Source organism: Microbulbifer mixtoriginis (SeqCode), from assembly GCF_052468275.1.
In genome coordinates, this window is sequence record NZ_CP174341.1 from 972,324 (window position 1) to 1,029,994 (window position 57,671).

General features: G+C 48.7%; 53 protein-coding genes (2 of these 53 cut by a window edge). 21 read left to right on the plus strand and 32 right to left on the minus strand.

Annotation, left to right across the window (positions count from 1 at the left end):
• The 4 genes in view from ACJJIC_RS04380 to ACJJIC_RS04395 are tightly spaced (at most 29 nt apart) and all read right to left on the minus strand, a layout consistent with a single transcriptional unit that may run on beyond the window.
• Nucleotides 1-109 carry the start of a DUF4129 domain-containing protein gene (locus ACJJIC_RS04380; RefSeq protein ID WP_444910738.1) on the minus strand. It extends 1,487 nt beyond the left edge of the window, so the window shows 109 of its 1,596 coding nt (coding positions 1-109); it begins with the start codon at nucleotides 107-109; its stop codon lies beyond the left edge, outside the window.
• Entirely contained in the window at nucleotides 99-1,070 is a 972-nt protein-coding gene (locus ACJJIC_RS04385) for a stage II sporulation protein M (protein WP_444910737.1), read from the minus strand. The genes ACJJIC_RS04380 and ACJJIC_RS04385 overlap by 11 nt, the downstream gene beginning before the upstream one ends.
• A gap of 6 nt (nucleotides 1,071-1,076) precedes the next feature.
• Nucleotides 1,077-1,760, minus strand: a complete 684-nt coding sequence (locus tag ACJJIC_RS04390; RefSeq protein WP_444910736.1) for an RDD family protein — start codon at nucleotides 1,758-1,760, stop codon at nucleotides 1,077-1,079.
• Nucleotides 1,761-1,789: 29 nt separating this feature from the next.
• Nucleotides 1,790-2,533 carry a hypothetical protein gene (locus ACJJIC_RS04395; protein ID WP_444910735.1) on the minus strand — a complete coding sequence of 248 codons (744 nt, stop codon included), beginning with the start codon at nucleotides 2,531-2,533 and terminating at the stop codon, nucleotides 1,790-1,792.
• 170 nt (nucleotides 2,534-2,703) lie between these two features.
• Here ACJJIC_RS04395 and ACJJIC_RS04400 point away from each other — a divergent pair, with 170 nt between their 5' ends.
• Nucleotides 2,704-3,321: a DUF2939 domain-containing protein gene (locus ACJJIC_RS04400; protein ID WP_444899588.1), complete on the plus strand. Its 618-nt coding sequence runs from the start codon at nucleotides 2,704-2,706 to the stop codon at nucleotides 3,319-3,321.
• Between the two features lie 2 nt (nucleotides 3,322-3,323).
• A complete protein-coding gene (locus ACJJIC_RS04405) occupies nucleotides 3,324-3,701 on the plus strand; it encodes a DUF2237 family protein (RefSeq protein WP_444910734.1) in 378 nt (125 codons plus the stop codon).
• 83 nt (nucleotides 3,702-3,784) lie between these two features.
• Here the strand turns inward: ACJJIC_RS04405 and ACJJIC_RS04410 are convergent, their stop codons facing one another.
• From ACJJIC_RS04410 to ACJJIC_RS04470, 13 genes are all read right to left on the minus strand, one after another.
• A complete protein-coding gene (locus ACJJIC_RS04410; RefSeq protein ID WP_444910733.1) occupies nucleotides 3,785-4,789 on the minus strand; it encodes an AgmX/PglI C-terminal domain-containing protein in 1,005 nt (334 codons plus the stop codon).
• A 1-nt stretch (nucleotide 4,790) separates the two neighbouring features.
• The gene (locus tag ACJJIC_RS04415) at nucleotides 4,791-5,312 is read right to left on the minus strand and encodes an ExbD/TolR family protein (protein ID WP_444887456.1); all 522 of its coding nucleotides are present in this window, start codon (nucleotides 5,310-5,312) and stop codon (nucleotides 4,791-4,793) included.
• Nucleotide 5,313: 1 nt separating this feature from the next.
• Nucleotides 5,314-5,841, minus strand: a complete 528-nt coding sequence (locus ACJJIC_RS04420) for an ExbD/TolR family protein (protein WP_444910732.1) — start codon at nucleotides 5,839-5,841, stop codon at nucleotides 5,314-5,316.
• A gap of 11 nt (nucleotides 5,842-5,852) precedes the next feature.
• Nucleotides 5,853-6,521, minus strand: a complete 669-nt coding sequence (locus ACJJIC_RS04425) for a MotA/TolQ/ExbB proton channel family protein (protein WP_252083686.1) — start codon at nucleotides 6,519-6,521, stop codon at nucleotides 5,853-5,855.
• Nucleotides 6,522-6,757: 236 nt separating this feature from the next.
• Nucleotides 6,758-7,036: a hypothetical protein gene (locus tag ACJJIC_RS04430; protein WP_444899592.1), complete on the minus strand. Its 279-nt coding sequence runs from the start codon at nucleotides 7,034-7,036 to the stop codon at nucleotides 6,758-6,760.
• Nucleotides 7,036-7,686: a tetratricopeptide repeat protein gene (locus tag ACJJIC_RS04435; protein ID WP_252083684.1), complete on the minus strand. Its 651-nt coding sequence runs from the start codon at nucleotides 7,684-7,686 to the stop codon at nucleotides 7,036-7,038. Before ACJJIC_RS04435 ends, ACJJIC_RS04430 begins: the two co-directional genes overlap by 1 nt.
• Nucleotides 7,673-10,540 carry a tetratricopeptide repeat protein gene (locus tag ACJJIC_RS04440; protein ID WP_445356521.1) on the minus strand — a complete coding sequence of 956 codons (2,868 nt, stop codon included), beginning with the start codon at nucleotides 10,538-10,540 and terminating at the stop codon, nucleotides 7,673-7,675. Before ACJJIC_RS04440 ends, ACJJIC_RS04435 begins: the two co-directional genes overlap by 14 nt.
• A complete protein-coding gene (locus ACJJIC_RS04445; protein WP_445356522.1) occupies nucleotides 10,533-12,629 on the minus strand; it encodes a tetratricopeptide repeat protein in 2,097 nt (698 codons plus the stop codon). Before ACJJIC_RS04445 ends, ACJJIC_RS04440 begins: the two co-directional genes overlap by 8 nt.
• Nucleotides 12,630-12,635: 6 nt before the next feature.
• Nucleotides 12,636-13,160, minus strand: coding sequence for an AraC family transcriptional regulator (locus tag ACJJIC_RS04450; RefSeq protein ID WP_444899595.1), 525 nt, complete (start codon nucleotides 13,158-13,160; stop codon nucleotides 12,636-12,638).
• A 111-nt stretch (nucleotides 13,161-13,271) separates the two neighbouring features.
• Nucleotides 13,272-14,273: an FAD:protein FMN transferase gene (locus ACJJIC_RS04455; protein WP_444910728.1), complete on the minus strand. Its 1,002-nt coding sequence runs from the start codon at nucleotides 14,271-14,273 to the stop codon at nucleotides 13,272-13,274.
• A gap of 12 nt (nucleotides 14,274-14,285) precedes the next feature.
• Nucleotides 14,286-15,857 (minus strand): hypothetical protein, encoded by a 1,572-nt coding sequence (locus tag ACJJIC_RS04460; RefSeq protein ID WP_444910727.1) that lies wholly within the window; start codon nucleotides 15,855-15,857, stop codon nucleotides 14,286-14,288.
• A gap of 159 nt (nucleotides 15,858-16,016) precedes the next feature.
• Entirely contained in the window at nucleotides 16,017-18,500 is a 2,484-nt protein-coding gene (locus tag ACJJIC_RS04465) for a LamG domain-containing protein (RefSeq protein ID WP_444910726.1), read from the minus strand.
• A gap of 5 nt (nucleotides 18,501-18,505) precedes the next feature.
• Nucleotides 18,506-19,732: a hypothetical protein gene (locus tag ACJJIC_RS04470; RefSeq protein WP_444910725.1), complete on the minus strand. Its 1,227-nt coding sequence runs from the start codon at nucleotides 19,730-19,732 to the stop codon at nucleotides 18,506-18,508.
• 71 nt (nucleotides 19,733-19,803) lie between these two features.
• On the opposite strand from ACJJIC_RS04470, the gene ACJJIC_RS04475 reads away from it, so the two are divergent.
• Genes ACJJIC_RS04475 through ACJJIC_RS04505 form a run of 7 tightly spaced genes read left to right on the plus strand, consistent with a single transcriptional unit; the run spans nucleotide 19,804 to nucleotide 25,973 of the window.
• Nucleotides 19,804-19,959: a hypothetical protein gene (locus ACJJIC_RS04475; RefSeq protein ID WP_444910724.1), complete on the plus strand. Its 156-nt coding sequence runs from the start codon at nucleotides 19,804-19,806 to the stop codon at nucleotides 19,957-19,959.
• Complete coding sequence (locus ACJJIC_RS04480) at nucleotides 19,959-22,574, plus strand: HzsA-related protein (protein WP_444910723.1); 2,616 nt, start codon at nucleotides 19,959-19,961, stop codon at nucleotides 22,572-22,574. The genes ACJJIC_RS04475 and ACJJIC_RS04480 overlap by 1 nt, the downstream gene beginning before the upstream one ends.
• A gap of 3 nt (nucleotides 22,575-22,577) precedes the next feature.
• On the plus strand, nucleotides 22,578-23,468 hold the full coding sequence (locus ACJJIC_RS04485) for an SH3 domain-containing protein (protein ID WP_444910722.1): 891 nt from the start codon (nucleotides 22,578-22,580) through the stop codon (nucleotides 23,466-23,468).
• Complete coding sequence (locus tag ACJJIC_RS04490; RefSeq protein ID WP_252083674.1) at nucleotides 23,438-24,091, plus strand: outer membrane beta-barrel domain-containing protein; 654 nt, start codon at nucleotides 23,438-23,440, stop codon at nucleotides 24,089-24,091. The genes ACJJIC_RS04485 and ACJJIC_RS04490 overlap by 31 nt, the downstream gene beginning before the upstream one ends.
• A gap of 35 nt (nucleotides 24,092-24,126) precedes the next feature.
• On the plus strand, nucleotides 24,127-24,603 hold the full coding sequence (locus tag ACJJIC_RS04495; RefSeq protein WP_444883052.1) for a TlpA family protein disulfide reductase: 477 nt from the start codon (nucleotides 24,127-24,129) through the stop codon (nucleotides 24,601-24,603).
• 4 nt (nucleotides 24,604-24,607) lie between these two features.
• Nucleotides 24,608-24,826: a DUF4266 domain-containing protein gene (locus ACJJIC_RS04500; protein WP_020414172.1), complete on the plus strand. Its 219-nt coding sequence runs from the start codon at nucleotides 24,608-24,610 to the stop codon at nucleotides 24,824-24,826.
• Entirely contained in the window at nucleotides 24,813-25,973 is a 1,161-nt protein-coding gene (locus tag ACJJIC_RS04505) for a DUF3570 domain-containing protein (protein WP_444910721.1), read from the plus strand. Before ACJJIC_RS04500 ends, ACJJIC_RS04505 begins: the two co-directional genes overlap by 14 nt.
• Nucleotides 25,974-26,049: 76 nt before the next feature.
• Here the strand turns inward: ACJJIC_RS04505 and ACJJIC_RS04510 are convergent, their stop codons facing one another.
• Together ACJJIC_RS04510 and ACJJIC_RS04515 are read right to left on the minus strand one after the other, a co-directional pair.
• Nucleotides 26,050-26,367, minus strand: coding sequence for an antibiotic biosynthesis monooxygenase family protein (locus ACJJIC_RS04510; RefSeq protein WP_444910720.1), 318 nt, complete (start codon nucleotides 26,365-26,367; stop codon nucleotides 26,050-26,052).
• 4 nt (nucleotides 26,368-26,371) lie between these two features.
• Nucleotides 26,372-26,704, minus strand: coding sequence for an NIPSNAP family protein (locus ACJJIC_RS04515; RefSeq protein ID WP_444910719.1), 333 nt, complete (start codon nucleotides 26,702-26,704; stop codon nucleotides 26,372-26,374).
• 86 nt (nucleotides 26,705-26,790) lie between these two features.
• Between ACJJIC_RS04515 and ACJJIC_RS04520 the strand changes: the two genes are divergently transcribed.
• From ACJJIC_RS04520 to ACJJIC_RS04545, 6 genes are all read left to right on the plus strand, one after another.
• Entirely contained in the window at nucleotides 26,791-27,477 is a 687-nt protein-coding gene (locus ACJJIC_RS04520; RefSeq protein ID WP_444910718.1) for an ArsR/SmtB family transcription factor, read from the plus strand.
• Between the two features lie 175 nt (nucleotides 27,478-27,652).
• Nucleotides 27,653-28,276, plus strand: a complete 624-nt coding sequence (locus ACJJIC_RS04525) for a GDSL-type esterase/lipase family protein (RefSeq protein ID WP_444910717.1) — start codon at nucleotides 27,653-27,655, stop codon at nucleotides 28,274-28,276.
• Between the two features lie 141 nt (nucleotides 28,277-28,417).
• Nucleotides 28,418-29,809: a pyridoxal phosphate-dependent decarboxylase family protein gene (locus tag ACJJIC_RS04530; RefSeq protein WP_444910716.1), complete on the plus strand. Its 1,392-nt coding sequence runs from the start codon at nucleotides 28,418-28,420 to the stop codon at nucleotides 29,807-29,809.
• A 177-nt stretch (nucleotides 29,810-29,986) separates the two neighbouring features.
• Nucleotides 29,987-30,337 carry a hypothetical protein gene (locus ACJJIC_RS04535; protein WP_445356523.1) on the plus strand — a complete coding sequence of 117 codons (351 nt, stop codon included), beginning with the start codon at nucleotides 29,987-29,989 and terminating at the stop codon, nucleotides 30,335-30,337.
• A 65-nt stretch (nucleotides 30,338-30,402) separates the two neighbouring features.
• Nucleotides 30,403-31,338, plus strand: coding sequence for an alpha/beta fold hydrolase (locus ACJJIC_RS04540; protein ID WP_445357878.1), 936 nt, complete (start codon nucleotides 30,403-30,405; stop codon nucleotides 31,336-31,338).
• Between the two features lie 1,384 nt (nucleotides 31,339-32,722).
• Nucleotides 32,723-34,552 (plus strand): VCBS domain-containing protein, encoded by a 1,830-nt coding sequence (locus ACJJIC_RS04545; protein ID WP_445356524.1) that lies wholly within the window; start codon nucleotides 32,723-32,725, stop codon nucleotides 34,550-34,552.
• A gap of 316 nt (nucleotides 34,553-34,868) precedes the next feature.
• On the opposite strand, the gene ACJJIC_RS04550 is transcribed toward ACJJIC_RS04545, so the two are convergent.
• Entirely contained in the window at nucleotides 34,869-35,645 is a 777-nt protein-coding gene (locus ACJJIC_RS04550) for a DUF2884 family protein (RefSeq protein ID WP_444887439.1), read from the minus strand.
• 196 nt (nucleotides 35,646-35,841) lie between these two features.
• On the opposite strand from ACJJIC_RS04550, the gene ACJJIC_RS04555 reads away from it, so the two are divergent.
• Entirely contained in the window at nucleotides 35,842-38,235 is a 2,394-nt protein-coding gene (locus ACJJIC_RS04555) for a zinc-dependent metalloprotease (RefSeq protein WP_445356525.1), read from the plus strand.
• A gap of 66 nt (nucleotides 38,236-38,301) precedes the next feature.
• Here ACJJIC_RS04555 and ACJJIC_RS04560 read toward each other — a convergent pair whose 3' ends face one another.
• Together ACJJIC_RS04560 and ACJJIC_RS04565 are read right to left on the minus strand one after the other, a co-directional pair.
• The gene (locus tag ACJJIC_RS04560; RefSeq protein WP_445356526.1) at nucleotides 38,302-39,126 is read right to left on the minus strand and encodes a transglutaminase domain-containing protein; all 825 of its coding nucleotides are present in this window, start codon (nucleotides 39,124-39,126) and stop codon (nucleotides 38,302-38,304) included.
• A 4-nt stretch (nucleotides 39,127-39,130) separates the two neighbouring features.
• Nucleotides 39,131-39,361: a DUF350 domain-containing protein gene (locus tag ACJJIC_RS04565; protein WP_252083660.1), complete on the minus strand. Its 231-nt coding sequence runs from the start codon at nucleotides 39,359-39,361 to the stop codon at nucleotides 39,131-39,133.
• A 124-nt stretch (nucleotides 39,362-39,485) separates the two neighbouring features.
• Between ACJJIC_RS04565 and ACJJIC_RS04570 the strand changes: the two genes are divergently transcribed.
• A complete protein-coding gene (locus ACJJIC_RS04570; RefSeq protein WP_445356527.1) occupies nucleotides 39,486-40,373 on the plus strand; it encodes an SPFH domain-containing protein in 888 nt (295 codons plus the stop codon).
• 272 nt (nucleotides 40,374-40,645) lie between these two features.
• Here the strand turns inward: ACJJIC_RS04570 and ACJJIC_RS04575 are convergent, their stop codons facing one another.
• The 3 genes from ACJJIC_RS04575 to ACJJIC_RS04585 all read right to left on the minus strand — a co-directional run bounded on the left by ACJJIC_RS04575 (nucleotide 40,646) and on the right by ACJJIC_RS04585 (nucleotide 46,019).
• On the minus strand, nucleotides 40,646-42,148 hold the full coding sequence (locus ACJJIC_RS04575; protein WP_445356528.1) for a S8 family serine peptidase: 1,503 nt from the start codon (nucleotides 42,146-42,148) through the stop codon (nucleotides 40,646-40,648).
• 320 nt (nucleotides 42,149-42,468) lie between these two features.
• The gene (locus ACJJIC_RS04580) at nucleotides 42,469-45,288 is read right to left on the minus strand and encodes a M16 family metallopeptidase (RefSeq protein ID WP_444910708.1); all 2,820 of its coding nucleotides are present in this window, start codon (nucleotides 45,286-45,288) and stop codon (nucleotides 42,469-42,471) included.
• A 332-nt stretch (nucleotides 45,289-45,620) separates the two neighbouring features.
• The gene (locus tag ACJJIC_RS04585; protein WP_252083656.1) at nucleotides 45,621-46,019 is read right to left on the minus strand and encodes a globin; all 399 of its coding nucleotides are present in this window, start codon (nucleotides 46,017-46,019) and stop codon (nucleotides 45,621-45,623) included.
• Nucleotides 46,020-46,483: 464 nt separating this feature from the next.
• Between ACJJIC_RS04585 and ACJJIC_RS04590 the strand changes: the two genes are divergently transcribed.
• From ACJJIC_RS04590 to ACJJIC_RS04600, 3 genes are all read left to right on the plus strand, one after another.
• On the plus strand, nucleotides 46,484-47,647 hold the full coding sequence (locus ACJJIC_RS04590; protein ID WP_445356529.1) for a phosphoglycerate kinase: 1,164 nt from the start codon (nucleotides 46,484-46,486) through the stop codon (nucleotides 47,645-47,647).
• 88 nt (nucleotides 47,648-47,735) lie between these two features.
• Nucleotides 47,736-48,800: a class II fructose-bisphosphate aldolase gene (gene fba / locus ACJJIC_RS04595; RefSeq protein WP_252083654.1), complete on the plus strand. Its 1,065-nt coding sequence runs from the start codon at nucleotides 47,736-47,738 to the stop codon at nucleotides 48,798-48,800.
• Nucleotides 48,801-48,919: 119 nt separating this feature from the next.
• Complete coding sequence (locus tag ACJJIC_RS04600; protein WP_444887433.1) at nucleotides 48,920-49,900, plus strand: alpha/beta hydrolase; 981 nt, start codon at nucleotides 48,920-48,922, stop codon at nucleotides 49,898-49,900.
• Nucleotides 49,901-50,593: 693 nt separating this feature from the next.
• Here ACJJIC_RS04600 and ACJJIC_RS04605 read toward each other — a convergent pair.
• Complete coding sequence (locus ACJJIC_RS04605; protein WP_444910707.1) at nucleotides 50,594-51,055, minus strand: DUF6326 family protein; 462 nt, start codon at nucleotides 51,053-51,055, stop codon at nucleotides 50,594-50,596.
• 545 nt (nucleotides 51,056-51,600) lie between these two features.
• Between ACJJIC_RS04605 and ACJJIC_RS04610 the strand changes: the two genes are divergently transcribed.
• Entirely contained in the window at nucleotides 51,601-51,981 is a 381-nt protein-coding gene (locus ACJJIC_RS04610; protein WP_252083651.1) for a VOC family protein, read from the plus strand.
• Between the two features lie 108 nt (nucleotides 51,982-52,089).
• Here ACJJIC_RS04610 and ACJJIC_RS04615 read toward each other — a convergent pair whose 3' ends face one another.
• The 6 genes from ACJJIC_RS04615 to serA all read right to left on the minus strand — a co-directional run.
• Nucleotides 52,090-52,539, minus strand: coding sequence for a cupin domain-containing protein (locus ACJJIC_RS04615; protein WP_252083650.1), 450 nt, complete (start codon nucleotides 52,537-52,539; stop codon nucleotides 52,090-52,092).
• Nucleotides 52,540-52,564: 25 nt separating this feature from the next.
• A complete protein-coding gene (locus ACJJIC_RS04620; RefSeq protein ID WP_444910706.1) occupies nucleotides 52,565-53,716 on the minus strand; it encodes an MBL fold metallo-hydrolase in 1,152 nt (383 codons plus the stop codon).
• Nucleotides 53,717-53,859: 143 nt separating this feature from the next.
• Nucleotides 53,860-54,642 carry a LytR/AlgR family response regulator transcription factor gene (locus ACJJIC_RS04625; RefSeq protein ID WP_252083648.1) on the minus strand — a complete coding sequence of 261 codons (783 nt, stop codon included), beginning with the start codon at nucleotides 54,640-54,642 and terminating at the stop codon, nucleotides 53,860-53,862.
• Nucleotides 54,639-55,715, minus strand: coding sequence for a sensor histidine kinase (locus tag ACJJIC_RS04630; protein ID WP_445356530.1), 1,077 nt, complete (start codon nucleotides 55,713-55,715; stop codon nucleotides 54,639-54,641). Before ACJJIC_RS04630 ends, ACJJIC_RS04625 begins: the two co-directional genes overlap by 4 nt.
• Nucleotides 55,716-55,777: 62 nt before the next feature.
• Complete coding sequence (gene rarD / locus ACJJIC_RS04635; protein ID WP_444883034.1) at nucleotides 55,778-56,686, minus strand: EamA family transporter RarD; 909 nt, start codon at nucleotides 56,684-56,686, stop codon at nucleotides 55,778-55,780.
• 204 nt (nucleotides 56,687-56,890) lie between these two features.
• Nucleotides 56,891-57,671 carry the 3' portion of a phosphoglycerate dehydrogenase gene (gene serA, locus ACJJIC_RS04640; protein WP_444887428.1) on the minus strand. The gene runs 467 nt beyond the window's last position, so 781 of the gene's 1,248 nt are visible here — the last part of the coding sequence; its start codon lies beyond the right edge, outside the window; its stop codon occupies nucleotides 56,891-56,893.

A 57,671-nucleotide genomic window follows, 5' to 3' on the forward strand; every position in this document is an offset into this window, starting at 1 on the left:
AGACCAGAAACATCGGCAGCCAGTGCTTGCGTGCCAGGGCGACACCCAGATCGATGGATTCCCAGGGTGAGCGCAGGCGTGCCCTTACCGCCATATTTTTAATTTGCATGGCTGGAATCCCCGCGCCCAGCCAGGGCGAAGTAAGCGAATACCAGCAGCCACAGCAGGGCGCCGAAACCTAACTTCATTGTTATGGGCGTGGTAGCGCTGGAGGACCAGAAGGCTTCGAGGAAGGCGGCGATCACCAGCATCAGGAAAGTGCCGTACATGATTTTCATGGCCTCGACACTGGCCAGGCGCAGTGCCACAGAACGGCGGTGTTGTCCCGGCTCTACCAGCGAGCGCCCTAACAACAGGCCAGCGGCGCCGGCCAGTACTATGGCGGTCAGCTCAAAGGCGCCGTGGCCGATCACAAAAGGGTAAAACGTGGAGACAAATCCCACTCGCGTGATATGCCCAAAAGCCGCACCGATAAATAGCCCATTAAAGACCAGGAAAAAGATGGAGCCGAGTCCGAACAATATGCCCCCGGCAAAAGTTCGGAAAGCAATGCCGATATTGTTCTTGATATAGAAGCCAAACATGGCCAGATCGGTATCGGAGCCGCGCTCGCGCCCCAGCACGCGGTTGCCGGGATCGTACATTGACTCCAAGGATAATACGTCTCCTGGCGACATCACCGCATAAATCAGTGCGTCGTTATTGTAGGTGCCGATGCCCATCACTAGGGCGGGCAGTAAAAACAGTGCCGTTGCCAACAACACTACGCGGCCATTGGCGCGCACCGCCTGGGGAAATCCGGCCAACAGATAGTGCAGCCAACCTTTGCGGCGCAGAGTTTGCTGGCGGTAAACCCGGTGGTGGGCCGCTGTAACCAGCTTGTTGAGGTGGTCGATCAGGCGGCTGGTATATTGACGCTCTTTGGCCACCGCCAGTTGCTGACACAGCTCCCGGTAGACGACCGGAAGATCCAGGGCGCTCGCCTGCGTGCTTTTGCTATCGCTTTTCAGCCAGGCTTCCAGCTGTGCCCAGCTGTCGCGGTAGCGATTCTCAAAATCTCTCTGTCTCATAACCCCTCAGCCCCTGCCGCCCAATAACCAACTACCTACAGAGCGCAGGTATTCCAGTGCAGCGCTATCTCTCTTCTCGGTAACGGGTTCGAGCAAATTGGCCAGCTCTTGTTGGCGCGCTTCGCTCAGGTCTTCGTGGCGTTCCAGTAAACTGATCAGGGCCAGCTGGTCCTGTTGTTTGAAATTGCGCGGTGGTGGAAGAGGCGTTGTATCCGGCAGGGCTACAGGCACCTTGTCCTCGTCCTTGTAGATCACCAGGGTACCGGCGGCCAAGTCACCGAGACGCTGGAAGTGTCGCCCGAGGGTCATGGCAATAACGCCGGTGGCGTAAGCGAAAGGGAGAAAGTCGGCAAAGCGCAAAAGGTTGCGCACTATGGAAGCACCCCAGGAGATGGGGGTGAGATTGTCGTTGACTACCACCAGGCCGAAGGCCTTCTTACCCGGTGTCTGGCCGCCGCGCAGCACTTCAAAAAACACCGGGTAGAACCACTCCAGTAGGAAGGAGCAGACCAGCCAGATTCCTATACCGGCGGCTTCGGCAAAGGCCAAACCTATACCCAGAGCGGTCAGTATTAGGGTGCGGTAAAACACATCCACGGCAAAGGCGAGGATGCGCGGCACAGGCCCTGCAGCCCGTGCACGCAGATCGATACCCTCAGGGGTTTCGACGTTGTAGGTGGTATCCAGCAAGCGACCACTCCTGTTGAGTAATCAATAAATCAAGCTTTGCTAGAGCTGCCGAACACTTGGCGATAAGCGATACCGTAGGCCACGGACATCAATGGCAGAGCAAAAATCAAGCCGATTAAGAAAGCAAAGCTTCCTACCAAATAAATAGCGATGAGTAGAATCAAGAAACCGAAGAAGGTGAACCAGTTGTGAGTAATTGCCTTGCGCGAGGCCTCCATAGCCTGCCAAGCCCCCATATTTTGATCGACAATTAGTGGCAGAGCCATAATGTAGGCAACCATTAGGTAAACGCCTGGAATGATAAAGAGGGTGTAGCCTATAGAGATCAGTATGTAGGTCAGAATAGATACGAGTCCCAGGGGGATGATTTTATCGAAGTAGGCAAACACTTCGGTCCCGGTCGCTTTTTCTCCTCGTGCAATCTTAATTCCCGTCATGGCCATACCTGCCATTAGAGGAGCACACAGCGCCACTAATGCCATAGGGCCTACAAGAGTCAAAAGTAGGAATGATCCAATATCAAAGGCGCCTAATAATGAGAGGCCAAAGAGCGAGAACAGTATGAACGCTAATGCAAAAACACCCACAAAATAGAGTATCAGGCCAATCCAGATGGTGCCGAGGTTGTTTAGGGAGAGTTTCCAGCCCTCGCTGATGGCATCGCCAATTGAAAAGGAATAATCTCCGGCAAGCCCCTTTTCAACAGAACCAAAGTCATTACTCTCTTCCCTGCCGGCCAATTCTGCCTGGGGGGCCTGATAAATATCACTCATCCTGTTTGTTTTCCTTATTAAAAGTTAGCGGATTGGGATGTGCAGAGCCTTGATGACGAATATCGCACAGGCGCGTTGTGGGAACAATGCCACGCCAGTACAGCGGCAAATTAGGTGATGAATCTTTCTCAGCATAAAATTCCCCTTAGACGTAAAGAGGAAAGGTAATAATGAAGAAATTTCTATGGGCGGGGGCTGTGATAATAATGGTTATCACAGCTGGATATGTGGCACTGCCCTTTTATGCAATGGAACAGCTGCAGCGTGCGGCGCAAATGGCGGGTGCGCAAGAGCCAGAAAAAAGGCGAGAGAGCATCGATACTCTGGAACGCTACGTAGACTTTCCGGTATTACGTGACAATTTAAGAGTCCGTTTACAGGAACAGCTGCGCTCTTCTATAGGCAATTCAATTCCACAGGAATTTGATGAGCTACTAACCGCCGGTGCGAATTTTGTCATGGGGCCATTAATGCAACAGTTTGTAACCCCAGAGGGGGTCGCAGCCCTGTTGCGTGGCGGTGAGGACTTACAGGGGATGGAACGAAAGTTGTTTGGCCAGGACACAGCACCCCAGGCAGATTCCTATCCGCAGACCCGGCAAGATTCTGAAGAAAAGCCTGAGAGCAGTTGGAGACGTCTCAAATGGCGTTTTACCGATATTAACCACCTGAGTGCGGATTACGGGGAGGCCAACCGGGCAGAACTGCGGTTGATTATGCAGCGCAATGGGCTGCATTGGCAGCTGGTGGATATCGAATTACTCAATGGCACCGAGGGGGAAGGCTGATAATGGAGATGGATAGTTCGGTTAATGTGTTTGGCGATGCACTTATTCCCTGCAGCCTGGCACCAATGACCGGTTTTTTTCGCGACGGCTGCTGCAACACCTGCCAAGAGGATCAAGGCTCCCACACGGTTTGTGTGGAAGTAAATGATGAGTTCTTGGCATTTTCCCGCAGCCGTGGCAACGACCTGAGTACGCCGATTGAGGAGTACGGGTTTCCGGGGTTGGCTCCGGGAGACCGCTGGTGCCTGTGCGCCGCCCGCTGGTTGGAGGCCCAGCAGCAGGATAGGGCACCGAGAGTTTTTTTACAGCGTACCCATGTGAAAGCTCTAGAGATAGTACCTCTACAGCTACTGCGACAATACGCTGCAGATTTGAATTAATCAGTGCGGAAGAGAAATTGGCACAGCGAGCAAGCTGTAAAGGGTTGCTCCGCTGTGCCAATGTCATTTATCCAAAACCCCAATCAGGATGGCAGGAAGTCGATGGAGTAATTGCGGGTTGTGGCTTTAACATCCGCAGAACCAAAGTTAATCATGCGGATCCTCGCCAGCAGCTTGCGCTCCAGGGCGGGGTTGTTCAGCTCACTCTCAATCAACTTGATGGACGAAATAGTGCCGTTTGCTTCAATCACCAGCTGCACGGTAATTTTACCCTGTAGGGTGGGATCACGGCGTAAGGCACGGTCATAGATCGCATTGATTGCCGCCTTGTTGGCCTCCATTATGCCGCGAATGGCATTGTCAGTTCGCGCCAACTTCTCACCTCTGACTCTCCTGGCCGCCTGCTTGGCGGAGCCTTTCGCCTGAGCCTGCTCAACCCGGGTGGTTTGTCGGCCCGCCAGTGATACGCCTCCCGTGTCAGTGCTGATGCTCCCGGCCCTGACACCGCCGCTCGAAGTTTTGGATTTGTCACTGATCATATTGCGCTGTGTTTGTGCAGCAGTGGCGCTGCCGGCACTGAGCTGACCGCGGGTAACTTCACCCGTATCAAAACTCTCACGCATATCTAATAAATCGTCGGCCAGGGCATTGATGCCGCTGCTCGCCGCTTTTTCCCGCGCTTTTTGTATAGTGGCAACAGGGGGTGTCTCTACTTTACTGGGCTCGGGTTTCGGAGCCGGTTTCGGCTTTTCCTTCTCGACTTTTTTAGGTTCTGGTTTTTCTTTGGGTTTCTCTGCGTCGGGTTTTTTTTCCTCAGGCTTCGGTTTGGCCTTGGGTTTGGGCTTCGGCTTGGGGAGCTCCTTTTTCTCCAGGATAACCTTGGCCAGTTGTGGTGGCACTCGCTCTGCCTGTTCCCGGGTCAGCTCCGGCACTGGAGCAAAGGTAACGATGGAACCGCAAACGGCGAAGACAATAAGCCCTGCACGCAGGAACTTTATAAAGCGCTGGTCTTCCTGGTTGGAAGCGGACCAGGGCAACAGGGTTTCCTGTAGTTGCCAGGGGGCATAGCGGCTGGTTGCAGTGCTCATATCAGCTTTCCACCCCCGCGGGATCTATTGGTGCTGTCTGCTCAACAGCAAAAGAGATATCGCGGTAATCTGCCTGGGCGCAGGTCTGCATAATCTGTTTGAGCAACTCATAGGGAACCTGCTCGTCACCCATAATGGTGACCGAGCGTCCCCTTTGCTTTTGCTCGTCGCTGAGTTCACCGGCGCGTTCGGCGCGGTACTCCAGTTCCTTCAAGAGGGGCTCGATATTTTCCTTACCAGCGTCAATATCGTTAATGCCCACGATCATGCGATCACCAACGAATAATTGCTGATTATTGACCCTCACGACCGTAGTAACTTCCGGCTTTTGCTGAGAAGTGGACTTGGGTAGCTTGATGGTTTTATCTGTTTGCAAAACCTGTACATCGCTAGTGGAGTTCACCAACAGGAAAAATACCAGAATGGTGAAAATGTCCATTAGAGAAACCAGATTGAGCTTCGATTGCTGTCGTTTCTGTCGCTGACGCCGCTCCTGTAATTTGGCGGCTGCGTTAAGCATCATTTTATTTCCCCACTACGGTTGTTTGCTGGGGGGCATCGCCCAGGGAAATCTGTGGAAACAACTCGGCATCGACGACCGATGCGGCAACTACTGCTCGATAGCTGCGTGCGGTATCCATAGCTGCCACCAGGGTTTTATAGGATGTACCTTTTTCCGAGAGAATGACCAAGTCGTCTTTCTCGATGGATTTTTCCCTTAAGTTTCGCTTTATTTGCTGCAGTATCAGGGAAACCGTTTCCATATCTGGTTCACCACCGATATTCTCCACTCGCCTGACTAGTTGCCCTGCCGGGTAATTGATATCAACATGTGCGGTGCGTAATACCAGTTCCAACTGTCGATTTTCCTGTTCAGTTGCACTACTGCTTCCATCACTGATGCCAGGAAGATTGAGTTTTAAAACTGAGATATGGGAAAACACCATATTGAGCAGCAGTACAGGAACCAGGATAGTCATCAGGCTCATAAAAGAGGTGATGTCCAGCTCTGCTTCCTCGTGTCCACGGCGACGAATATTTAATTTCAACATGGCGAGAGCCCTCAGGCATTCACTGCGCGCTGCTGTTCCGTTTTTTGTGGGCGGCCCATAGTCAACAGGTTTAGGAACTTTACTCCGGCCATCTGCAGGCTATCTACAATTTCATTGGTCTTGTTTTGTAGCATGGAATTAAATAGCAGAAGGGGAATTGCTGAGATAAGCCCGAATGCGGTGGTATTCATTGCTACGGAGATACTGGTAGACAACATAGTGGCTTTTTCCGCAGGGTCGGCAGCGGCTACAGCGGTGAACGCTGCGATAAGGCCCATAATGGTGCCTAATAAACCGAGTAGGGTAGCAATATTGGCCAGGGTAGCCAGGTAGTTGGTGCGCTTTTCCAGGCGCGGTACTGCTTCGAGGATGCCCTCTTCGATTGCCAATGCAATATTTTCCTCGCGCTTGGCGAATTGCAGGGTATTAATACCGGCGGCGGCAATGCGACCCATCGCAGCATCGTTGTCTCGGGCCAGTTGTAATACATTTTGATAACTGCGTTTTTGCAGTAGCGGTAATACCTGCAGATAAGCGCGGCGATTGGCGCTCTTAGCGCGGGAAAGAAAAATCCAGCGTTCCACTACCATAGCGAGGCCGATAACCAGCACTAGGGCAATAGGATACATAAAAGGGCCGCCAGTCTGGAAAAAGCGCAATAACGCCTGAGTAAATTCCATGATGAGTGTCTCCACAGAAGTAAGTGTTTAATTAGCGATATTTTTTTGCCAAACGGCCATTCCATGGTCATTGGGCATGATGATGAATATTGTGGAGTCGGATGAGGGCTCTACAATAAACTCCTGATAAGTGAAATACCTGCGGTGGCTTATCCCTGCTCCACTGGAGTACTGAGTTTCAGCAAAAAAGCACGATTACATTAGTTTGTGGTGCTTGATGAGTATTATTATTTTTTCTATTCATTTTTTTCTTCAACAACCGGCTTGGCACTGAGCAGTTGAATTTCCCGTTTGAATTCTGAGAGCTCCTGGTGCTTGAAAACGGTATTAAAATTTTGGGCCAGAGAACTATCAAGGCGCTGTAGGCTGTCGGCTTGCTTCCAAGGGATGATATACAGCACTTTGGGCTGTTCCTGACTACCGATTACCGTGGATTCCAGTGTGGTAATTTCATCCGCACGGGCGGTGAAGCAGGCGCAAATTATGGACATTAGAATAATTAATTTATCTCGCATCAGAGTCTACGCTCCAGTTCCAATATCCAAGCGTCGAGTAATTTGTCTCCTTGTTCTCGACTGCTCTGGGCCAAACGGTATTGCTGTAATGCCTCTTCCGGCCTGTTTAGATAGAGGTCATAGAGAATACCCAGATTGCGGTGCGCATCGCTAAAGTCGGGCCAAAGGTTCAGCGCCTGCAGGTAGCACTGTTCGGCCTCTTCGAAACGGCCTGCGTCACGTAGTAGTGCAGCCAACTGATTCCAGGCAAATACATTACCGTCATTGACCTCAATCGCCTTGCGAAAGCTATTTTCCGCATGCTCGGCCTGTTCACTTTTCTGCTGTACTATCCCGAGGTTTAGCCAGGGGCCAGAGAGCTCTGGCCAGCGTTCAATGACCTGCTGTAGCTGCTGCACTGCGGTTGAGCTATCTCCGTTGTTAAAGCTCTCGTGTGCCTGAGCCATAGCGACGCTGGCCTCTTTGGGAACCCGCTTGGCATTCGCCAAATAGGGGTTTTCGGTAATTACATGCTCAATTGAGGCGTCCTTCTGTTGAGCATTTTTACCAAGTGGAAGGCTGCCACAGGCGCTGAGTGTCGCCAGAATCAGTAGTGTTGCTGTGAGGCGAAAAATACCACTGGGGCAATTGCGCAAATCAATGCAGTGCATGGCTCCACTCCAGGGTTGCTTCCGGTTTTTTGTAGCGTGCGGGTAACAGTTCGCCGAGTGAGGCAAAACTACGTTTGACCCAGTCGTCGTAAATTCCATCACTGGTGCGCTGAATATTGGCCTGATGCAGCTCTATCGCCTTTTCCTCGAAGGGGAAGGCCTGCTCTTCCAGTAGGATTTCGTACTGCTCCAACTCAAGGTCATTCAGGTTTTTGGGGCGTTGAGATTCCATCAGGTCATGGCTGAGCTGCCGATAAACTTCAGCTAAACGGAAATTGGCCAGGGTGGTGAACTCTGCAATTTCCAGCTCGAGAACCTTGCGATAATCGGCCACGGTGGTTTTCATCGCGCGCTTTTTATTGGCGAGACTGGTTTTTAGCGGCAAGTGCAATTTTAATGAAGCGAATTTTTCATAGCTCTGCTCTGCCAATGCGCTTTGGGAATAGGCGGACAGGTAGCGGCCCCGAGGGGATTTTTCTGAATTTTTTGCTAATTGCTGTAGCCAATAATTCTGTTTATTAGGTTGATTGGTTTGCGCGTACAGTTGCACTAACTGATATTGCGCTTCCAGACGTTGTTCAGCAGGCTTTGGCCAGAGCTTGTTGTAGTTACGGTAACTCTCAATGGCACCTTGATACTCACCTGCTTTTTGCAAGCTTTCCGCCGCGAGGAATAAGGATTGGCGACGTACTTCTCGGTCGGGATCATTTTGGGCAAGTTGCAGTAATTCGCCGGCTGCAGCGGCAGGCATTTTTAAGGCTTCAAAAATAACGACCGCCTTGGCGGCGAGGGTAGGTGCCAGCTGATGTGCAGGATAGAAACTCCGGAAGTCTGCGAGTTCAGCACTGGCACGCTGCCACTGCTGTAATTCCATCAGGTAATTGATCGCGTCATACTGGGCGGTGGCTGCAATTTCGCTGCGTCCACTCTCCCTGATTCGCAGCAGGTGGCGCAACGCCTCCTCACTGGGAATCTCTCTGCCATCCTCGGTGAGTGCTGGTTGCGCAAGTGCCAACTCTGCCTGCCTATAGATGGAAAGTTGAAGTTGCTTGCGTGTGTCCTCGCGCAAATGGCTATCCTTAGGCTGTATATTCAGCGCACGGGTATAGGCTTCTTCCGCAGCCATATAATCTTTCAATGAAAAGTGACTGTGAGCCAGGATCATCGCGATATTTAATTGCTGAGCTTTATACGCTGGTGGCTGCCACTTATCTGCAGCTTGTGCGGCGGCAATAGCCTCGGCAAAACGTGACTGTTGTAGCAGCTTATCTGCGGCAGATAGTTGTACTGGTAAGGCTCTTTTATCCTGCGGCCAGCTCTGGGCAAATTTAAGGCTGGCCTCAATGTTGCGATCCAGCCACAGGATTTTTTGCTCGGCATCCTGCCCCGGTGTTTCTTTATGCACTTGTGCCGAGCTAAGAATGGCTGCATAACCAGCCTCCGCACCATGCTTCTTGTCTTGATATTCCCAGGCTACCTGGCTGTATGCGCGCCAGGCTCCAGCGTAGTCGCCAGCCTGCTCGAGACATTCGGCCATCAGGAAAACCATTGGTGGAGTGCGGGGGTCCTGTGGAAAAGTCTGTGAAAACTGCCGGTAGAGTTCCGCTGCCGCTAGGTAAGCTTTGCGAGACTGAGCTTTGAGCTGCTGTTTTTGTTTACTTTTATTAGCCGGTGCCTTGGTCGCTAACTGAGCAAGTTCCTGCGCGCGCGCGTGGTCAAATTGGGCTAACTCCTCAAGCCAGGGGCGCAGTGACTGTGCCAGGGCTTCGCGCTGACTTGTCTCTGCCTGCTGCCAATACTCACTGCGAATACCATAGCGCTGTACAAATTCCCGCTTGGTTGGAAGCACCTCATCGTGTAAGCCGCCATTTTGCAGTGTTTCAATAGCTTGCAAATGTAATGATGGCGCTTCAGTGCTATTGGGGTAGTGCTTAACAAAAGCCAGATAGGTATCCGCGCTGTTGCGGAATAACTCTTTTTCTCGATACCAATTGCCCAGAGCGCTGTACAGCAGGTGCTGATAACCTCGTGGTTTGCCATCGGGATTAAAGGACTCGATAGCTTCGGCACCGCCCAGATAACTAAAATTCAGGGCCAGGCCACGAAGGCTATCCTCGCGCAGGCGCTTCTGGCCCAGAGGTAACTCTGCTTCGCTGGCACGCTGCTGCAGAATATCCAGAGACTCGAGAAATATCTCCGTGGAACGGCGGTAATCGCTGGATTTAAACTCTGACCAGGCGAGCATATAGCGGGCATTATCGGAAAATGGACTTTCGCCCTTCTCCAGCAATGCGCGGAAGTCCTGTGCCGCTGCCGAATATTCCTTGCGATTGAAAGCCGCTTCGCCTCGGCGGAATAAAACCTCCCCCATAAACGGTGACTCAGGTGCGCCCTGGGCGATGCGCTCCAGTGCTTGCAATGCGCCTGGCATTTCGCCATCCATAGCACGAGCTCGCGCCAGACGATAGAGAATATAGTCGTCTCGGGGGCTCTCTTTGGCGAGTGTCTGGTAGTGCTGCACCGCACTGGCAAAACCGACTGAAACTTCCGGGTTATCCGCCTGATGTTGCTCCAGTCGCTCCATTTCCAGATCGGCCAGGCGCAAACGAATCTGTGTGCGAATCTGCGGGTCTGGCTGGCTGGCCAGTGCTTGTTGATAGCTCTGCACGAGAGTGGTGAGATCAACCGATATCAACTCAGGGGGAGCTGATACAGGTTCTTCAGTGGAAGCAGCCGTGGCCGTGGGCAGATCTGCAAGTGTCAGTGCGGACTGATTGCTGCAGGCGGTACTGATACAGCAGATAGCGGCAGTGAGCAGGCGCAGGGAAAAGCTTCTGGAACCAAACCTATTCACTCTGCCCCCCTTCATTATCGGGCAATAGAGCTTCTGCGGTCTTTTCCTCAGTTATTTTCTCTACTGTGGCTTTGCCTTTTTCGTGAGTATTTTCGCCATCTTGCGTTTCCACCTGAGTATTTTTCTCAGGGTTTTTTGGCGGAGGCTGGCTGGCGGCCTCTAGCATGGAGGCATCCTGTAAGCGCGCGATAGCGAGGCGGGTGTGGGCCTGGTAACTGTGAATCCGCGACTGCTCTCGCTCCAGCTCAGCAATAATATCCCGGCGTAGGGCAGCCTCGACCTTTGAAGCCGTTTTGGCTATGGCTGCGCGTTGGCCGGATAATTGCGCCGCAGTGCTAGCCAGACGCTCTGTTAGCTGGGTCAATTGCGGTGCGCGGCCCACTTCTACAGAGGTTTTACCTAGTTGCTTCTCACCATTGCGCAAGCTGGATTCGAGTAGTTGCAGAGTTTTGCGCTGTTGCCACAAGCGGTGATGATACTGTTCGCTGGCTTGCCATAATAAAATGCCACGGGCTTTAGCCAGGGTCTCGCCCTGGTAGTCGGACCCCTTACCGTTACTGCGCAGTAGTTGATAGCGTTGCTCAGCGCCCTGCAGTATCTCCAGCATCTCGAATATCTCACTGTTATTGCCACCCTCCCCGTTGCTGGTAGCTTCGAGCAGAGTCAGTGCGTCACGCTCCCCTTCTATTTGGGCCAGGGCATCGTTGAGATTGCGGTAGTGTTGCTTGGCGATTTGCAGTTGCTGGTCAAACTCTGCGCTCTGGTACTGCCCGATAATGCCGGAGCGCCTTTGGTGACGCTCTTCGATCAATGAATGCAATTGTGGAATTTTTTGTGACCAGTCATAGAGTACTCTATCCATCTGCTGCAGGTCGCGCAGCTCCGACAGGCGCAGTTGGAATTGATCGCTCTGTAAAATGGGTAAGAGAAAATGCTGGTTGTCCCGCAGTAAGGGTGCGGCTTGAGCCAGTTGTAGCCAGCCGTAGCGTTGTGACTGGCTAAATTGACTGGCGTCCGCCAGCGGTTCTGAAGACAGCTTCCGCTGTAAGTGCTGCAGCTGCTGCAATGTGCTCTCGAAATATGTGGCTGCATCACTATAGGCGCTTAGGGCTTTATTGCGTTCAGCCTGCTTTTCATAGGCATAGGGCAGGGCGACCCTGGCCTCCCGTGCGGCGGGACTGTGTTGGTGTTCTGCCAATAAAAAACGCAGGGCATCTACCCCCTCCTGGTATTGCTCGCTGTTGATCGAAGACCAAGCGAGCCCGAGCAGAGCTTTGGTTGCCCAGGGGGTGTGCAGGCGCACTTGGGAAAATTCAGCTTGGGCCTGGGAAAACTGCTCTGACAATGCCATAGCGTAGCCAGCGCCGATATGCGCTTTGTCCGCGAGTATCAGGATATCCTCTGAGGGTTCATCCTGCTCAGTCGCCAGTGTGCTTGCGAAGCGATATTCCTCGGCGGCGGCAACTAACTCTCCTCTTCGGGCTAAGGCTGCGCCTAGATTGATGTGTCCGAGTAGGCGCTCTGACAGCGGCAGATCGGCTCTTTTAAGGAATTCCTGGGCTGTGGAGATTTCTTCACTGCGCAAGGCCAGGTTAAGGGGGAGGGTAGAGGAATCTATGGCTCCAGACTTTTCCAGATTTTTTGCCGCTAAGGAAAAGTCACCCTGCAAATAGTTCAGCTCTGCCAGTTTCAGCCAGGCTGCCTGGTGCAGTTTGGAATCTGTATCTTGGTTGCCGGTTTGAAGCTGTAGTTCGAAAAGTTCGGCAGCGCGCCGATGCAGACCAAAACTGAGGCTGATTCCCCCTTCGATCAACGCAGCACTGTCGCGGTGAACTTTAATTGAATCACGTTGCTTGGCGACAAGAAGGGTGCTGAGGGAATCGAAATTATTGCCTTGAAAGTACTCATACAGGGTTGCCCCGTAGGACATATCCTGAGCTTGGCGATACTTTTTGTCTTCGGATTGCGTCTTTTCCTGAGGCGCTGTTTCTTCCGAAGTAACTTCGGTCTCGGTGCCATAAGTAGGTAAACTGGCACCTAGCAAAGCGACACTGAGGGATATTATGCGGGAGAGGGGCCGGTAGCTCATGGGTAATCAGGGCGTGGGCCATTGAATGAGTTCAAAGTCCGGCTGTTGTTTGCCGGTTTTATCTGAGATGCGCAATTCGATAACAACGGGCTCATCGGTCTTTTCCAACTCTAGAGTAGCGCCCCGCTTATACTCGCGTCCCTCTGGTCCAAGACCTGTAAAGAAAGCGGAAATGGTGTAGTTACCAGATTTCAGGTTGCCTTTGTGCAGGGGTTGGATACCACCGCGTACAAGAGCACTGCGCTGATGATCGGTATACAGGTGGCTGGCTGTGAGTTTATTGTCGATATGTAATTTAACAGCGTCCAACTGAAAATAGTGACCGACATCCACAGAAACATAAAAAGCCACTTGGCTTTGTGCCGGGTAGAGCAGGTCTTCTTCCAGGATTAATAAATCCCGGTTTAACTTAATAACATCACGCTTTAGATTTTCCAGCTTTTCAGCAGAAAAAGACTCTTGCTGAGCCTGAGACGCTGCGCCTGTGAAGAGGGCGAGTGAGAAAATAAACAACTGGAGAACGCGTCCCATGGAAGGCCTTTCGCTTGCTTTTGGCTTTATTGTGTAATGGGCGCAAATTATGTCAGGGGCGCAGCTATCTGGTGTGATCCCGTTGGCAAATTTTTTACGACGTTGTAACGATTATTGTGGATTAGCCAGTCCCTGACTGAAGAACAGACGTTTGTTACTGTCGATAACCACTGCTTCAAATTGGGGCAGGCGATCAATGAGTGCCAGTCCTTTTTTCTTACCCAGCACAAATACACTGGTGGAAAGTGGATCGGTATCAAAACCCCTTGGGCCGATAATACTGACACTGATTAATTTATCGCTATCTCCAACTGCTGTGTCTGCGGGCTTTCCGGTATTTGGATTGAAAATATGATGTATACGCTCTTGTTGTTCATCAATGAAAAAGCGCTCGTAGTCACCGGAAGTTGAAATGGCAATGTCGCTCAGGGGGATTACTGCGGCACTTTTGCTTTTTTCTCGCGGGTGACGAATGCCTACCAGCCAAGGTTCACCGCGTTTATCGCCTAGCATACGTGCATCGCCACCGGCGCTGACACTGGCACAGCAGACTTCAGCCTGTTCGAGAATTTGAATGGCTTTATCCACAGCATACCCTTTAGCAATTCCACCTAGGTCAATTTTTGTTTCGCTGTGACCAAAACGCAGGGTCTTGGACTTTTTATTCAAATGTAAGTGACGGTAGTTCAGCGCCTCAATTAGAGAGTCAGTAAGGGCGGAGTCTGCCTGTTTTCTGTTGCGGAAATCATAGTGTTTGCCGAGAGTAGCGTAGCTGATATCAAAGGCTCCACCGGTCAGGTGGCTGAACCAGAGGGACTTATCCACCAGAGAAAGCAGCTCATCGGAAATATTGACTGCGGTTTTGCCTGCTTCGCGATTAACGAGGGATAGTTCACTTTCTGGCTTGTAAGGTGACAACTGGTTATCTAAGCGATGGAATTCCTTCATTACCTTTTCGATCAGGTATTCAGCCTCACTGGCATTCTCGTGCCAGAGCTGAAGATGGACTTCAGTGCCCATGATTGCACGCTCGGCATAGTGCCACTCGGCCAATACTGGTGCCGCACAGAGGGCGGCACCACCTAACAGAAGAGATCGAATAAAACGCAACATCTCGGTATCACATTATCTTATGGGGGCAAAAGCGGTCATGCTGTCCCTGAGGGTAACGCTACCGAGACCGTGGTTGGGAAAGATTTTTTCAAAGTTATCTTGTTCACCATGTAAAGCCAGGTAATTCATGACTACCGTTTCTACCAGTAGATTAACGTTGTTGGCGGCGGGACTTGAAGACGTTTCCACGTCCCCGGAGGAACGCATATAACCCAGCTGCTGATGCCTTGCCTGCTCGTCGACGCTGCCACCGAGTAATTGCGGACGCCCGGCAGGGTTGTATACCAGGAAGAAAGAAGCAGCGGTTTGCTGATTGTCTCCGGTCCACACACCCTTGCCACGACCTTCGACAGAGTCGTCGATCATTCCGTTGGAGAAAACCGAACCATCGCTGAAGACATAAATCATCAGTGGCTGGTTGCGACGTGCAGCATACTCCAGGCAGGCGCCAATACAGCGACCGGCACGCAGGTCGCGCATCTCGCCGGTGGCGCGGTCGCCAGTATGGTAGTCGTAGCCGCCCATGGTGATAGTGCCGGCACCGGCATAGCCATTCACCACTAGTTTCATCGTTGAAGCGGTTTTGCGGAATTCTCCATCCCCACTCAGTTCAGCACTGGTAAAAATACCGGAGGGACCGACAATATCCGGGTCGGCTTCGGGGTTTAGATCGGCGGGATTACCGAAGCGGTCCGCCAGGTCGGCGCTCTTCATATAACCGCAGCGCACCATATCCTTGATAATCGCATCGGCTCCCACGCGAGTGTTTACCTTGCCCAGCTTGGCATTAGAAATACGGTACATAGATTCCATCACTGCAACCGTGTCTTCCTGGCTGAGCAGGCCCACCAGGTCGCCCACATCTACGAGGCCGGTAACATCAGAAGGCCTGTCCACTTTGGTTGGGCGAACTTCAGGGTTGATCATTGCCGACGGAGCCATGGAGTTACCACCGGAATCACTGGAGCGAGAGCCGATCAGGGCCAGTAGGGAACCATTGGCCCCGGCCTTGTTGATTCCGTACATGGGGTTGTGAGGATTGTTGCCGGTATCGTTTTCCGAGCGTGCCGGGATCACCGCACCGTTGGTAGCGGTAGCAGTGCCGGAGCTCACTTTTTCCAAGATACCGCGCAACATGCCGCTGTCGCTATGGAAAGCAAGGCCCAGGTCGGTGTTAACAAATCCTTCTCCGGCTGAGGGGATCATATCGCCCGGCAGCCCCTGTTTGTTGTAGCCGGCCGTACCGAGAAAATCCATCTGACCACCCTGTTTGCCTACCAATACATTGGAGCCAGCGATATTGGCTCCACCGGCGAGGTCGAAACAGATAAATGGAATTTTACCGGCGCCAAAAGCGCTAACATCACAGGGGCCGCCGTTACTCTTGCGCAGGTCTTCCAGGTCGGCGGACAGAGCTGCGTGGGCATTATGTGGGTTGGCAAACATACTGAATACAGAGCCACCTAATACTGTCGCCATGCCCGCGCGGAAGCCCTGGGCGAGAAAATCACGACGGGTTACCGGGCGGTGGTGATCCGGGTGGCGTAGGGGCTGGTCCAGCTCAAAATGTTTTTTCTTGCTCATAGTTTTTTGCGGATTTTTTATCCGATGTGCCGGTAAATTATTTTTTAAATTTTTAGCAGATTGTTGAAAATTTTCTTTCGACAATCTTGTCTAGGCTGTGATTAATCTTCCCAGGTACGGTGTTTAAAACCGTACCTGGGCGGCAGCCCGTTTTTTTAATCAGTGAATCAGGATCATAGCGCTGCCCATGGCGGCGGCGCATACGGCTTTGACCGTGGTCTCGGTGCGATCTGCTTCACAACCATTGCCACAGGCAGTCATGGTGTTGATCAGGCTGTTTAATTCTGCTTCTACGGTGCCCAGGTCTGGTGCACTAGACAGCTGCGAGTGGCTGCCGTCATGCCAGGTCATTTCGTGACCCAATAGGCTTTCCATTAATGGATCAATCACCAGTGCTCGTTTACTAGCGCTGTCAAAAGCTGTATTGGCAGGAGCATTAAAATCAAAACCTGGGAAATAACCTCCGCGCGCATTGGAATCCACCAGGGTGCTGCAGTATTTCACGGCAAGTTGGGTGATACCCATTTGTTGTGCAGCCAGGAATCCGCTGATATCACTGGAGATAGGTAGCTGGCGCTTCACGGCTTCCCAGGTTTCCATCACATCCGGATGGGCGCTGGAAATACTGGTGGCGCGAGAGAGACTGGCGTTAATCTGCTCGAAGCGGCGCAGGCCAATACGCGGTTGGGCCTCCAGATCTGCTGGCTCCGGTGGTTCGGCAGGTGTGGGCTCTACACGAGTAAAGCTAGCGTTGCCGATACGCTCGAAAGTTAGGAAAAACTCATCTTCCAGGGGGCCTTTATCGAGGGTAATGATGGTGCCAAGCCTCGACAGCTTCTGGCCTTGCAGGGGAACATAACTATCATCGATTTCGGCGGATAAGTTAGCCCAAGACTGGCCCACTTCCGCTTCGCGACCATTAATACCGATACGCATGCCTTCGATAGCGATACCTTTCGGATCGACACTTTCATCCAGGCTGATAAAGGTAGGTTCACTGAACAGGTAGGCATAGTTGTCGAACTGCTGAACGGTAAACATTACGTAGCTTTCGGCAATGCCGGTGTGTTCTTCAACTTTAAACAGCAGGAAGTATTTTTCTCCGACACCTACTTCATAGTTGGTGGCAACATCCTCGGCAGAGAGTGCGCGAGAGTGAATCGCCAGCATGCGGATAGAACCCTGCCAGCTATTTCCGTTACTTACTTCACTACCAACCGCTAGGGCAAAGGTGTCGTCCCAAGTGCTCAAAAGCCCCGCTTCGCTGGGGTCCATTTCCCCAGTATCTGCGCCGTTTACAAAGAGTTTACGGCCGTTGATCGGGTCAAAGGTCGCGACCACGTGCTGCAAACTCGCCTGTACCAGCTGGTCTGCATCATCAGTCATCAGAGCTGGCATTCCATCCGCATCGGTACTGTCACTGCGGTTCTGGAATATGTAGCTGTACTGCGCCTGGCCTAGGGTGAGGTTGCGAATATCGTCACCGCCGGAATAGGTAACCAAACGTGCGGGACCTTCCTGGGTGACATTGGCTGGTGCAGCCCAAACCTCAATAGAGTATTCGCCGGTGGCAGTGAGAGTTTCGTATAACTTACGGCTGGTTGCCGTAGCGCCCTGGGCTTTACCACCTTTAAGCTGCAAACCCCAGGACTCAATCCACTCCACATCGCCTGAAAGCGCCAAATCAATGGCTGGATTTACCCCGGAAGTGTCATAAGCCGTAGTGCCACTACCGGTTTTAAATTCATATAGGGCGATTGCATTATTTTCTATACGGCCACCACTGCTGGCGACAATACCATCGGTGAGAAGCAGAGCCTTACTAAGGATCCAATTCGGATTGACTTCAGTAGGGGCAATGCTGTCGGCAAAGGCTTGGATAGCCGCCGTCATTTCCGCTGCGTTGCTGGAGCAGTTATCCCAGCAATTGTGAAATTCACTACCCAGGCGTACAGAGAAGCGTGAATCCGCAGGGGTATCCAGGTTCATTTTGCTTTTCGCCGCCTCGTAGGCGAGATCCAAATCAGAGCTAGCAAAGTAGGGTTTTTGTGTGAGCGCGGCATCTTCGCTGTGGCAACTGGCACAGTAGTTACGCAATACTGGGTAAACGGTAGTGCCGAAGTTACTACTGGAGGCAGGGAAGCTCTTGCTCGCGCCCACATCGCGTTCAATTGGGGCAGTTAGTGTGACTGTATTACTGAGACCGCCGCTGGCTCGGGCCCATTCTTCAATATAATTGGTAATAATTTCAGCGCAGGCATCGTCGCTGGAGAGCCAACAGTTGTGCCCGCCGCCCACCTTGGTTACCAGGCGTGACTCTTCCGGGAGGCTTAGGTTTACCAGTTCACGACCTTCATCGTAAGCTGCATTAATATCGTCACCGCGTACGAAATGGGGGCTCTGCGCGCCCTCTACGTGGCAACTACCACAGCGATTCTGTTCGGCCAGGTTATCCCAGATATAGCGCTTGTACTGTTTGACATCTTCAGTTTCCGGTGCTGGGCCTGAATAGCTGGTGCCGTTATTGGATTGGTTCGTATTTGGCTGCTCTTCTGTATCTTTGCCACTGCCGCCACTACAGGCGGCAAGGAATGCTGCTGTACATAAAAGGGTAGATATTTGCAGGTTCTTAAAAATTTTCATTGTTATTAATCTCCCGCGCAATAAACCGCAGTATCGGCGTATACCTGCTTCAGTTTGTAACCGGAGCTGCTGAAGTTGTTAGTGATGGCTTCTATACGTGCACGATCATTGGCATCTTCAGGATCACGCAAACACACCTGGCGAAATACTTTAGTGACTTGGCAGCTGGCGAAAGCACGACTGTTGGCCAACTCCTCACCGAGAGACTTTGCCCCATTACCGCTACCGGATAGGGCATTATTCCATCCAAGATGCAGGTTGGGGCCCTCACGCCAATAGTTGTCCCAGCGATCGTCGGGAAGCTGGTATCCGTGGGGAAAGTTTGCCGCATTAATGTGGTTTTTAGCTTTCACGCGACTGCCGGTTTCCGGATCTGTATCTCCTGCACCGTTATAGTCGAGTGCCCCGTTGTTGCCCTCTGGGTCATTGTCTGCATCGTAGACATAATCGTAATAGGCGAAGGCTTGGGCCATAGGGTCCATACCGCTGTGGCAGCTGACGCAGTTGTTTTGAAATACCCGGCTATCCCCCCCTGGACTGCGACTGACATCCTGGCGAATTCGATCCGGTGAACGTGTGCTGTCTTGCACCTGCTCCATATCCCGGCACATATGGTTGAGCATGGTAAAACGGAACATGGCGCGGTTGGTGCCAGCACTAAAAAAGGCCTTTGCTGCGGCACGACTGGTAATCACACCGGCAGTAGCATCGGCCGGAAGCCCATTAAGGGAAGACTGACTTTGTCTGGTGAGATTTTCTTTCAGGGAATAACCACCAGCTTCCAGAGCTTCGTAGTGATTATTGTTGCTGGTACTGTAACTTGGCAGCCCGGAGACATTTCCGGTATACAGAATATTTGCTGACAGTAATTGGCGAAAATCCATATCGTCCCGGACCATACCAATAACGGTTGCGCTGTAATCATTTAACGGCGCAAACACATCCTGTTCCTCGTTAGTCCAAGGTGTGGCCAGATTTTTCAGGGTCACATTGTAAAAGTCATCGTGTTGCATTGCCGTATAGGCAGCACTGGCAGGATCGCCATTGGCGATGTCCTCGGCCATATCCAGCAATACACTTTCAGAGGGAATGGTGCCGGTGATACGGCTGTGAATTTGCAGAGCCTGATCCTGAGGGGCCGCAAGGGCTGGGGCACTCCAAAGGCCGGCCCCGATTATTGCGCCTACCACTGTGAGCTGGATCACACGCGCTCGAGACGAATTATTTTTCATTGGTTTATTTTGTCGATGGGGTCAGTGGGGTATGTCAAGGCATACTAAAAGCGAATTTCAGGACTGTCAGAATGACTTTTAATATTTGCGTCCCAGTTGGCAAACTTTTTGTGCGCAACTTGCGAGAATTACCCTCGGCGGCAAAAACCGCACACAGAAATAATGAAGGGCCTTCTGCAAATATTACCGGCATGTTGCTGGTGCCTATGCTGGGTAGAAAAAAATAATGAAATCTTTGCGTGCAGTGCCACTACTACTGTTGGTGGCTGCTTGTAGTGGTGGTGGCGGTTCCTCTAGTAGTGGGGAGCAGGCGGAAGATCCTGTAGTGGTGGATTACCCTATTGCCTTCGTGCGTCGCCAGCTTAATAAGGATGATGAAGGAGCCCTAGAGCAAGATAACCAATACCAGCCCCAGGATTTTTTCCCCGGTGCTGAACTGATTCTGAAAGATCGTGCTACAGCAAGTGCTGCAGAGACAGTAATTACCGCAGAAATTTTTACCGGTGATTACGATGTTAAAGATCTCAATACCTCCGCAGATGGACAGCGTTTGGTATTTGCGATGCGCGCACCAGAATTAGAAAATGTTGATGACGATGAACAGCCTACCTGGAATATTTGGTTATATGATCTTGAAACCAAAGAGCTGAATAGAGTCATACAGTCCGATCTAATTGCAGAGGAAGGGCAGGATGTTGCCCCGGCATTTTTGCCAGATGGACGTATTGTATTTTCCTCTAGTCGCCAGCGTCGTGCTCGCGCTTTGTTATTGGATGATAATAAGCCACAATTTTCTGCCCTGACAGATGATCAGGATGAGCCCGCTTTTGTTTTACATGTGATGGAGGCGGATGGCAGTGACATTCGTCAGATCTCTTTCAATCAGAGCCACGATCTTAATCCCACAGTACTGAATAATGGACGTATCCTGTTTAATCGTTGGGATAATGCCGCCGGTGTAGACCGCTTAAGCCTATATACCATTAAACCAGATGGTAGTGACTTATCTTTTCATTATGGTTATCACAGCCAAGAGACCGGCACTGAAAATTCACTAGCTACTTTCTCCAGGCCGCGTGAAATGCCAGATGGCCGTTTACTGGTCAACCTACGTTCGCCTTCGGGAGTAAGTTATGGCGGCGATCTGGTGGCTATTGATGGAATCAATTACAGCGAAGCCTACAGTGAAGCCGGCGGAGAGGGAGACCTGGTTGGTCAGGCCTCTATCGCCTTTGCTGAGGTCACAACTGATGGAACCCTCTCTCCCCATGGCACATTCTCCACAGCTTGGCCTTTCTACGATGGTACCAGCAGGTTGTTGGTATCTTGGAGTGAATGCCGCATTGTGGAGGAAGAGACGGAACTGCTACGTCCCTGCCCAGAAAATTTAGGGGAAGAAGAGGAACCGGTATTAGCTGATCCTCTTTACGGCCTGTGGATTTATGACTACGTGGCAGGTACTCAACTACCTATTATCGTCGCGGAAGAGGGTGAAATGATTTCCGAGGGGGTGACACTGGAGCCCCGCACGGAGCCGGCTTATATTCCCGACCCAATTCCTGGAATAGACGTAGATGGCGATCTAGTGCAGGAATCTGTGGGTATTTTGGATATCCGTAGCGTCTACGATTTTGATGGTGAGGATATTGCTGGAATAGAAACGCTCGCTGATCCTGCTATGACTACTGCCGATGAGCGTCCCGCACGTTTTCTCCGTATTGTAAAAGCTGTAGCGATCCCAGATGACGACACCCTGGACTTTGACGGTTCGGCTTTTGGTCGCAATCGCAGTCAGGGTATGCGTGAAATCCTGGGCTATACGCCTATTCAACCGGATGGTTCGGTACGGGTCAAAATACCTGCCGATACTCCCTTTGCAATTTCAGTGATAGATGCCGAGGGTAAGAGAATTTTTGAACAACACAATAACTGGTTGCAGTTACGACCCGGTGAGGTACGCAGCTGTGTGGGCTGCCATACCAGTGAGAGTGAAGTTGCTCATGGTCGCGTTGATATGGAGCTGGAATCTGCCTGGAGTGGGGCTCCTACTTCAGCGGCGCCATTTATAAATACCGAGCCTGCATTACTGGCGGAAATGGGTGAAACCATGGCGCAGTTATTGGCTCGGATTGTTGGAGAAGCTGGATTAAAAGGGGATATACACTTTTCTGATGTCTGGACCGATCCAGCAGTTCGCGTTAAAGACACTGATATTTCTCTGGCTTACGCTGATTTATTGACTGAAATCCCCGCTCCATTAGCCTGCCTGGATAATTGGGGGAGCAGTTGCCGCAGTGTTATTCATTACGAGCAGCACATTCAGCCAATCTGGGATCTGCCACGTCAAGTTGTGGATAATGCCGGTACGGTAATTAGTGATAATACCTGTACTGCCTGCCATTCACCAGTAGATGCGGCTGGTGCTACACGAGTTCCCGCCGCGCAGCTGGATCTGACCGCAAGCGCGTCTTCTGTGAACGATGCTTGGTTTACCTCCTATGCTGAACTACTAGTTGATAGCCCGATATTGGATCTTGTCGGTGGAATTTTAACTCCACGGCTGAGGCAGGAGACGGATAATCAGGGCAACCCGGTATTTGAAACCGATGAAGATGGTAACTTGATTCTCGATGCTAATGGAAATCCTATACCGGTGATGATCGTTGTAACTACTTCTTCTGTCATGGCTGAAACTGCGGCAGAAAGTGCTTTTTTTCCTATCTTTTCGACTGGTGGTGCGCATACGGGACTCTTAAATCCGGCTGAACTACGTTTAATTGCAGAGTGGCTGGATATCGGCGCTCAGTACTATAACGATCCTTTTGCGGCACCGGCTGACTGATCCATGTCTATTTTAAAGAATTATCTTTTTATTTTCCTGCTGTTTGGAGTCAACTTCCTTTCTTCCTTTGTATTTGCAGAGGAAGTTGGCGAAACACAATCGATCGAGAGTCTGAAAGTCGGTGAATCTTCGGGAGATATCTCAGAGGCATTTCTCACGGTAGAGGAAAAATCAGAAGCGGTAATTCCAACTGCGATTAATGTGGTCAGCAAGATACCGGATGACGCAGAGCAAGTTACCGTTGGTAATGCATTTATCAATATGTATCGAGGCCCTGGCCGCGGTTATCCGATTTTTCATGTGGCTGAATATGGTGAAAAAATTTGGCTGCTTAAACGCCGCACCGATTGGGTAAAGGTATTGACTGCGCACAATAAGACTGGCTGGGTACGAGTTGCGGATTTGCAAAACATTTATGGTGAGGAGGGTGAGCTGGTGCGGGTTTCCCTTCCCGATTTTAGAAATGTGCAAGCGGGTTTCTTTTATCTGGGCTTATCCTATGGCGATTTTGCCGGAGCTAATTCCTTGGCGACAAGAATCGGTTACCAATTTACCGCTAATTTAGCTACCGAATTGCGTGCTACTCAGGCAGTTGGTGAATTTTCGGATAGCCAGGTTTATCAAATGGCAATACTGCATCAGCCGTTCCCGCGTTGGCGATTATCCCCCTATTTTCTACTTGGTGCAGGTCTAAATATCACATCACCTAACGCAACCATTATTGCTACGGAAGATCGTCAGGACACAGTAATGCTGGCAGGCATAGGCATAAAAACGTATCTATCGCGCCGCTTTGCCATAAAAGCGGAATACACAAACCACTACCTGCTCACCTCGCGGGAAAATAATCAGGAGATAGTCGAGTGGAAACTTGGTTTCGACGTATATCTGTAGGCACTGCAACCCTATCCGCGCTGTTCAGTGCTCAGGCCTGTGTCGCCCAGCAAGGTGAAGACGTTATTGCAGATATTGTCGTTTCAGACTTGGAGCGTCGAGAGGTACGTGATGCACTGATCGACAGTGAAAATATTGAATTGGGCATCTTTGCCGGAGTCATCAATGTAGAAGACTTTGGATCTAATGCCCTCTATGGCACCTCTGTTTCCTACCATATTACTGAAGATATTTTTATGGAAGGCACCTATGCGCAAACTGAGCTGGGTGAGTCCAGCTTTGAGCGTTTAAGTGGTGCTGCTCCTCTGTTGACCGATGAGCAACGGGAACTCAGCTATTACAATTTTTCTCTGGGTTGGAATATTTTCCAAGGAGAGTACTTCATTTCAGATGATTGGGCATTCAATACGGATTTTTATCTGGTGAGTGGTGCCGGCAATACCTCTTTTGCAGATGAAGAGCATTTTACCTACAACTTCGGTGCTGGAGTGCGCTTGTTGGCCAATGATTGGTTGGCATTACGCTTCGATGTACGTGATCACGTATTTGAACATGAATTATTTGGGGAGGCACAATCCACTCATAATTTGTCTACCCAATTAGGTTTTACTGTGTTTTTCTAGTTTTTTTAAAAGAATAGTTAATAAGGATTTTTAATATGTTACGACTCGTTGCTGCTTTTATATTACTAATATCGTCGATAGGTATTAGTGCCGCAGAACCATCCCGAGATTTTACGCTGGCTTCTAACCAAGGCGCGAACCTGCGCCTGGCGGAGCAGCGCGGTGAAGTAATTATGCTGAATTTCTGGGCATCTTGGTGTGGGCCATGCCGTCAGGAAATGCCTTTACTAGATCAATTGCATGAGCGTTATTCCGCCGCTGGATTCCAGGTTTGGGGCGTAAACGTAGATGCACATCGATCTGATGCAGAGAAATTACTGGGAAAAATACCCGTGGACTTCCCCATCTTATTCGATAGCACCAGTGAGGTGAGCAAAATGTACGGTATTGATGCTATGCCGAGTACTGTTTTTATCGACAGAGATGGCAATGTTCGCCATATCCATAAAGGCTATCGAGATGGCGATGAGGCAGCTTATAAGAAAATCATTAAGGAATTAATCCGGGAGTAATAGAATGTTGCGCTACTTGTTGCCGCTGTTGGCGGTATCGCTATTCAGTGGCTGCACAGTAACGCCCTGGGTGGCTCCTTATGAGCGTCAATATCTGGCGGACCCGATTATGGGTTTTGAGAGAGATCCAGTCGCCGCCAGTTATATGAACCATGTTTATGAAGCCCGCGAAGCGGCCAGGGGAGCCGAAGGTGGTAGTGGAGGCGGATGTGGTTGTAACTAAGTTGTTACGTTATTTCTTTACAGTAGGGTTATTTTTGCCTACTTACGCTTTTGCTGCCGTGTTACCTGAGGAGCGAGCTGATAATCTGTACCATGCCTATAGTGGTGGAGGGGTGACCATTGATGGCCCTTCAGTGTTAATTCGTAAGAATATCGGCAACAATGTTTCCTTTTCCGCAAATTACTATGTAGATATGATTTCCGGGGCCTCTATTGATGTTGAGGCAACTGCAAGTGAATATACTGAACGGCGCGATCAGTACTCTCTCGGGGTGGATTATTTGGTGGATAAAACCACCATCAATTTAGGCTATACCAATAGCTCGGAGAGTGATTATGAGGCCCAAACAGTTGGCTTTGGCATTAGTCAAGGATTCTTTGGCGACCTAAGTACTATTGATCTGCGTGTCAGCTATGGTAGTGATGAAGTTTTTCGCAATGATGATGAGTATTTTTCTGATGAAGCCCAACACCGTCGCTATGGGGTGAGCTGGAATCAGATTCTTACACAAAAATTAATTGCTGAATTAAGCATAGAGACGGTTACCGATGAAGGTTATCTGAATAATCCTTATAGGACTGTACGTTTTCTTGATCCAACAGTTCCGCAGGGATTTAGTTATCAACCTGAGGACTATCCAAGGACCAGAAATAGTGATGCGGCAGCTATTAGATTAAAATATCGATTGCCTTACCGTGCATCAATAAAAGGTGAGTATCGCCGCTATGCGGATAGCTGGGGAATAACGGCGGATAATATCGAGTTTCGTTACACTCACCCGCTAGAAGAGCAGGATGAATGGATCCTTGAAGGTAAGATACGCTATTACCAGCAAACCAGTGCCGATTTTTATAGCGACTTGTTTCCCTATTCGAAAGCTACCAGTTTTCGAGCACGTGACAAAGAGTTGAGTAACTATACCACGCTAGCACTTGGTATAGGTGTATCTTATGAATTGCCACAACGCTGGTCCCTGCTTAATCGCAGGAATACTATAAACCTATATTGGGATCATATCCTGTTTGACTACGAGGATTTCCTCGATGTTACGGTGCATGGTGATAGTACGGCTATTACTCCGGGAAGTGAACCTGCCTATAGTTTCTCTGCGAATGTTATTCGTCTCTTCTGGACTGTGCGCATTTGATATTTTAAAACCCCCTCAATGGGAGAGTATGCTCCCCCATTGAGGATAGTGGTTGAATTTGGAAGAAAAGAGCCAATTACTGATCATCGGCTCGATGAATATCGTAATCCTTTATTACTGTGGCAATCCGTATCCGGTAGTGATCAAAGAAACTGACTCTACCCAATTTCTGAGCTTCCCGATGTTGGTTCTGGCACTTCCAGGATTGTACGGCTTGCTCGTCCCGCCAAAAAGAAAGTGAGAGAAAGTTGTCTGGGTTGTTGAGGCTCTGGAATCTCTCCACCGAGATAAATCCATTTATATTTTTGAGATACTTTCTCAGTTCCCGGGCCTTGGAAAAGTAGACTTCTTTGCTGTCATTTTTAGGTTTAACTTCAAAAATTACCGCGATCACCAGTTTATCCTCCCCTCAAGCGTATATAAGTAGATGGAACTGCTGTAAGGAATGAGCGCTTTTCCTCCAGGATAAATTGTTGATTTTGAGCAAATAGAAAATTGTCATGGCCACCTTCCGATGATTTCAGTCGTATTCTATATTTCTCATAGCTCGCCAGACTATCGAAACTAATCAGGCCAAATGCACGGTTATTGGTGCCTTCATAGGGTAGAAAATAGCCTATTAGCTCTCCTCCACATTCAGGGATAATTTTGCCCCAGTTCTCCGCATACTGTCTAAATTCATCGAGCTGATAGGGATTAATACGATACTCGATAAAACAGGTGATCGTCATAGGTTTTGCCTCTGTTTGGAATTCATTGCATTCTATGACACTAATTTTTTTATGCTTCGATCTACAACGAACTATCTGGTGTGTCTATGGAGCCTGATATATCTCTGGTGGCGGGTTTGATTGGTGATAAGACTCGCTCGAAAATGCTAATGGCACTGATGGGTGGCAAAGCCCTGACGGCAACTGAGTTGGCCTGTGAAGCTGATATCAGTGCTCAGACAGCGAGTACGCATTTATCCAAACTCACCGAAGGGGGTTTACTGGTGGTGCGTAAACAAGGGCGTCATAAGTATTTTCAATTGCGCGATTATGAGGTAGCAGAGTTACTAGAGAAACTACTCAATATCAGTAGTGCTCCGGTGCAAGGAAGTATTGATACTGGTCCTAAAGACCCCGATGTTAGGAAAGCTCGAATTTGTTACGATCACCTGGCAGGAAGTCTCGGCGTAGCCCTATACGACTCTCTAATGGCAGAAAGTGTCATCATCGAAGAGTTTCAGAGTACGAAATTGACTGAAAGCGGCAAGAAATTTTTCCGTAATCTAGGTGTTGATATTGGTGGATTGAAAAATACTCGGCGTCCATTATGCAAGTCTTGTCTAGACTGGAGTGAGAGACGCAATCATCTGGCTGGCACCCTGGGTCAATGGATATTAGAGGATGCATTTCGAAAAAAATGGGCACGAAGGAGGGTGGATTCTCGTGTGATTGATTTCTCGAGCCTTGGGCTTAAGAAATTCCTGCATAACTATCGAATATCATTTGATTGTTGAATCTTGGTGCAGGCGGTAAGTGGGTATATTAACCGCCTGTTAAATGATAAATTTAATGCTATTTTGAATGGCGGCTCTTTAAGACCTTGTTTCATATATTGTTGGAGCTCTATTTTTTATTGGTGATGACCTCTAGCGAATATATATAAGTTAATTTACCTTATAGGTTATTCTTGTGAATAGAAGAGTACCCCAAAAAATCGCTTTTATTGGTTCCAGTTCTATCTATGGTCGAGGTGATACCGAGTTGGGCGGTTTTGTGCAAAGGATTCGTTTCCGCTTCGAACCTTTGAATCCCAAAAACCTAGTCTACGCCCTGGGAATATTTGGTGAAAATGTTGTATCGCTTACTCAGCGGGTATCATTGGAACTTTCTGTGAGAAGGCCACATTTAATAGGGCTTTACCCCGGTTTTAATGATATTTGTCGCATTGGTGGAGCAGAAGCACAGAATACGGTAACTCTAGATTTTTTTCGTCAAGCGATGTTAGAGCTACTGCAAGCATCTAATTCGATTGCCCCCAGCTTTGTAATGACAGGTATTCCTTTCGATGAGCAGAGAACAACGCCTTACCGTAACAGTGATAGTTATTTCTTTCGTAAAGATGCACAGCTTTATAGTCAGGTGGTTAGAGAAGTTGCCTTTAATGAGGGAGTCCCTGTGCTGGATTTTGAAAGTTTATGGTGCGCACTTGAGATTATTCCACTGCTTTCTGAGGATGGTCTCCATGCTAACCCGGCTGGGCATCAGTTACTTTGTGAGCAAACCTGGGATTTTATTTCGAGAAATTATTTATAGAATGCCTACTTTGATTAGATATGCGTTGAAGTTCTTTCAACGGTTTATATCTGATCGATATTTTTAATTTTTGTTGCGAAATTTCCATTGTCGCCTAAGAATGTTGAAGAAATTTGATAAAAGGAAGTATGAGGTGGATAGATGGGAAACAATAAAGTCACCAGTAATTTAGAATCGTTGAAAGCTCTATCTGAGGCAGCGCGGTGTGCTGAGGAGTATATTTCTGGTATTCGAGGACAAAGAGTCAGCCCATCATCTTTGGAGTTGGCTGAGTTGGAAAGATTAAACTCCTCCCTGCCTAACAAGGGACAGGATGCTCAGCAAGTGATTGCAGATCTCCATCATTACGCCTCCCCCGCCACTGTGGCGAGTACCGGTGGTCGCTTTTTTGGTTTGGTGGTTGGAGGTTCCACACCTGCGGCAATGGGGGCCTCTATTTTGAATGCGGCCTGGGACCAGGTAGCGGTACTCGAATCATCGGCACCATCGGCCATTTACTTGGAGCGAATAGCCGCCCAGTGGCTGCTGCAATTATTAGAGTTACCAGAAGAAAGTAGTGTTGGATTTACCACTGGTTCCTCTATGGCAAACATGGTGTGTTTGGCTGCAGCGCGCAACCGTCAATATGAGAGAATGGATATTGATTTGGCGAGAACGGGGCTCGCCGGAGCCCCACCACTGAGGATTGTCGTCTCTGCAGAATCACATGTCACAGTGCATAAAGCCCTTTCGATTCTCGGTATTGGCAAGAATCAATTGGTGGAGGCTCCTTGTGACAATCAGGGCCGTGTGCGAGTGGACACTTTTCCCGAGCTGGATGAAACCACCATCGTGTGCTTGCAGGCAGGTAACGTGAACTCTGGTCATTTCGACCCCTTTAAAGAAATTATCCCGATGGCCAGGGCGGCCGGGGCCTGGGTACATGTAGATGGCGCCTTTGGCTTGTGGGCGGCGGCATCACCCAAACAGCGGCACCTGACTGCGGGAGTGGCGTTAGCGGACTCCTGGGCGGTGGATGGGCACAAATGGCTAAATACACCCTACGACTGTGGTGTTGCTATCTGTAGTGAAGCCCAGATGGTACATCGTGTTATGACTACTCAGGCGCCATATTTACAGGCTGGGGTTCAGGTGCCACCGAAGGATATGGTTCCCGAATTTTCCCGCCGTGCCCGAGGTGTTGAGGTCTGGGCGGCAATTCAGGAGATGGGCAGCGAGGGGGTGGCCGCTCTGGTGGAGCGGTGCTGTGGATTTGCCCGTCAGTTTGCTGATGGACTGGCCAAATTAGGCTTTGAAATTCTCAATGAGGTAGTGCTGAATCAGGTAGTGGCCAGTATCAATGATGAATCCGCTTTGCAACAGATTGTGCGTATAGTGCAGGAGGAGGGTGTGTGTTGGTTTGGTACTACTGTGTGGCAGGGTAGAGTGGCGTTACGTCTCAGTGTCTCGTCCTGGGCAACTTCGGCAGAGGATATTGCTTTGTCACTGGATTCTATTCGTCGAGCAATGGAACAGGTGCTTGAGGCCAAGTGATTCTAATTCCCGCTTGGAGAGATCAACTTTTGGGCGTTGCCACTCTGTGCGGTGGCAATACTGACTAAGCGTTGTGCTCGTTTTCCCTAGAGGATTCAGAACTCCACTGCTGAATGCAGTCTATCCTTCTGGTTGGCCCATGAATTTTAAAGTGGGCTGAACTGAGAACATTGGCGCATGGAGCAGATGAGCGATTACCCAAGAGCACTGGAAATCACCTTCGATTCGGTGCGCAATGTTGGCTTGGCTGCAGCCTTGCTGGGGGCCGCAGCGGTGATTATTCAGGCTCCCTCTCTTGCATTTAATCTCAATTGGTTGGCCTATACCGAAGCGGCACTGCTGGCTGGCTTATCTGCAGTATTGCAGTTAGTAAATCTTGGCGCCTGGTTTCTGTCTATGCGTCGCCTGGGCTATAACCGGTTTTGGCTTACCCTGGCCGGTGGCCTATTTATGATTTTATTGATGCACCTTTATGTGGTTGTTGCTTCGACCAGTCTTAAAGGACTGACTTTCACTTCGATGAATTGATGCTTTATCAGATCACACCGTTTTTATAGACAAGCAGCACGGGCCAGGGAGACCCTGTCGTGAGTATGACATTCTGGATTGTTTTAATACTTTTACTGATTTTTGTCTGGTTACTGGGGATCGCTTTTTTTAGCCCAAATCTGAACCGTAATGAATTGTCCAATTTTTCCTACAACCAGTTGGCTTTTGCCGATGGTTTCTCGGTGAATTATCGGGAAGTTGGCAGGGAGGGGCGTCCGTTGCTGTTGTGCTTTCACGGTGGTGGTGATTCCTTAGGGGGTTGGGGGGAGTGGGCAAAAGTTTTGGCTAGGGATTACCACCTGATATTGGTGGATCTCCCTGGCCATGGGCTCACAGATCCCTTGCCGGGGGGCACCTATACCCCCAAACACCTGGCGGATTTTATTGGGCGCTTCATTGAGGCAATGGGCTTAGAAAAGTTTGTGTTGGTTGGCCATTCCTTTGGAGGCAACGCAGTATTGCGGTACCTGATTGAACATCCCGATGCTGCAGAGGCTGCCATCTTGATTGCACCGGGTGGTTACCAATGTGGCAAGGGGTTGGAAATGCCTCCGGCTATGGCACGATTTGTACTTAGTCACTGGGGGCGACGCTTTGTCTCTCATCTGGGTAGCCGTGGGTTGCTTAGAAGAATGTTAAAAGCACGGTTTTTCTACAACCCAGCGGCGCTGCCTGAAAAAATGGTGGAACGTATCTACCTCCTCTCCCGTTATAAAAAAAACCGGGGAACAGTTCTTAATTTGGTGGCTAATGCCACTGTAAATTTTCAACCACTTAACGGTCTTGAAAATATCAAGACTCCCACTCTGTTTATTTGGGGTGCGGATGACCACATTATTCCCTTGGAGGTGGGTCGCTATTTTTTAGGTAAAATATCTGGCAGTCAATTGATAGCTTATGAAAATATTGGGCATATGGTTCATGTTGAAAATGCAAAAACCAGTGCCGATGATGCAATTAAATTTATCAAAGGATTGTAGTGATTTTTGCTAAAGTGAAAAACAACTAAAAGTTTAGTGGGTGCCTACCTGGAATTTATGTTTATTTTAATGGTAGATTAAATATTCATATGGATTGTTTACCTGCTGAAGTTCAGTTTTTGATAAGAATAAATAAAAAGTTAAAGGTGAAATATATTTGTGCTAGCTGCTGGCAATGTTGGAATTGGCGAAAGTTCTTCAGTTAATCCTATTAATTTTCCCCCATCGCAATATGGCCCAAGACTTGGATTGGCTCAGTAAAGTATTGGTGCTATGAAAGCTATGGATATGTTTAGGATAGTGAATTTTGTCATGCGGAGACACGTGGTTATTAGGCACCGCTTTGTCATGGGGGAATCCGCTATGCGGGCCGTACTGTGGCGGAAGGCGATAATATTGTTGTTTCTAGTAATCCTACCTATAACAATGGCGCACATGTTGTGGTGTGTAATTATTTTTCCTTGGTAGATAAAAGACACCGTATCCCATTAGTTAATGGTTTAAGCTGTGAAGATTTTAGAATCTGCCAGAATTATGCTGTTTGCTCTTGCGTTGACAATATGTGTACAGGGGGAAAGCCAAAGATTGGAATGTTTCAGAAAAAATAATTTTGTAGATCATTATGGCGATGGTTTGGATGGAGGTGTTGTACCTTGGATTGTTTATAACCCTTGGCGATCATCACTACAAGTGACTGAATTTAAATATAGTTTAGCTGACAACAAGGTAATTTACCCTGGATTTAATATATCAAGAATGGTGGTGTGCATCACTATAAGATATTTCGTGATGAGGATTTCCTGGCAGAACTCGCCATCTAAGTTACAGTGATTTAGAAGCGAAATAATATAAACTGTCGCTATAGAATAATTGCTGTAGACCATGCTGGATAAGAGAGGCCTTCTGGTTGTCTGGATATGCTCCCTGAATAAATTGAGAAAGTACTTGCCTTAGGTTAAGTAAGTTAAAGGTAAATAAGTGCCAATTTTTTATGAGGTCTAAGCTTTCTTTATAATGTGAGTATGTATCATTTTTGTTTTCTTTTTGAAAGTGAAAGCTCTTTGAAACTTATATGATATCTGTTTGCCAAATGAGTTTATAAATTGAAGGGTTTAATTAAAAGCTAAAAGTTTTCTATCTATTTATATTTGGTTGTTTTAAAAGTGTGCATTTGATGAGTAAGATGTGTGGGTGGGATCTCTATTAAGTAGCGTTCTTTTTTCTCGTTCATGTGATTTATCTTTTTCTATTGTTCGTTAATTGGAAACAAAGTTAAGCCAATATTGAAACAATAATATCTAATAGATTTCACAGAATAGAGGGCCATCATTAATATAATCCGCCGGGATTTATACCAAGCACAACTATATTCACCGAGACTGATATGAGTGAGCTATTTAAGCTGATCACAGCTATTTCTTTATCCGCATTTCTGGTTGCCTGTGGAGGGGGCGGAGGCAGCTCTAATAGTGAGAAAGTTAATAATCCTGGGGTTATTGATAATAATGGCGGTGGGACCTCTGATCCTGATCCTGATCCTGATCCCGATCCCGATCCCGATCCCGATCCCGACCCTAGTCCCGATACTATTAGTGGCGGTGAAGGTAGCGTTAGCGAGGATAATGAGACTTCTACCTCTGGCAAGTTGATTGATAGCGTTGATGCCGAGCAAACTTTTGGAAAGCTTAATGAATGGGGAAAATACGGTCTGCTTGATGTTTCTCTTGATGGTACCTGGAGCTATACCCTGGATGCGGGCCTGGCTGACCCCTTAAGCGCTGATGAATTGGCAATTGATGAATTTATGGTTGGTGTTGGAATAGGTGATGACATCACATTAATTACTATTCAGGTGACAGGTGCGGATGATGCTTACACTTTTAGCCCCGAATCCCCTCTTGCTACTTTACTCGTGGGGAGCAGTGAAGAAGCCAAGGGTACTCTGAGAATCATAGATGTCGACAGCAATACCCCAGGATTTGTTGAGAGTAGCATTGCTGGGAATTATGGTGATTTTAGTATTACCGACGTCGGTGACTGGGAATATACCTTGAATGACACAGCGCAGAGTCTCAGTTCAGGGGGTGCGGTCACAGATACCGTCACTTTCACATTAACTGATGGTGCTGAAAAATCTGTTAATTTTTCTGTTGTTACTGTTGACCCTAATGGCAATGGATCCTTTGAGCTCTCATTGGAGCAAAAGCGCGTAATGCTGGATACCCACAATGAGTATCGCCAAAGGTGTGCTATGGGAGAAGCTGGAGAGGGTAACGGCCCAGAGAGTTCCGGTAATATGCAGACACTTTTCTGGGATGAGGCTTTGGCCAAGATGGCGAAGGAGAGAGCTTCTGCGTGTTATTTTGGACACTTTAATGAAGCGGAGGGAATTAGGCAATCTTTCGATAAAGTTAAAGATGAAGTCTCTTTTGTGTTGCCAGCAGGTAATATTGAAATTGGAGAGAATGTTTCAATCAATATTTTCAATCCGCCGGCATCGCAATATAGCGCTGAAACATGGGCTGGTTCAGTTGAATCCTGGTACGCTGAAAGTAATTCTTATGATTGGGATATGAAATTTTGTCATGATGAAACATGCGGACATTGGGCCCAGGTATGCCATGGAGAAACCCGCTATGTAGGCTGTGCTGTAGCGGAATGCGATAGTATTGTTGGTTCTAATAATCCTGCCTACAACGATGGCGCACATGTACTGGTCTGTAATTACTTTCCTTCGTTGAATAAAGGTGACATTCCCTTCACTGATGGATATGGATTTAAAACTTGCAGGACGTGTCTTAATTATGACCTTCCTTTCTGTGTAGACAATATGTGTACCGGAGGAATAGCCAAAAACTGGAATGCTTCTGAGAAGAAAAATAAGAATATTGATCAATGTACCGATGGCTTAGGTAGGGATATAGTACCCTGTACTTATGGTAACCATCCTCCGCCCGCTCAAGTTACGGGGTTCAAATATACGGTCTCTGATTGGCAGGTAAATTTGTCCTGGAATGAAACCATCAGGAATGGTGGTGTGCATCATTATAAGATCTTTCGTGGAGAGGAACTTATAGATAAAACACGTCAATTATCCTATAGGGATTCTGATGTGGAGCAGGATGCTACTTATCGATATAAAATCATTGCGGTAGACCATGCTGGTCAGGAAGGCTTGCCTACTTATTTGGATGTAAGTACTAATTCAAATTAGTGAAGAGTAAAAGTTAATATGATTTGAGGGCGGGGGAAGCCAATATATGGTGGAGTTCAAGCTCTCAATTCATAATTGCTTAAAAATTTTACTGGCCGAATATTACTTTTATATTTTTACTGTTGAGTGTTGACTGGTTATTGCATAAAAAATAATTTTAATGGGATATTCAAGTTGGATTTACCTACAGAATATTTTCAAGTGCTTTATCATTAGATGATGGCCAGCTTTACCTCCTAAAGCAAATCGAGGGAGTTTTCCTTAGATAAAAAAAGGCCGCATAGCGGCCAGGTTTGGGGGGATAAAAGAGGTAGAATTATTTTATTTTAACCAAGTCGTAATCACCCAATGCGGGCACTGTCAGGTGAATTTTTGATTCCAGTCGGTCGATGGATTGCAGGGAAGCACATAGCTGCTCCGCAGTGTGTTCAATTTGCTCAGCGCGTTGTTCCAGTAGTTCTTCCGCTTCCTCGGTAACACGCTCCTCAATACTCTGACCGCCAGTGAAGGCTGCCTTGAGTGCGTGCCAGGCAATAGTTCCTGCGGCATCCTTGGCCAAGCGTTCGATGCGGGGCTCAAATTCTTTGGAAATCGTCTCGTCGATAAAGTTACCAATCTCAGTATCGCCGAGATAGTAGATTTCTCCCTCGCGATTGAGACGATCTTCGGTGCGCTGGATTAAATCTGCAGAGAACTGCTTAAGCTCTTGATTTTCTGGATGATCTGGCCCGGCCAGGGCGCTAATAGCAATAGATAAGCCATCCATAGCGATATCTACGGCCTCTAAAGTGACTAGCAAGGTATCACGGCCGGCTGCATGCAGTTTTTGGCGATATTCCTGTAACAGCTCTTGTTGTTGATCATCCAGGGTGATCATGTCTCCATTTACTATTAGCTGTGCAGGTGAGTGAAAAGACACCAATTGCTGCTTATCGCTATCCTCGTGTATTTCGAAAAAATCGGACCCCACTTTTACGGTGTAATCCAGGGTGGACTCACAGTTGTCAGTATCGATATGAATGGACTCAAGTGCCATAACTTGGCTGGCTCCACCCAGGCTGATTAGGGCTGATATCGCAAGTGGCTTCCACATATTTATATCTCTGTATTGTACCTTTCCCATTGAGACGAGGTAGGGGCTGTGAATAGATGCAGAGAATAGGAAAAAATTGCAGGTTATTTTTTATACAGATCGGGACTTCTCTAAGTGCTACCCTAGGCCGCGGTTCAATGCGGTGATGGTGCTGCAGGGTATTGGCTCTAAATAATTAAGAATTGGGGGATGGCAAATGTCATTCAGCAGGCAGTTGATGGCTCTGTGCTTAGTGTTGTTAAGCACAGTGGCTCGGTCTGGAGATATCGCCGAGTACACGGCGGATATGCGCAAGTACAGTGGTTATCACGATTTCTATTGGGATGAAAACAGCGGTCGGGTGCTGTTGCAGATTAATGAGTTTGAGCGTGAACTGCTGCTTCTCACCGGTCTGGCCCAGGGGCTTGGATCCAACCCTGTGGGTCTGGACCGCAATCAGATAGGCGAGAGCCGTTTGGTTAAGTTCCAACGTGTGGGTAACAGGGTGCTAATGCACCAAGTGAACGCCAACTATCGCGCTGAATCAGAAAACCTGGCAGAACGCCGCGCGGTGGAGGAGGCTTTTGCCTCTTCTGTGCTCTGGGGTTTTGAAACCTTGGCACAGGAGGGTGGCGTTGCCCTGGTGGACTTTACGCCTTTCCTGCTCAGCGATCAGCACGGTATTAGTGCTCGCTTGAAACAGGCGGAGCAAGGCAATTACTCTGTGGATAAGTCCAAGTCCGCAATCTACTTGCCCCGCACCAAAAATTTCCCCAAGAACAGTGAGTTTGAGGCTCAACTGACTTTTTCTGGTAGCAAGCCAGGTAAGTATTTGCGTGAAGTGGTGCCAACTCCCACCCTGGTTTCGCTGCGTCAGCATATCTCCCTAATAGAGCTTCCTGATAAACAGTACCAGCCGCGGGTATTTCACAGCCGCAGCGGTTATTTCCCCTTCACTTTCCGTGATTACGCTACGGCAATTGACCAGCCTCTGGATCAGCGCCTTATCTACCGGCACCGCCTGGAGAAAAAACCGGGTAGTGATGAAGTGGTTGAGCCTATTGTTTATTACGTGGACTCCGGTGTGCCGGAGCCTGTACGCAGCGCGTTGGTAGAGGGAGCCAGTTGGTGGAACCAGGCTTTTACTGCAGCCGGTTATAAGGACGCCTTCCGCGTGGAAATCTTGCCGGAAGGTGTAGATCCGCTGGATGTGCGTTACAACGTAATCAATTGGGTACACCGCTCCACCCGTGGTTGGTCCTATGGGTATTCTGTTTTTGACCCCCGTACCGGCGAGATTCTCAAGGGTAATGTAACTCTGGGCTCCCTGCGTGTACGCCAGGACTTTCTAATCGCCCAGGGGCTTTTGCAGCCCTATTCCGATATATCTGCTAATACTCAGGCCTTGCAGGCGATGGCGTTAGCTCGAATTCGTCAGCTGTCTGCTCACGAAGTGGGGCATACCCTGGGTCTTGCGCATAATTTTGCCGCGAGTGCCGTAGAGCGCGCTTCCGTGATGGATTATCCGGCGCCGCTGATTGCTCTGTTGGGCACCGAGCTGGATTTCTCCGAGGCATATGCCACTGGTATTGGCGATTGGGATAAGTTAGCAATTCGCTATGGATACGGAAACAGCGGGGAGGAACAGTCCTATCTGGATAGCATCATCGAAGAAGCGGAGAAGCAAAAGCTGCGCTTTATTTCTGACCCCGATTCCCGCACGATAAACAATGCTCATGCAGCCTCCCATTTATGGGATAACGGCAGGGATCCCCTGGAAGAGTTCAGCCGTTTAACCGAGCTGCGCCGCCATGCTCTGGATAATTTCTCTCGCGCGGCAAATCCCAAATCCGCGCCTCGCTCTGACCTGGAGGAGACCCTGGTGCCAGTTTACTACGGGCATCGCTATCAGGCCGAAGCTGTGGGCAAGTTGATTGGTGGGCTGGATTACGATTACTTATATAACGGCGCTGAGCAGAATAGCTACACGCTAGTACCGGCTGAGCGCCAACAGCAAGCCATGGATGCGCTAGTTGAAACTCTGTCGCCAGAATTTCTGGCATTGTCAGAACAGGTTCTTCAGCTAATTCCCCCCAAATCCTATGGTTATGAACGCACCAGGGAGAGTTTCCCCTCTCACACCGGAGTCGCCTTCGACGCAGTGGCTTTGGCCGAAGCAGCAGCGGGTCACACCCTGTCGATCCTGATGGACCCACAGCGGGCGGCACGTATGGATCAGCAGAATGCACGTAGTAGTGAAATTCCCGCATTCGATAGTTTATTAGAGCGGCTTACCACGGGAGCTCTGGATAATGAACAGTATTCCGGTTTACACGCGACAATTCACCAGCGTATCAACCATGTATACATCCAGAAGCTGATGCTGCTTGCTGGTGATCGTGCAGCTGCCGAATCGGTACGAGCCAAAGCACAACTGCAGCTGGCAAAATTCCAACTGGCGCTTGGACAGAAAAAATTATTTGGTGATGATTCGCAGGGATACAATGCCCATTATTATTTCCAAGCCAAACGCATTGAATCTTTTATGCGCGGTGAACTTGAAGTAAAAGCCGGGGATATTAAAGCGATGCCACCGGGCTCACCAATCTGAGTCTTGTTGCGTTTGAGATTAAGCCTGGGATCACCCGGAATAATTACCGGGTGATCCCAGGCAAGATCAGCTGCGAATGAACTGAGATTTTTTTATCCAGTGGCTGCCGCGATACTTTCTCGTAGAGGCGGAATTGCGTTTTGCCCAGAAGAAATGGCGGTTAAACTGGAACTCTACTTCATAACCTTCTGCCAGGGCTGCCAATGGCATCGCTTGCCAGCTGGTCTGACGCCGCTTGCTGGTGGCTTCTAGTAGGTACTCCTGGCCATCCAAGATGGCAACTACCCAGGCGTGTCCCTGGCCTTTGTGTGTCCCCAGTGCTACTCGCGCGTCCACGCCCAGCTCAATCAGCCAGTCGGCCAGTAAGATGGCATGATCTTCGCAGTCGCCGCGCTTTTGATAATAAGCCTGACGGGATGTCTGCCAGATATCGGAAAGTCCGGCATATTGCAGATGGTCGTACTGATACTCCTTTTGCATCGCCAAAGTATATAGCGGTACCCAAAGCTTGCGGGTTTGGAAAGGCTTGAAGCCCACCAGGTAGCTATTGGCAAAATGGTGCTGTTTATCCAGCCCTCTTGCAGTAGCTGTGACTGCCTCCAGCCCTTGCCAGTTCCAGATGGAAACCTGTGCGCTCTCCTCAAGAGAACGCTTGGCCACTACCTGTTGGATTGTTTCTTCCGATAGTGGATAGCTGGTACCCACTACTCTTACCACCCCATTTTGGCGATCTATGGTGTCAGCGTTAGTAGAACCATAGGCCCTACTTGCTGAATTGAGGGGCTGCTCCGACGAAGGTTTTAATTCAGGCTCTTGAATTGTATTGCGTAGAATTTCTGGCAGTGTTAACAGCACAGAGAAAATAAGCAAGGGGACAATCCATTTATACACGTTTTTACCCTTTCAATCCGAAAGAAATAATGATGGCAACAAAAATCAGAATTGTGGACGCAAAGATAGAAACTGCGATATTGCCATTTTTCAATTCACCTTCGATGTCTACTGTACGTAGCAGTTTTTTGTCGATTGTTATTAAGGCGATTATTCCAATAAAAAGAGCCAAAACTGTGTAGATTAGGTTGATGCCGAGATTAAATAGTGTTGCGGTTATAAATTCTAATTGCATATTTTTTATTTCGATAAATCAGATTTAAATTTTTATCGATTGTAACATCTTTCACTTAATTTCTCTGTCTTGTTGTATGTGAGTAAATGCAATATCTTGTTTTTTTTATTGATTGGTGTTGAAAATGCGTTTTGTTTCAGTTGCGGGCCTGGCGGCTTCCCTTTTTATGTTGTCCGCTTGTGGTGAGCGGGTAGAAGTGCCGCCTGCACATGTTGGCAAGGTGTTAACGGAGAGTGGCTACAAGCCCGAAGTGGTACCGCCTTCCAAGTTTCGCTTGGATATGTGTATGTTTTATTGTGACAAGTTGGTCACAATGACAATTGCAGACTTTGGTCATTTGGAAAAATTTAAAGTCTTTATGCCCAAAGATCAGCTTAATATGAGCTTTGATGTACGTATGACCGGTGCCATCAGTAGAGAGGCTATCGATAGTGTTTTCGATCGTATTCCGCCTGACAATGACAATATTTCGGTAAATCGCGTTTATGGTACTTATGCACAGCCGGTAATTAGAGATGTGGTACGCCGTGTTGTAGCCAAGTACTCCATCAATGAGATTGCTTCAAGCCGAGAGTCTCTGAGCCACGAGCTGTTTAATGAGGTATCCAAAGCCCTAAAAGGCACACCCATAAAGATTAAGCGTTTGGGACTGGCGGATATACAATTTCCTAAGGTCATTACTCAGGCTAAAGAGCGTGCGGCCGAGCGCCGTGAACTCATAGAGCAGGAAAAAGCTCAATTTCAGATTCAGAAGATACAGATGGAGCGCGATTTGGAGAGGGAAAAAATGAATCGTGCCATTGCCCGTGAAAAAGCGATTGGACAGAAAGAGGTCAATGATCTGCTTGCCAAATCGGTGACGGATAAATATCTGGCTTATAGAACCTTGGAAGTCCTAGATAAAATGGCTGAGTCAAACAACAAGGTATTTTTGCCTGTAGAGGCATTGGGGACCATCGGCATGCAACACGCGGTTCTTAATGATCAAGTAAAGCAGGTGGCTGGTAAATAGTGTTTGTAGATAAAGGCTAGAAGCAACTTCTGGCCTTTTATAACCTGGCGAGCAGATTTTTGTTGGGGAAATTGGATACTTATAAAATATTAAACATTATGTAAGTATTTAGAGCTTCTATTTCTGGAAAGCTATAGCTCAGAGCACACTTGGCTGTTCCCGCAATAACAGGCCATATTATTTCAGCTGCTGACTGCTAATTCTAATCAGAGGATGAATCCTTCCCAAAGGAGGAGCAATAAGCTCCCCCATCTGAGAAGGTTTGATCAGAATTACATGGAGCCGGTGCAACCATTGGCCGCCAGGTAATCAAATGCGGCTTTGGCCTGAACCAAGCCATAACCATAGGCATTGTCACGGCCAGCATCACCCAGGTCCTCTGCGGTAACATGCAGGGCTGTGCGAATTTCGCTATTGCTACAGTTCGGGTAGTGGCTCCAAACTAGAGCAGCTACACCAGCGACATGTGGGGTCGCCATGGAGGTGCCATTAAAGTAGGCGTAATCCTGTGCTTCGGTCTCGATAGTGGCACTGGCACCCAGCTGGGTTAATAAAGCGCTGCCATCCGCATCGGAAATACCTACGGAAGGAATATGAGTCTCCACGCCACCATGGGTACCGTAAAGCATTCCGGGTACGTTGTTGTAGATGATCGCTCCAACACCACCACCGGCTTCACAGTTCAGAACTTTATCAGCAAAGCTGATATTGCCACGTTGAATTAGACAGATTTTACCTGCTGCGCTTACGCAGGCAGATTCAGCGGTACCACAATCTTCCAAGGCTCCGGTAATCGTCCCAATGGGAGTACCAGTCATAGCTGCGGCTTCGACTTCAGCCCCTGCTACTTCCAGGGTGGCTGCTTGGCCGCTGCCAGTGGGGATGGAGGACAATACCTGCACGCCAGGCCCGGCGAGTTCAACCTGGTTGGTTTGCTGGGAGAAACCTGCGATGTTTTTGCCGCTGTCAATCGCTGCTACGGAGACAACGGAGTTGTAAGAGGCCGGGTAACTATGGCGGGTATTGCCATCATTACCAGCGGCGGCAATTGAGAGAATGCCGCGTTTATTGAGATTATCGAAACCGCGTCTCTCAAAGAAGCTAGCTCTGTCACCACCGAGGCTCATATTAATTACATTTGCACCATTCGCTGCACAATCTTCTGCAGCGGCAATCAGGGATGAAGAGTAAGCCCAGCCATCAGCACCAAATACTTTGACGATGTGCAGATTGATATTGCTGTTAGGCATTACCCCCACAACGCCAGCGTTATTATTCATGGCGGCAATAGTGCCGGCTACATGGGTACCATGGCCATTTTGATCTTCATACCAGTTGCCAGTACCCTCTGGATCGTTGCTACCAGTAACGGCATTGCCTGACAGGTCTTCGTGGGCCAGGTCGTAACCGGAATCAATGATACATACGGTACGGTTGCCAGCTTGTAAATCGCTGAGTTGGTCTGCCTGTACCATAGGGATACCGTAAGGTACTTCCTGAGACAGTGGATAACGTTTCAGATCCTCTTCAATAAAGGCGACATTGGGGTTCCTGCGTAGTGCCATTAATGCTTTTGACGGCAGGTGTGCGGCCATAGCGTTATGGTTGCGGACGTCAAGCGCTTTACGGCCGCCGTTTTGCTGAACCAGAGACCTGACGGACTCCCCCTTGCCTTCTTTGAATGTAACGATATAGCGCTTGTCTTCGGCAGTGGCAGATGCCGCTAGGCTTAATGCCAGGGCGCCGCTGGCAAATATCGAAAGGGCCTTTTTCATGAGTTACTCCTTAACAGATATTATTTTATTTTTGGGAAAAGGAAATCCTTACGGGAAGCAAATCCCGCCTTTCCCCGTCATGAAAAATAACAACCTTTTAGTTTTTGAGGAATCAAAAACGTGCTTTTTATTTAAAAAAATATATTTTTAATAGCTGGTTAAAAATTGGCGTTTTTTTCATTGAAAGGTTTTCACTTGAAAACGTTTCTTTACGGCGGGTATAAAAATAAAAAATAATACTTAAGTATTTAAATTTAGTTTTAAAGGTGTGTGAATTAGAAGCCAGGCACACTTTTGTGTGCCTGGTCAGTATTAGGGGGCTAGTTCAGGGTTGTTTTTTCTATCGGATTGCCATTGGTGTCGATTTCAATAATCTGACCAATGTTAAGTTCAAGAATACCGTTTTCTATTTTGCTTTTATCACCAACAATCACCCAGATAAACTGATCTGGCTTAATAGTGTCCTGGGCCAATTTGTGTATTACCTGAAGGTTTACATTGCGGATTTTTTCTGCATAGCTATCCATATAATCCAGAGGGCGGTCATAAGTGATTATGCTCGAAACTGCACTGGAAACAGCTTTAATGGTTTCAAAGCTGCCTGGTAACTCATTGACACTTTTATTTTTTACTTTTTGCAACTCCTCTTCCTGAGCTGGTTTGTTGCTGATATAACTGCGCAACTCAGTCTGCAGTTCTAGCAGGGATTCTCTGGTTTTATCTGTTTGTACCGGTGCATAGATCATTAATGGCTGCTGGCCTTTCGCTCCCGTTAAAAAGGAATAAGCCCCATAAGCCCAATGCTTATCTTCGCGCAGGTTCATATTTAGGCGAGCGGTGAATGTGCCGCCAAAAATATCATTCATCATATGCATCGCATCGCGCTCAGCAATCTTTTCGGAGGGCGCCAGCAAGCCGCCAATAATAATACTTTGTTCTGCGTCAGGCTTGTTAATTAGATAGACACTGGCTTTTTGAGGATGTGCTACTCGTGTAAGGTTTTTCTGGGGCCGGGGACTTTCTGGTGCGCTCCAATCGGCAAAATGCTGTTCCAATTTCTGTGTTAATACCTCGAGGGTGATATCACCAACGGCAACTAGGGTGGCATTGTCTGGGCGCAGCCAAGTTTTATGGTAGTCCACCAAGTCATCACGATTTAATGACTCTATAGAAGTCTCTGTACCGGAACCGGTAAATGGTACGCCGTAGGCATGGCCCTCTCCATAAAGTAATGGCGGTAAGCTGCGTAACGCCATTTGTACTGGACGAGTTTTTTCTTGTTGAATAGCAGCGATCCAGCGCGACCGTTTACGTTCAATTTCCTCTTCTGAGAAAGCCGGGTGCATAACAATGTCGGCAAATAGAGCTAGGGAGTCATCTAAGTTGGTTTTCAAGGCATTGAGGCGCACGGTAGAAGTGTCGATGTCGGCTCCTGCGCCAATATGAGCACCCAGTATTTCCTCTCTCGCACTGATCTGCAGTGCATCCAGTTTGCTGGTGCCCTCTTTCAGCATGGACATCGCATAGCTGGATGTGCCCAATTTGTTGCCTTGATCTGCGGCATATCCGGCATCAAACTGCAGGCGTAGATCCACGACAGGTACAGAGTTTCGTTCAGCCAGGACTACTTTAAGTCCGTTAGAAAGCTCGGCTGTTTGTAACTTGGGGAAGGGTACACTGGGGAAATTGCCCGTCTCAGGTAGTTTGCTGCGGTCAGCCCCGCTTTTGGTTGCTTTGTATTCGGGGAAGGGCAGAACCTCAAGATTGTAATCACCACTGGACAGCCATTTCTGTGCAGCTTCACGAACCTTTTGTGGGGTGATTTTTTGTTTCTCACTCAGTGCATCCAGATAGGCATTGGGGCTGTTTTTATAGAGCTCGCCACGGGCAAGGAGTACCCCTTTACCGCTCCAGCCTCCGACTTGCTCGAGGCTGCGCACCATTGAGGCGTATTCGCTCATATTTACCCTGGCCAGCTCCTCCTCGGTTGGTCCTTCGGCAAGGAATTTCTCCAGCTCTTCCTCAATGGCGGCCTCCACCTTAGCAGGCGCTACACCGGGCTTGACGTCTGCGGTAATAGGGAAGATGGAGGAGAGTTCGAATTCATGCAGGCCCACGCTGATATTGGTGGCGATTTGGTCCTTGTAAACCAGACGCTTATACAGGCGTGAATTCTTGCCGTCACCGAGCACTGCTGCGGCTAGAGCAATAGCATTGGCGTCTTCGTGGGTGAGGTTGGGGGTATTCCAGACTTTATACAGGCGGGGCTGGGCTACGCGGTCGAACATTTGCTCGCGGCTGGATTGATCCCGTTTTGCAATCCAGGCCTTTTTCTTTATTAGGGGAGGGCCGGCGGGGATATCGCCAAAGTAGTGGCTCACTTTAGCCTTGGCCGTTTCCACGTCGATATCGCCAGCTAGGACCAATACGGTATTAGCTGCACCATAGTATTGTTTGAACCATTCATGCACATCCTCAAGGGTTGCGGCATTGAGGTCTTCCATCGAGCCAATGGTGGTCCAGGAGTAGGGATGATTGGCGGGAAAGATCGCTTTTTGCATACGCTCCCAAACTTTGCCGTAGGGTTGGTTTTGCCCTTGGCGCTTTTCATTCTGTACCACCCCGCGTTGCTCATCGAGCTTTTCCTGGGTAATCACTCCCAGTAAGTGGCCCATTCGATCGGATTCCATCCAAAGGGCCATGTCCAGTGCGTTGGTCGGTACAGTTTCAAAGTAATTGGTACGGTCTAGCCAGGTAGTGCCGTTCATTCCTGTGGCACCGGCCTGCTCAAAAGGTTTGAAATACTCGTCGTTGTAATTTTCTGAGCCGCTGAACATCAAGTGCTCAAATAAATGGGCAAAGCCTGTGCGCCCAGGTTTTTCATCCTTGGAACCAACGTGATACCAGACTCCCACGGAAACAATGGGAGCTTTGCGATCTTCATGAACGATAACGCGCAGGCCATTCGGCAGGGTAAATTTCTCGAAATTGATGGAAAGCGGAGCTGTGGCACTTGCTGTGGAGGTTAATGCTGAGCTGAGAGAGTTTTGTTCGTGATTATTATTTTCTGGTGCTTTTCCGCAGGCAGATATAGCCAGAATCAGTGTCAGGGGTACACTGTACTTTCGTACAATTTTCATAGTATTTCCTTGTCGAATAATCCTAATAATCGGTATTGGGGGCGCTTTTGAGTGGCAGGCAATTAACGCTGAGTCTCTTATGGGTTTCTTATTATAAAATTTTTTCTGAAAACAGATTGGCTAATTGTTTGCTGCTTTCTCCATGAATACGACACTAGTTCATGGAGGAGTTACCTGTGCAATACGATCTAAAGAGTTAGTGGGTCTGCTGTAGACCTATATTGATGCACGATGAATTGAGCTTTATTACTGAGTTCTTATAGCGGGCGAGGGAGCACCTGGCAAATACGCTGCTTTACGTGTAGGTGGCTCCCAATAAAAAGCCTAATGACTTAGTAGGCTTGGCGAATGATATCGATTCCTGGTGTGATGGCACGGTTCCATGCCGCTTCGATCTCAGGGGAGAACGCACTGTCATGTTGGCGTAGGGTGGCTATCAGGGCATCCAGCCACAGGCGGTACCATTCTGGGCGAATATTATAGCCAGTGCGGTCGTGGCTTTTACCCAGGGCGCGCAGTTTGGTGTCAGACATACCACGGGAGTAAAGCACTAATTGCATAATGCCGTTACGCAACAAATGCCGCTGGGCCTTCATATCTGTATTGGCAAACAGATTGCGAATATCCGCGGAGCTGCCCATAAAGCGATCGTAAAAGTCCTTAAAGAATTCCTCATTGTTGCAGCAGCGTCCGTAACTTTGAAAGACTATATCGCTGTCGGATTGTTCCATAGGTAAGAAATCTCCATATGTGCCCCGCCGCTACCGTGGTATACGCCGGGTCTTGTGTAGTAGTGCTTATTCGATGGGGTCGGCGATTCTAGCGGTGTGGCTTTTCAGCGAAAAGAACTTTTGCATCAATGGGTTACAGAGCAGAGAGGCAAGAGAACACGAGTCGTAAGGATGAGGCTGGATCTCTCAAGCCATAGGTTCTAGTTGAGTCTTTCGTGCAGCTTCTCTGCCAAATACCTAGCTCGCGTATGGAGTTAGGAGTTTATATGAGCGCGGCTATAAGTTTGGCATTAGGTGTCTACAGGTGCTTCTGCCAAACAGGCTTAGAGTGAATTTCGATCTTTTCTGGCTCTGACATTAAAACTGCCATGTTTTTCCTTGTTTAACTGTCGGCAGTGGTGCGGCGCAGTTGATATACTCCGCGCCCACATTTTCAGTTAATCGAAGTAGAAGAGGATTGGCGAATGGCGGTCAAATTGATGACAGATCTGGAGCTTGCGGGTAAGCGCCTACTAATTCGCGAGGACTTGAATGTACCGGTGAAAGATGGTCGGGTAACTTCTGACGCCCGTATTCGCGCGGCGCTTCCCACTATCCAGGCCGCCATTGATGCTGGTGCCAAAGTACTGCTGATGTCCCACTTGGGCCGTCCTACAGAGGGGGAGTATGCGGATGAATTCTCCCTGGCTCCGGTAGCTGCGCATTTAAGTGAACTACTCGGTCGCGAAGTGGCCCTGATCAAAGAGTGGCGCGATGGCGTCGAGCTGGCTGAGGGCGAGGTGGCGTTGCTGGAGAACGTGCGTTTCAATGCCGGCGAGAAAAAAGACAGCGAAGAGCTGGCTAAAGCTTACGCGTCACTCTGCGATATTTTTGTAATGGATGCCTTTGGCACTGCGCACCGCGCTCAGGCTTCCACACACGGTGTGGCCAAGTTTGCTCCAGTCGCTTGCGCCGGTCCATTACTAGCAGCCGAACTCGATGCTCTGGAGAAGGCACTGGCTGAGCCAGCCCGTCCATTGGTTGCGATTGTGGGTGGTTCTAAAGTGTCTACCAAGCTCACCGTATTGGAGAGTCTGGCGGATAAAGTAGACCAGCTGATTGTGGGTGGTGGTATCGCCAATACTTTCCTCGCCGCTAGCGGCAAGCCGGTGGGCAAGTCTCTCTGTGAGCACGACTTGGTGGATACCGCCAAAAGTTTGATGCAGAAGTGCGATATTCCTGTGCCCGTTGATGTTGTGACCGGTAAGGAATTCAGCGAAGCAGCTGTAGCGGAAACCAAGGCCGCCGATGCTGTGGCTGAAGACGATATGATTTTTGATATTGGTCCACAATCTTCTGCAATGCTGGCGGAGATTCTTAAGGGCGCGAAAACCATTATCTGGAATGGCCCTGTAGGCGTATTCGAATTCGATCAGTTTGGCGCTGGCACTGAACATCTGTCTAAGGCCATTGCCGATAGTGATGCCTTTTCTATTGCCGGCGGCGGCGACACCCTTGCGGCTGTGGATAAATATGGTATTGCCGATAAGGTATCTTATATTTCCACGGGCGGTGGTGCCTTCTTGGAATATGTTGAAGGCAAGAAGCTGCCCGCGGTAGCCATCCTGGAGTCCCGCGGCGAAGACTGAGTACCCAATAATGCCCTCCTCTTAAATGTGGAAGGCAATAAAAGCAAAAAATTACAAATACGACGAGTAGACGAGAAAGGAATTTAATATGGCTCTTATCAGCCTACGCCAATTGCTGGACCACGCTGCCGAGCATGGTTACGGCGTACCGGCCTTCAACGTAAACAATTTGGAACAGATGCGCGCGATTATGGAGGCGGCCAAGGAAACCGACTCCCCAGTAATCGTGCAGGCCTCCGCCGGTGCGCGTAAATACGCCGGTGCGCCCTTCCTGCGTCATCTGATCCTGGCCGCCATTGAGGAATTCCCGGAAATTCCAGTGGTAATGCACCAGGACCACGGCACCAGTCCGGCAGTGTGCCAGCGTTCTATCCAACTGGGTTTCAGCTCCGTGATGATGGACGGCTCCCTGCGTGAGGACGGCAAAACCCCGGCTTCCTACGAATACAACGTTGATGTTACTCAGCGCGCAGTAGATATGGCACACGCCTGTGGTGTTTCTGTTGAGGGTGAACTGGGTTGCCTGGGTTCCCTGGAAACCGGTATGGCCGGTGAAGAGGACGGTGTTGGTGCTGAGGGCAAGCTATCCCATGATCAGCTGCTGACCGACCCGGAAGAGGCTGCGGACTTTGTACAAAAAACTAAGGTGGATGCCCTGGCAATCGCCTGTGGTACCAGCCACGGTGCCTATAAATTTACCCGCCCGCCTACTGGTGACATCCTTGCTATTGATCGTATCAAGGAAATCCACGCGCGTATCCCAGGCACCCACTTGGTGATGCACGGTTCTTCCTCTGTGCCTCAGGAGTGGCTGGCGGTAATCAATGAGTTCGGTGGTGAAATCCCCGAAACTTACGGTGTGCCGGTAGAGCAGATTTGCGAAGGCATCAAGCACGGTGTGCGTAAGGTCAATATTGATACTGACCTGCGTCTCGCCTCCACCGGCGCCACCCGTCGTTTCCTGGCCGAGAACCCGTCAGAATTTGATCCACGCAAATTCTACAAGGCTGCTATGCAAGCTATGAAGGAAATTTGTGTTGCGCGTTACGAAGCCTTCGGTACCGCCGGTCAGGCCAGCAAGATTCGTCCGCTCAGCCTCGATGCCATGAGTGAGCGTTATGCCGCTGGCGACTTGGAACCGCAAATCAAGTAAGCGCTTACTTATTTTGCAGTGAAGAAAGGCGGACATTGTGTCCGCCTTTTTCATATTTAAGTCATTATTCACTCAGCCTGTCTCTTCCCACCCAGTGAAAATGCAGTACCATTGGTTCAATGGAAACCTTGCAAGACATCAACACCTACGAAAGTAGCCCGGTAATTCAGCGCCCGGACTACTCGGCTTTGCGGCAAAAGCTGCCGCAGCTGGACTTTGCCAATGATACGGCACCGTTGCTGACTGAGATGCAAGATTACCGAAATTTTTACGACTTACATTTTCCTCTCTCCTATAAAACCGGTGTCGGCACTTTTACTGCGGCGGGCTTTGAGCTGGTGTCCCAATATTGGCTGGTTGAAAAACCACGCGGTACCTTGTTTATCTGCCATGGTTATTTCGATCATACCGGTATTTATGGACCAGCGATTCGTTTTGGCCTCGAGCGCAATCTCAATGTGGTGATTTTCGATTTTCCTGGTCACGGACTCTCCAGCGGCGAGCGGGTGGCTATTCAGACTTTCCTGCAATACCGCCAGGTATTTGATCGTCTTTTATCGGTTGCCGAAGGGAAACTACCCAAGCCTTGGCACGCCCTGGGGCAAAGTACTGGTGGTGCTGCCTTATTAGCGCACTTGCAATACAGTCGTAGACAGCCACTAGATAAGGTTTTTCTGTTGGCTCCTCTGGTGCGCCCGGCCAATTGGCTTCTGGTGAAATGGAAGTACTATCTTGGACGCTTGTTTATTAGTGAACCCAGTCGAGAGTTCACGATTAATACCCACGATGCCGAATTCTCCCGGCGCCAGGCCCTGCGCGACCCCCTGCAATCCAGGGTAATTTCCATGTGTTGGCTCGGCGCCATGGTGGATTGGATCAAGACTTTCCCCAAAAGCGCACGCAATCCACGCAAGATCTTGGTGGTACAGGGCACCGGTGATGGCACGGTGGATTGGCGCTATGATATGCGCGCAATTCGCGATCGTTTTCCGCATTGCCACCGAGTATTAATTCGCGGTGCCCGCCACCAAATGATCAATGAAACCCAGCCCTATAGGCATCAGATACTGGCTGCTATGGATGACTGGTTAAATAGATAGGCTAAAAGGCCTCTCATTCCCCAATTTTATCTATGCTAATTTTCCTCTGATCTTCTCATATTATTAATTTGAGAGGCTTTATTGGGCTCGGTAATTCTATTGATTGAGCCTTTCATCACATGTTTCATGTTTTTCAAAGTGAGAGGGAGATTCTTACCAAAGGATTTCTCCGCTAATTAGGGAGGTGAACAAGGGTAAGAAAATGATTGAGGGGGAAAGAGTCGAGAGAGGCGAATTTCTTTCTCAAGTAATATGTACTTTATTTCAGCTCTTAAGGAAAAATCATAAGTATTTACAATTCTGTGCGGTGTCGGCAGTCTACTGACACTATTCCATGGCTGAAAAATTATGATGGATTGTTGTTGGGATCTTGTGGCTTAAACAGAAAGGCCCGTTGTAGATGTATTTTAATTCTGAAAAAAATTGAATGAGTTGTTAATTTTTAGAAAGTAATTTTTTTGGAGTTGCGCTAAAAAATTTAGTAAGGCCTATAATATCTGAAGTGAAATATAAGGTTGAAGAAATACCCTATTTTTGAGAAAAGCAACTATATTGGTGATAGTTAAAGTGCTTGTTGATGGCGATTGTATGAAGGTTCTGCCTACTTGACCTGGATCGATGTGTCCAGGTCAAGCATGTTGAAATCAAGGTATGAAAAGTTTGAGGTGGAATTATATTTTCTATCTTGCGTTCTTATTGATTATTCTGCTTATTATAATGTTCTTCTTTAGGCCACTGCCAAGCCAGCCAAATAATTACTAACTTAAGAGTGATTTCAATAAAGCCTAGATAAAAATAGAAGTACCATGATGACATGAGCATTGTGGCACCCAAGAATATAATAAATATTGTGGCAACAATTATATTAAGCCATTGGCAAATCTTCGGCTTTAGCATTAAGGTTAGTGCAACCATAATGCATGGTATTGATACTATTATCGCCACTGAAAGCAGTGAACCTTGAGTAACTGCACCGAATGGGCCAAATCCCTCTATAATTCTCTCAATTTTTCCTATCTTGAACAGTCCAAAGAAATCTCCATAAATATAACAAAATAATACTGATGCCCACAAAGCCGATATTTTAATTTTCACATTTACATAAGGTTCAGATAAACTGACTGTGGTTTTTCGTGTTTCTTTTTTGTTACTCATGATGTCCTCTAGACTTTATGTACGACTGCTTCTTTACTTGAGTTGGTTTCAATTCTTGGCATACTTTATTTGAGTCATTTTGTTTTCCTAAAAAACGTTATTTGAGTCCTATACATAGAGCATTATCATGCAATAAGGATATTATTAGATGGTGCCATTAACATTGTGTTTTCAGATTAGCCCACATATTCTTCGTCTTCGCTTGCCCTATATGATTTCATGTTGCCTATAACAGCTGATATCGACTTTTCCCCTCTAGCATTTAATCTAAACTTCATCTTCTGATAGTTGATTAATATTTATCCTCTATGCCTCCTTTTGTTCGAGAGTTTATGTTTAGGCTATTAGTGTTGCTATCTGGAGATTGACGGAATGCTGAATGAGAGCGTTGAATGGCAGTATGCAGCGATAAAGTGTTGACCAATTTTTAGTCGGGGTAGATGATAGTCATACTGGAGAAGACGTGGAGTAAGAGGAACTCAGTTATTACTACCTAGATAACCTTACAGGTTGTCTTGTCATTTACTATTGAACAGGAGGGTGTAATGTTTAGTCATATCATGGTTGGTGCTAATGATGTTCAGCGGTCTAAAGCATTTTATGATGCTGTTTTAGGTGCTCTGGGGTATGAGCCAGGTGTTATTGATGAAAAAGGTCGCTGCTTTTACTTCACTAAAACCGGTGTCTTTGCTATTTCCAAGCCTATTGATGGGGAAGTAGCTTCTCATGCCAATGGCGGTACTATAGGTTTTAGTGCAAAGAGTACTGAAGAAGCTGATGCTTGGCATCAAGCAGGTCTTGCTAATGGCGGGGTTGCTTGTGAAGATCCTCCTGGAATACGTGAGGGTGTAGCTGGCAAATTGTATATTGCCTATTTGCGTGATCCTGCAGGAAATAAAATTTGTGCCTTACATCGGGTGGGGTAAAGTTTCTGATTTGATAGAATCGCCAGCCTTAAGTGTGCTGGCGATTCTTGGTGCGCTAACGAGACAGGCTAATGTGAGTAGCCATTAAATTTTATTTTTTATGTTGCCTTAATTTATTTTTTCTTCTGGATTTTTGAAAATGGTTGTTGGTTCCCCTTCAGGGCCAGAGTAGAAAAGAATGATAGTTACTGGTTCACTACCATCGTTGCGACCATAATGCCATTTATTGGTGACCTCAATAAAAGCTTTTCCCTCTCCGAGAGTTAGTGTTTCTTTTTGTCCAGGAAGAACAATAGTCAACGTGCCTTTCTCAATATACACACCGTTTAAAACAGGATGTTTGTGTACTGGCATTTGCTTTCCTGGGGGGATTTTTACGCGAACAATAGTTAGCTCTTGTTGACCCGGTTTCATTTCAGGGAGTTTATGCCCCTCCCAGTCTTTGCTTGAAGCCACTAATTTTTCGAACGTTACACCACCAATATCTGCCTCTCCCTTAGCACTTAAGGGAAGTGTTAGGCAAGCAGATACAAGAATCATAGTTTGAAGAGACTTCATAAGGAGTTTCCATATGATTTTCAGGTTAGAGTTTAGAGCCGCTATTTTCTGTTGATTGCTTATGTTGTATGTCTTGCTTAATTGTGGGTTTTTTACTTGCTTTATTGTTCTTGCTGTCTGATGGATACTCCACCCTACATTGTCCGCGTCCACTATCTTCAAGTGTTATTTTATCTAAGTCATCCATTACTCTGATAGGGCCCGTGTAATAGTTGCTCATGCCGGCAATAAATTCCTTTTTATCGGCTTCCGTTACCGGGGGTGGAATAAGATGAGTCAAAGCTACAGATTTTACTCCAGCTTTAGTTGCCATTTTGGCAATATCCAGGGTGTTAGAGTGATAATGAATGATTTGATCCGCTTTTTTATAGCGAAGTCGTGCCCTGCGATTGTTCCCCGTTTGCTTGAGTTTACTAATGTATTGAGCATAGCTGAGGGCTTCAGAAATTAATAAATCCGCGTCACGTTCAATATTTTCCAGGCCATCGAATACATGGGTATCTCCGGTGATAATCACTTTACAGGGACCGAAACGTATCTCATAGCCAAATGCTGGAAATACGGGTTCATGATGTACGGCAAAGACAGAAACCGTAGTGTTTCCATGGTGCCAGACTTCCTGAATAACTTCCGATTGATCTCCGGCAATGTTTATTAGGTGTGGAGTGGCAACAGCTAAAACGGGATCGAGTATCCCTTGTCTATTTGCTGATCTAAAGAGAATATCGGGTCCAAAACTCTTCCTGATCCCCTCCATAATGTTGAAAATACCGTAGGGCCCATAAACGTTGATCGGTTTGCTGGCGCCTACAAACCAAGATTCATTAATCACCATTGCCAGACCCCCAAAATGATCGGAGTGCCAGTGAGTAATAAATATAGGGTCCACTTGAGCCAAGTTAAGATCCAGCTGGCCGATACGCGCTGTCGTACCTTCACCCGCATCAACTAGGAATAATTTTCCACTACTGCGTATTGCTACACAGGCAGGGTGGCGCAGCCATTGATAGGCCGGGTCCGGGGTTCCGGTGCCACAGAAGTAAACATGCATCTTGCCATCGTCTTCCACATAGGGAGGATAGTGACGAAGGGATTCAGGTTGTTTGGCTGTCGAATGAGAAGACAGAATTGAGAAGAGTAGAATGGCCAGGAAAAGTTTGGTGAAAACTTTCTGCATTTTTTTGCCAATCGTTGATCTTGGAGATAAACCAAGAGTAAGCCCGGATCTATAAAACTTCCATTTTGTTCATCCCTAGACTTCAGATCTTATCTTTTTAAGTTCTTTTAATTACCGAGGTATAAAACCAGTCTTTGCTTTGGTTACATTTGCTTAAATAAGTGCATATAGCGTCTGCTGACAGGCAAAACTTCCTGGCAATATTTTAAATGTATTTGAGCTGTATCTCCGTCTCGGATGACATGTTGAATGGCTTTAAAGTTAACGACTACTGAGCGATGTACTTGTACGAAATGTTGTGGGTCCAGCTGGGCAGAAAGGTCTTTTAGGGGTGTTTTAATCAGTGCTTCAGATGTCTTCCCATGTGATTCACTCCAGGCTATTAGCGTATATTTTTCATCGGAACGTAAATAGTGGATATCCTCTACCGCGATTAAACGCAGGGTGTTTCCAATAGAGGCTTTAATCCAGCGCAAATAATTGCTTGGTTGCGTCTTTTGAAACTGCTCGGTAATTTGTTCCAACGACTGAAGGCTGTTTTTTACTGAGCTTGTCATTTGCAGGCGTTCTTGCAGACGAGACACGGTGTTGGCTAGTCGGTCGTTTTCCACAGGCTTAACCAGATAATCCAGGGCTTCTTGCTGGAAGGCCTTCACGGCATATTGATCGTAGGCGGTAATAAAGACCAAATGGGCGCGGCGGCCAATTTCCTGTGCTGCCTCAACGCCGGAAATACCCGGCATTTGGATATCGAGAAAGCAAATATCCGGCTGGTGGAGTTCAAATAACTCTATGGCTTCTCGGCCATTGCGCGCCTCCGCCACAACTTCCAATTCGGGCCATTGGGCGGCAAGTTTGCGAATAAGGGCTTGACGCAGTAGGGGCTCATCATCGGCGACCAGGGCGGTAGCAGTGCACAGTGTCATAGGTGTTGTTTCCTGGCGATAGGGTAGTGGATTTCTGCGAGTATTCCCCGAGGTTGTAGGGCCGATAATTCCAGCGAAGCCGTTTCCCCAAAAGTAAGGCGTAAACGTTCTCGCAATGTTGAAAGTCCTGTCCCCATTCCGCTGGTTTTACCTTGCATGCCCACCCCGGTATCTTGAACTTTTACCCTGCACATACCTTTATGTAGGAGTACACGTATTTTTATTTCACCGCCGCTTTCGCTGGGATCTATGCCATGGCGAACGGCATTTTCAACAAGGGTCAATAAGGCCAAAGAAGGGCAGGGTAGTGAGTGAACCTCTTCATCGGCATTGATAGAAAAATGCAGGCGATCGGGCATGCGCATTTTCATCAGGGACAGGTAAGCTTTGACCAGGGACAGTTCTTGGCCAAGAGTGCTCTGGCTTGAATCCAACTGTGGAATGGTTGCACGCAGATAGGTGATCAGGCTGTCCAGTAGTGCTGGTGCCTGTGGAGAGGCGGAATCCACCAACTCGCGCACATTGGCGAGCGTATTAAAAAGGAAGTGTGGCGTTACCTGGGACTGTAACAATCGCAAGCGACTATCCAGTGCCTGCCGCTCCAGTGCGCCCCGCGCACGTTCAAATTGTCTGGCCTGCTCGCGTACTATTTCATCTCGCTGTCGCAATAGGGCGGACATGGCGATCCAGGGGGCAAACAATACACCGGTTACCATAATGGCAAGAAAGCCCAGGTGCTGGTCGTGGTTTTGCCAAAATGAGGGTCCACCTTCTTCTGCTGTGCCCATGTAGACGGTCAGTAAGGCCAAGGGTATGGATAGAGCTACCCCAACAACTTGAAGGGACCAGTGCGGTAATGATTGCGGTAACTTTTGGGGCCAATGTTCCAACAGTCTGTAAGACAGCAGCGCGGCCAGTGCGGAACTGCTGGTGCGCACCAGCAGTTCTGGATAAGTACCTTTCCAGTAAAGTCCTAGGAGCAGGGTCCAAGCCAGTATGGCGATTAGCACCGTAAGTAACTGCTGCCGGCCAAGCGGCAACTTATCGATTGAAAGTCGAGGGGGTTGGTGCATGGCGGTACTTAATCCTTATCCGTAGCCGCCATTTTCACACACTGGGCTGGCGAAGCTTATCCTTAAAGTGAGGCCTTGCCCTGCAAATGGAGTTTGCGTCTTTGCGCCAGGGCATCCATTGAGTAGAGCGCTAGACCCATCCATACAAACATAAAGGTAGTGAGTTTGCCCTCGCTAAATGGCTCACCAAGCATTTGGGTGGCGACCACCAGCATTAGTGAGGGCCCGATGTACTGCAGGAATCCCACCGTGGATAAGTTCAGCCTGCGCGCAGCAATAGTGAATAACAGCAGTGGCACTAGGGTGACGGGGCCGGCCAGTACCAACAGACTGTTTAGTTCCCAGCCGTTGTTCAATAAGTTACTGGTGGGGCTGGCGCTCCAAAGCAGGTAGATCAAGGCTACCGGCAACATATACAGGGTCTCTATGGCCAGCCCGGTAAGGCTTTCCACCGGCGCACGTTTGCGCGCAAGCCCATAGAGGGCGAAAGACCCAGCCAGGAATAGGGCGATGACCGGCACACGGCCGAACTGCCAGAGTTCGTGGACAATACCCATGGCGGCAAGCGCCACCGCCAACCATTGTAGGCGCCGCAATTTTTCTCCTAGGAATAAAACCCCCAGGACAATATTGATTAATGGGTTGATGTAGTAGCCGAGACTACTTTCCAGCAGATGGCCATTGTTAATAGCCCAAATAAATACCAGCCAGTTACCGCCAATCAGTGCGGTAGTAAGGGCCAACACCCGCATTTTCTTGTGGTCGCGCAGAGTGCGGATAAGATCGGGCAATTTGCCCAGCAGTAACATAATCAGCAGCGCCAGCGCGAAGGACCAGATACTGCGGTGGGCGAGGATCTCAGCTGCGGGAATGCCTTGTAGCTGATTAAAGTAAATTGGGGCCAGCCCCCAAATAAGGAAGGCGGCAACGCCGGCGAGAAAGCCGGTAGTGGCGGTATCGTTGTTGCGCAAGGGAACACCTGCTATGGAAAATGCGATGTTGGCTTGGGCCCGGTCACGCGAGAGGGTGCGTGTGGGACTGAACCAACAGAATAGGAACTGCTATTGTAGAAGTGAGCGCCATGGTGGATCAATCCTTTTATCGATCAGCCGAGGGCGCAGAAAGACGGGTGGCAGAGGAGTCGCACACCCGTCCATAGAGGGCTTTCTAGGGAGCTAGAACAACACGCGGCAGCGCAGGGTGCCGGGGATATTCTTCAGTTTTTCCAGCGCCAGGTCCGAGTAAGCCGCATCCACATCAATCACCACATAACCCACTGTCTCGTTAGTCTGCAGGTACTGGGCAGAGATGTTGATGGCATTATCTGAGAACACCTGGTTAATGGCGCTCAATACACCGGGGACATTTTTGTGGATATGCAGCAGGCGGTGGGTACCGGCGTGTCCTGGCAGTGCCACCTCGGGGAAATTCACAGAGCTGGTGGTGGTACCGTTATCGGAGTAGTGCGCCAGTTTTTCCGCCACCTCGGTGCCAATATTTTCCTGGGCCTCCATGGTGGAACCGCCCACGTGGGGAGTCAGCAGGGCGTTGTCGATGCCGCGCAGTGGGGAGAGAAATTCATCGTCATTGCCGCGAGGCTCTACTGGGAATACATCGATAGCGGCACCGGCCAGGTGCTTACTATTGAGGGCTTCTGCCAGGGCTTCAATATTCACCACGGTGCCTCGGGAGGCGTTTAGCAATATGGCGCCGGGCTTCATTTGTGCGATTTCTTCGGCACCCATCATCATTTTGGTAGAGGGCAGCTCGGGTACATGCAGGGAAACGACATCAGACTCGCGCAGTAACTCCTGCAAGGAGCCTACCTGGCTGGCGTTGCCCAACGGCAGCTTGGTGATGACATCATAAAATTTCACCCGCATACCGATGGCCTCAGCCATGACTGATACCTGCGAGCCAATAGCACCGTAACCGATAATCCCCAGGGTTTTACCG

Bases quoted from the DNA above. Each gene is read 5' to 3' on its own strand.
- ACJJIC_RS04530 (WP_444910716.1), top strand. From the start codon at position 28,418: ATGGGAAACAATAAAGTCACCAGTAATTTAGAATCGTTGAAAGCTCTA.
- ACJJIC_RS04535 (WP_445356523.1), top strand. From the start codon at position 29,987: ATGGAGCAGATGAGCGATTACCCAAGAGCACTGGAAATCACCTTCGAT.
- ACJJIC_RS04420 (WP_444910732.1), bottom strand. From the start codon at position 5,841: ATGTTGAAATTAAATATTCGTCGCCGTGGACACGAGGAAGCAGAGCTG.
- ACJJIC_RS04580 (WP_444910708.1), bottom strand. From the start codon at position 45,288: ATGAAAATTGTACGAAAGTACAGTGTACCCCTGACACTGATTCTGGCT.
- ACJJIC_RS04400 (WP_444899588.1), top strand. From the start codon at position 2,704: ATGAAGAAATTTCTATGGGCGGGGGCTGTGATAATAATGGTTATCACA.
- ACJJIC_RS04625 (WP_252083648.1), bottom strand. From the start codon at position 54,642: ATGACACTGTGCACTGCTACCGCCCTGGTCGCCGATGATGAGCCCCTA.
- ACJJIC_RS04415 (WP_444887456.1), bottom strand. From the start codon at position 5,312: ATGATGCTTAACGCAGCCGCCAAATTACAGGAGCGGCGTCAGCGACAG.
- ACJJIC_RS04520 (WP_444910718.1), top strand. From the start codon at position 26,791: ATGGAGCCTGATATATCTCTGGTGGCGGGTTTGATTGGTGATAAGACT.
- ACJJIC_RS04445 (WP_445356522.1), bottom strand. From the start codon at position 12,629: ATGAGCTACCGGCCCCTCTCCCGCATAATATCCCTCAGTGTCGCTTTG.
- ACJJIC_RS04585 (WP_252083656.1), bottom strand. From the start codon at position 46,019: ATGGAACAATCCGACAGCGATATAGTCTTTCAAAGTTACGGACGCTGC.
- ACJJIC_RS04570 (WP_445356527.1), top strand. From the start codon at position 39,486: ATGCGTTTTGTTTCAGTTGCGGGCCTGGCGGCTTCCCTTTTTATGTTG.
- fba (WP_252083654.1), top strand. From the start codon at position 47,736: ATGGCTCTTATCAGCCTACGCCAATTGCTGGACCACGCTGCCGAGCAT.
- ACJJIC_RS04435 (WP_252083684.1), bottom strand. From the start codon at position 7,686: ATGCACTGCATTGATTTGCGCAATTGCCCCAGTGGTATTTTTCGCCTC.
- ACJJIC_RS04555 (WP_445356525.1), top strand. From the start codon at position 35,842: ATGTCATTCAGCAGGCAGTTGATGGCTCTGTGCTTAGTGTTGTTAAGC.
- ACJJIC_RS04465 (WP_444910726.1), bottom strand. From the start codon at position 18,500: ATGAAAATTTTTAAGAACCTGCAAATATCTACCCTTTTATGTACAGCA.
- ACJJIC_RS04460 (WP_444910727.1), bottom strand. From the start codon at position 15,857: ATGAGCAAGAAAAAACATTTTGAGCTGGACCAGCCCCTACGCCACCCG.
- ACJJIC_RS04475 (WP_444910724.1), top strand. From the start codon at position 19,804: ATGACTTTTAATATTTGCGTCCCAGTTGGCAAACTTTTTGTGCGCAAC.
- ACJJIC_RS04600 (WP_444887433.1), top strand. From the start codon at position 48,920: ATGGAAACCTTGCAAGACATCAACACCTACGAAAGTAGCCCGGTAATT.
- ACJJIC_RS04395 (WP_444910735.1), bottom strand. From the start codon at position 2,533: ATGAGTGATATTTATCAGGCCCCCCAGGCAGAATTGGCCGGCAGGGAA.
- ACJJIC_RS04405 (WP_444910734.1), top strand. From the start codon at position 3,324: ATGGAGATGGATAGTTCGGTTAATGTGTTTGGCGATGCACTTATTCCC.
- ACJJIC_RS04605 (WP_444910707.1), bottom strand. From the start codon at position 51,055: ATGAGTAACAAAAAAGAAACACGAAAAACCACAGTCAGTTTATCTGAA.
- ACJJIC_RS04470 (WP_444910725.1), bottom strand. From the start codon at position 19,732: ATGAAAAATAATTCGTCTCGAGCGCGTGTGATCCAGCTCACAGTGGTA.
- ACJJIC_RS04615 (WP_252083650.1), bottom strand. From the start codon at position 52,539: ATGAAGTCTCTTCAAACTATGATTCTTGTATCTGCTTGCCTAACACTT.
- ACJJIC_RS04495 (WP_444883052.1), top strand. From the start codon at position 24,127: ATGTTACGACTCGTTGCTGCTTTTATATTACTAATATCGTCGATAGGT.
- ACJJIC_RS04500 (WP_020414172.1), top strand. From the start codon at position 24,608: ATGTTGCGCTACTTGTTGCCGCTGTTGGCGGTATCGCTATTCAGTGGC.
- ACJJIC_RS04410 (WP_444910733.1), bottom strand. From the start codon at position 4,789: ATGAGCACTGCAACCAGCCGCTATGCCCCCTGGCAACTACAGGAAACC.
- ACJJIC_RS04630 (WP_445356530.1), bottom strand. From the start codon at position 55,715: ATGCACCAACCCCCTCGACTTTCAATCGATAAGTTGCCGCTTGGCCGG.
- ACJJIC_RS04430 (WP_444899592.1), bottom strand. From the start codon at position 7,036: ATGCGAGATAAATTAATTATTCTAATGTCCATAATTTGCGCCTGCTTC.
- ACJJIC_RS04610 (WP_252083651.1), top strand. From the start codon at position 51,601: ATGTTTAGTCATATCATGGTTGGTGCTAATGATGTTCAGCGGTCTAAA.
- ACJJIC_RS04515 (WP_444910719.1), bottom strand. From the start codon at position 26,704: ATGACGATCACCTGTTTTATCGAGTATCGTATTAATCCCTATCAGCTC.
- ACJJIC_RS04620 (WP_444910706.1), bottom strand. From the start codon at position 53,716: ATGCAGAAAGTTTTCACCAAACTTTTCCTGGCCATTCTACTCTTCTCA.
- ACJJIC_RS04550 (WP_444887439.1), bottom strand. From the start codon at position 35,645: ATGTGGAAGCCACTTGCGATATCAGCCCTAATCAGCCTGGGTGGAGCC.
- ACJJIC_RS04425 (WP_252083686.1), bottom strand. From the start codon at position 6,521: ATGGAATTTACTCAGGCGTTATTGCGCTTTTTCCAGACTGGCGGCCCT.
- ACJJIC_RS04545 (WP_445356524.1), top strand. From the start codon at position 32,723: ATGAGTGAGCTATTTAAGCTGATCACAGCTATTTCTTTATCCGCATTT.
- ACJJIC_RS04480 (WP_444910723.1), top strand. From the start codon at position 19,959: ATGAAATCTTTGCGTGCAGTGCCACTACTACTGTTGGTGGCTGCTTGT.
- ACJJIC_RS04540 (WP_445357878.1), top strand. From the start codon at position 30,403: ATGACATTCTGGATTGTTTTAATACTTTTACTGATTTTTGTCTGGTTA.
- ACJJIC_RS04485 (WP_444910722.1), top strand. From the start codon at position 22,578: ATGTCTATTTTAAAGAATTATCTTTTTATTTTCCTGCTGTTTGGAGTC.
- ACJJIC_RS04565 (WP_252083660.1), bottom strand. From the start codon at position 39,361: ATGCAATTAGAATTTATAACCGCAACACTATTTAATCTCGGCATCAAC.
- ACJJIC_RS04450 (WP_444899595.1), bottom strand. From the start codon at position 13,160: ATGGGACGCGTTCTCCAGTTGTTTATTTTCTCACTCGCCCTCTTCACA.
- ACJJIC_RS04385 (WP_444910737.1), bottom strand. From the start codon at position 1,070: ATGAGACAGAGAGATTTTGAGAATCGCTACCGCGACAGCTGGGCACAG.
- ACJJIC_RS04575 (WP_445356528.1), bottom strand. From the start codon at position 42,148: ATGAAAAAGGCCCTTTCGATATTTGCCAGCGGCGCCCTGGCATTAAGC.
- ACJJIC_RS04590 (WP_445356529.1), top strand. From the start codon at position 46,484: ATGGCGGTCAAATTGATGACAGATCTGGAGCTTGCGGGTAAGCGCCTA.
- ACJJIC_RS04455 (WP_444910728.1), bottom strand. From the start codon at position 14,273: ATGTTGCGTTTTATTCGATCTCTTCTGTTAGGTGGTGCCGCCCTCTGT.